Source organism: Rahnella sp. CFA14(1/10), from assembly GCF_004195095.1.
Classification (GTDB): Bacteria; Pseudomonadota; Gammaproteobacteria; order Enterobacterales; family Enterobacteriaceae; genus Rahnella; species Rahnella perminowiae.
In genome coordinates, this window is record NZ_SEWS01000005.1 from 288,358 (window position 1) to 346,028 (window position 57,671).

Sequence of the window (57,671 nt, forward strand, 5' to 3'; positions counted from 1 at the left end):
GTAACTTGTGCAAATTACTACCGGAATTATCGTTTGGCAAATTGGTGGCCGTAAACCAGGGGCGGTAGCATAGCTAAAATATATACCGGTGTTAAATTGTACAATAATTATTTTCTATTGATATACTCAAAGAGCCCATTGCTTATTGGGTGAACAATTCGTCTGTCAATTGAAGAGGAGTAATTATGAGAAAAGCCATGCTTTCTGCTATTGCCCTGATGCTGCTGCCGCTATATTCGCAGACAACATCTGCTGCTGAACTCAGCAAAGGGGAAACAGTGGCGGCAGTGGTCGGTACCGGTGGCGCAATATTAGCCGCAGGCCTGATTGCTGTAGGTAACGATGATAGTAACGGTAACAGCAACACCAATACCTCAACTACCACCACAACCTCACGCTAATAAGTCACTTAATTATAACCACACATCCGTGTGGTTATTTTCCCACATGATAATAAAGATATAGGGAATCACTTGTGCGCTATTCCTTATTGCTCCTCTGCCTCTTATTACAAGCATGTACCCCTTCGCAAAACAGTCTGGTTGATACTTTTAAGGTTACCGTGAAGGGGCCGCAGGATGTCGTGGTGCCACCCGAAAGAATTGCCGCTATTCCTTACGGCAGCATTTATTTAAAACTGCCTACGTCAGCGCAAATCTTTGTGGTTGGTTATCTCCAGGATGGCTTTGAAAAATGGAGTACCGGCGATCAGGTTGTCTTTATTACCAGGAATGGTCGCCTGGTACGGTCAACCGGTTATTCGCAAGGCGATCTGCTGGAAGTCACCAATCTGCCCCAGGACCCGTTGCTGCATGCAGCGAGTTTGCATGAGGGGGCGAACTGGACACGCCTGATGCGCTGGACGGAGAACCGGCAACCCTTGTCATCGGTTGTCACATCCCGTTTCAGCCGTCAGGACGACGAAACCCTGACCCTTCCCGGAAGAGTCGTCGCCTGCCAGGTGTGGCGCGAGGATGTCACGCTTCAGGCCACGGGTGACCGCTGGCAAAACACGTTCTGGGTGGATCCGCAGAGCGGATTAGTGCTCAAGAGCAATCAGAGGCTGGGAGCAGATATGCCGGTGAGTATGACATTGCTCAAACCAGCCAATGCGGGGATCCCACCAGCATGAAAATAAAAACACTGTTATTCCTTTTCAGCGCCTTGCCGGGGATGGCATTTTCCGCAGGCAACGTGACCGTATATACCCGCGCTTCTCAGGGGCAGCCGGTGCAGACACTCAGCCATATTAAAGATATGCGTCAGATGATGGCGGAGTCGGATCTGATCCGTCATTCCTGGGCACCCGGTACGGTGATTGCTGTGCCTGCCGCAACGTCTGAGGCGCAGCAACAGTATCTGAACATGCAAAACCAGCTGAAAGCCTGGAGTATCACCGAGAGTGGCGATACGCAGCAGACCATTAACCGCGTTATTCAGCAATTGCAGGGGCTGCGGGTTACCGGCCGTCAGTTTACGCCGATGGATGCGGATCTGATCCTGAACAACAATGACGCGAACCGGCAGTTGCAGGGAGATTATCGCGTTTATACCGCAACGCGTCCCGACAGCATCTGGCTGCTTGGGGCGGTGAGCGGGGCGGGGAAACAGCCGTGGGTTGCGGGACGCACGGTGCGTGAATATCTCGGGGAGCATCAGTTTCTTGCCGGTGCCAATCTGAATGAAGCCGTGGTGATTGATCCCAACGGAACCGTCCGGGTTGCACCGGTCGCTTACTGGAACTATCGCCACGTTGAAGCCCAGCCGGGCAGTATCATTTGGGTCGGTTTTTCTGACTGGACGCTGCCGCGTCAGTATAAAAACCTTAATCAGAACATCGTCTCTGTTTTGGCGCACCGGATCCCTGACTGATGAAACCAAAATATCTTCTCAGCCTGCTCGCTTTGTCCGTGGTGTGTGCTAATACAGCCCGGGCGCAAACTTATAATGAACCTCTTGGTCCTTCGCAATCGGATTTTGGCGGCGCGGGGCTTTTACAAACACCAACGGCGCGGATCCCCAAAGAAGGGGAGTTCAGCGCCAACTACCGTGATAATGACGCGTACCGCTTTTACTCGCTCTCGATGGCGCTGTTTCCCTGGCTGGAAACCACGTTGCGTTATACCGACGTGCGTAACCGGCTTTACAGCAATGATCCGAATTTCAGCGGCGATCAGACTTACAAAGACAAGTCTTTCGATGTGAAATTAAGGCTGTGGGAAGAGGGCTACTACCTGCCACAGGTTGCGTTCGGCAAGCGCGATATCGGCGGCACCGGTTTGTTCGACAGCGAATATCTGGCTGCCAGTAAAGCGGCCGGCCCGTTAGATTTCACGCTGGGGATTGGCTGGGGGTATATCGGTAACAGCGGTAATATCACTAACCCTTTCTGCAAAGCCAGCGATAAATATTGTACCCGTGCTCAAAGCCATTCCACCGGCGATATCTCCCTCAATGATATGTTCCGCGGACCAGCGGGAATATTCGGTGGCGTGGAGTATCAGACTCCCTGGCAGCCGTTGCGCCTGAAAGTGGAATACGATGGCAATAATTACCGCGATGATTTCGCCGGAGCATTAAAACAGAGCAGTAAGATTAATGTCGGTGCCGTTTATCGCCTGGCCAGCTGGATGGATGTCAATGCCAGCTACGAGCGCGGCAATACCTTTATGTTCGGCTTTACCCTGCGCAGTAACATGAACGAGTGGGTACCGCATCAGATTGACGATCCGGTGCCTGACTATCAGCCGCAGCAGCAAAGCGCGGGAATGGTCAATTACAGCGTCGCCACCGGTCAGCTGGCGCAGCTCAAAAGTAACGCCGGGTTTAGCGAACCGCGTATCGACATTCGTGACGATACCCTGAACGTCACGGGGCAGCAGGATAAATATCGCAATACGTCAAAAGGCGTAGACCGTGCCAATCTCATCATGCTGAATAATCTGCCAGCCAATGTCGATACACTGGATGTAACCCAAAACCGCTTTGGTATGCCGATGGTCACCACCCGTACCCGCGTGGCGAGTCTGCGTCAGCAGCAAGAGGGTTATCCGCTGGGCCAGGAGCAATCCCTGAATCAGCAACGGATTGAACCTGTCACTGACGTCGGTCAGGGATTCTTTATCGGCAAAGACCGGTTTAATTACAGCCTGTCGCCGGTATTAAGACAATCCGTCGGCGGCCCTGAAAACTTTTACATGTATCAGGTCGGGGTACTGGCCGATGCCAACTACTGGCTGACAGATCATCTGCTGGTTGATGGTGGTGTGTTCGGCAACATCGCCAATAACTATGATCAGTTCCGCTATGATGGCGTCAGTAATGACTCTTCTCTGCCACGCGTGCGAACGCGTATCCGTGAATACGTCAGCAACGATGTCTATGTGAATAACCTGCAAGCCAACTACTTCCGGTATCTGGGCAACGGCTTCTACGGACAACTTTATGGCGGCTATCTGGAGATGATGTACGGCGGCGTCGGGGGCGAAGTGCTCTACCGGCCGCTCGACTCCGACTGGGCGCTGGGCATTGATGCCAACTACGTTAAACAGCGTGACTGGGACGACATGATGCGTTTCACCGATTACAAAACTGCCACCGGCAACCTGACAGCTTACTGGCGGCCAGCGTTTATGGATGATGTGCTGGTGAAAATGAGCGTCGGGCAATATCTGGCTAAAGACAAAGGCGGCACGTTGGATCTCTCCAAACGCTTTGACAGTGGTGTCACCGTGGGCGCCTATGCGACGCTGACGAATGTCTCGAAACAGGAATACGGGGAAGGCTCCTTTACTAAGGGGTTCTACATCTCTGTTCCGCTGGACTTGCTGACGGTCAAACCAACACGCAGTACGCCAACGGTTAGCTGGACACCGCTGACGCGTGATGGTGGCCAGATGCTGGGCAGGCAGTACGGCTTATACGGTATTACTTCAGACAGAGATATTCCGCAGTTGCCTTAAAGAAAGGTTGTGCCTGACTGGAATAGTCAGGCATCTACAAATGACTTATTTATTTTTTTTCTGATATTACTGCATGTCAGGAGACAGTTAATGAAGTCCATTATTATAAGCCTATTAACCTGATGTACTCAGGTAATAATTTTTTTTCGTTACTTGTTGTGAGGGAAATATGACATTTCTCACCAGAAATTTTTACTCAAGCCTGTTCCTTGCTCTTTCGGATTTTTTCAGTTTTGTTCTGTCGATTTATGTCGCTAAAATATTGTTGAGATTCATGCTCAAAGAGTTTGATGACTATATTCCCGCTGAACATGTCACCGCCCTTGTTTTATTACACTGGACGCTGGCATTTTGCTGTGTTGGCTGGTTCTCCATACGCTTGCGGCATTATTACTATCGCAAAACCTTCTGGTTTGAGCTGAAAGAAATCTTACGTACATTGGTGATTTTTGCCGTCATTGAAATTGCCGTGATGGCTTTCGCCGAGTGGAATTTCTCACGTTATATGTGGATCCTCACCTGGTTGCTGGTGCTGATACTTGTCCCTTGTGCCCGCATGCTGACTAAACACATATTAACGGTTCTGGGGATCTGGCGACGGGATGCGATTATTATCGGCACCGGTAAAAATGCTCATGAGGCCTTCAAAGCGATTCAAAGCGAGAAGAACCTCGGGTTAAATGTCACCGGATTTATATCCAGTGAACCAACAGATAAACCGGGCGACAGTATTAATGGTATCCCGATCATATTCTGCGATGACCTGTGGTTATTAACCCCTTGCGACAAAAAAACGCAGTTTATTGTCGCCGTGGAATCGCATCAGGGTGATATCCGCAATTACTGGCTACGGATGTTTATGATCCACGGCTACCGGTATGTCTCTGTGATCCCGACCCTGCGCGGTATGCCGCTCGACAGCACGGATATGTCGTTTATTTTCAGCCATGAGGTGATGATATTACGTGTTCATCAGAACCTGGCCAAATGGTCATCACGTTTCCTGAAGCGCGCCTTCGATATTGCGGCTTCACTGGGCATTATTGCCATACTCTCTCCGCTGTTGCTGTATATCAGCTACAAAGTCAGGAAAGATGGCGGCCCGGCGATTTATGGTCATGAACGCATTGGTAAAGGCGGACGTCCTTTTAAATGCCTTAAATTCCGCTCAATGGTCATTAATTCCAAAGAAGTGCTTGAAGAATTGCTGGCAAATAACCCGGAAGCGCGTGCCGAGTGGGATGAGACTTTTAAACTGAAAAACGATCCACGTATTACGCGCATCGGACATTTATTGCGTAAAACCAGTATGGATGAGTTGCCGCAGTTATTTAATGTACTAAAAGGAGAAATGAGCCTTGTCGGGCCGAGACCTATTATTAACGCTGAACTGGAGCGATACAGTGATGAGGTAGATTATTACTTACTGAGTAAGCCGGGAATGACCGGATTATGGCAGGTGAGTGGTCGCAGTGATGTGGATTACGAGACCCGCGTCTATCTGGACGCCTGGTATGTAAAAAACTGGTCGATGTGGAATGACATTGCCATTTTATTTAAAACAGTAAGTGTTGTGCTTAGAAAAGACGGTGCTTATTAACAGTTATTTAAATAATGCATCACCCTCATGTATTGGCTGCTAATCATTAGCGTCATGGCCAACATCAATTTCTGTTGAACCACATGATATGGATTTTATGAAAAAAAATACCTTTAAGATTTCTGCATTATTCGGGGCTTTGTTACTGAGCGGATGTACGGTTATTCCAGGGCAATCGTTAAGTACCATGGACAAAGACGTTGTTCAACCTACTGATAGCAATTATGACATTGATAAATTAGTTAACGTTTACCCGATGACACCCGGCCTGATTGATCAGCTGCGCCCTGACACGGTTCAGGCGCGGCCAAATCCTGAGCTGGATATGCAACTGCAAAACTACCAATACCGTATCGGTGTCGGTGATGTCCTGATGGTTACCGTGTGGGATCACCCGGAACTGACCACCCCTGCGGGCCAATACCGCAGTGCCAGCGATACGGGTAACTGGGTCAATGCTGATGGGACAATTTTCTATCCTTACATCGGAAAACTGAAGGTCTCCGGAAAAACTGTAGCGGAAGTACGTCAGGACATCAGCAGCCGTCTGGCGACGTATATTGAAAGTCCGCAGGTTGATGTGAGTATTGCGGCCTTCCGTTCTCAGAAAATTTATACCACTGGCGAAGTCGTCAAGTCCGGACAACAGCCCATTACCAATATTCCGCTTACCGTGATTGATGCTATTAACGCCGCTGGGGGCTTAGCGCCAGATGCGGACTGGCGTAACGTCGTGCTCAACCATAACGGCCAGGATACTCAGATTTCACTTCAGGCCCTGATGCAGAAAGGGGACCTCACACAAAACCGCTTGCTTTATCCCGGCGATATTCTGTTCGTGCCACGAAATGACGACCTGAAAGTATTTGTGATGGGCGAAGTCACCAAGCAGAGCACGCTGAAAATGGATCGTAGCGGGATGACGCTCGCCGAGGCATTAGGCAATTCAGAAGGGATTAGCCAAAGTATGTCTGATGCTTCCGGGATATTTGTTATCCGGCCACTGAAGGGAAACCAGAAAGGTAAGATAGCTAATATCTATCAGCTGAATGCCAAAGATGCCTCTTCTATGGTGATGAGTACGGAATTCCAGCTTCAGCCTTACGATATCGTTTATGTCACCACCGCACCGATAGTTCGCTGGAATCGTATCATTTCGCAGATTGTCCCGACCATTTCGGGAGTGCATGACATGATTGAAAGCACTCGTTACATCAAGCAGTGGAACTAACTATGTTCTCTTCAGTTCTTGTTGTGTGCACCGGCAATATATGTCGTTCGCCAATGGCCGAACGGATCATGAAGCAATATCTTCCCGAAAAGAAGATCCGTTCTGCTGGTCTTATGGCAATGGTCAATCATCCGGCTGATGATACTGCTGTGATTGTCTCTGGGCTTCACGGGGTATCGTTAGAAGGACATAGAGGCGTGCAGTTTCGGTCTTCAATGGCAGGAGAGTTTGATCTTATTTTAGTCATGGAAAACAGCCATCTGGAACAGATAAGCAAAATCGCACCCCAGGCCAGAGGAAAAATTATGCTTCTGGGGCACTGGTTAGATCACCGTGAAATTCCGGATCCTTACCGTAAAAGCCAGGAAGCTTTTGAATCCGTATTTCAGCTTATCGATCAGGCCTGTCAACGTTGGGCACAGAAGCTCACCGGCTAATCTCTCAGGAAATTATCGCATGTCATCAGCTATTTCAAAAAAAACTGCAACACCAGACTCCGACGAAATCGATTTGGGGCGTCTTTATGGCGAATTTCTCGATCACCGTAAATTGATTATCATTCTGACGGTCGTTTTTACTCTGCTGGCCATAACGTATGCCTTATTTGCTACGCCTGTTTACCAGGCAACAGCAATGATACAAATCGAGCAGAAACAGGGGAACGCGATCCTCGACAGTATTAGCCAGATGTTGCCAGATTCACAGCCTGTCTCTGAGCCTGAGATTGCGTTATTACAGTCTAGGATGATTCTTGGCAAGACTGTTGACGATCTTAACTTGCAAGCTGTTATTACTCAGAATTATTTTCCGGTATTTGGGCGTGGTTGGGCCAGGATGACCGGTGATATTCCGGGTAAGCTTAGCATCAGCCGTCTATATATTCCTAAAACCAGCAATGATGTTCCGAGTATCACTCTCACTGTCATTGATAAAAATCGATTTCATGTTGAAGGTGATAATTTCAATCTTGACGGAGAAGTGGGTAAGCTCATCACCCAGGATGGCATTGCTCTGAACGTCAGGAGTATGGACGCTGAACCAGGAACACAATTCACGGTCGACTATATAACGCGCTTAGATGCTATCAACAGTTTGCTGAATTCGCTTACTGTCGCCGACCAGGGCAAAGATACTGGGATCCTAAATCTGTCATTAAATAGTGATGACAGGGCGCTGGCAACGTCAGTCCTTAATGATATTAGTGAAAACTATTTGGATCAGAATATTGCCCGTCAGGCTGCACAAGATGCGAAGAGTCTGGAGTTTCTGAATCAGCAATTGCCGCAGGTACGTAGCGATCTGAATGATGCTGAGGATAAACTTAATCTGTATCGCCGCCAGAAGGATTCTGTTGATTTATCCCTTGAAGCGAAATCAGTTCTTGAGCAGATCGTTAATGTAGATAGCCAGCTTAATGAACTGACGTTCCGCGAAGCGGAGATATCTCAACTTTATACTAAAGATCATCCGACGTATAAAGCCCTGTTGGAAAAGCGACAGACCCTATTACATGAGCGGGATAGCCTTAATAAACGTGTTACAGCTATGCCAGCCACTCAACAAGAAGTAGAACGTTTAAGTCGTGATGTTGATTCTGGTCGGGCTATCTATATGCAGTTGCTTAATCGTCAGCAAGAATTAAGCATCGCAAAATCAAGTGCAATCGGTAATGTGCGTATTATCGACAATGCAATAACACAGCCTAAGCCAGTAAAACCAAGGAAAGTATTGGTTGTACTCATAGGGATTATTGTAGGTTTATTTATATCATCAGCACTCGTTTTGCTGAAAATTTTCCTGCGTCGTGGAATTGAGTCCCCTGAGCAGTTGGAAGAAATTGGTGTCAGTGTATATGCGAGTGTGCCACTTTCCGAATGGCTGACTAAGAAAAATAAATCAGGGCGTTCAAAAGGAGCAGGAGATAAAAATAGGAAATATGAAAATAAATTCTTAGCTATTGAAAATCCTGCTGATTTAGCTATTGAAGCAATTCGTAGCCTACGAACAAGTCTTCATTTCGCTATGATGGAAGCCAAGAATAATATTCTGATGATCTCGGGCTCAACACAGAATGCAGGTAAAACATTTATTGCGAGTAATTTGGCTGCAGTCATTGCTCAGGCCGGAAAAAAAGTATTATTTATAGATGCAGACATGCGTAAAGGTTATGCACATAAATTATTTAAATTCACTGGGGAACAAGGGTTGTCTGATATTCTTTCTGGGAAGATAAATGTTAACAACATTGAAAAATCTGTTCCATCAATTGGTATTGATTTTATTGCAAGAGGCAAGGTTCCCCCTAATCCATCAGAATTACTGATGCATAAACGCTTTAATGCTTTGCTAGAATGGGCTTCTGATAATTATGATTTAGTGATTGTCGATACCCCTCCTATCTTAGCTGTTACGGATGCAGCCATTATTGGTCGTAGTGTTGGAACATCATTACTTGTTGCCCGCTATGGAACAAATACAGTTAAAGAAGTAGAGATTAGTATCAGGCGATTTGAACAAGTCGGTGTGCAAATAAAAGGATGTATCTTGAATAGTGTGCTCAAAAAAGCCAGTAGTTACTATGGCTATGGATACAGCCAATATGATTATTCTTACGCCGAGAGCAAAGATAAATAGTTTTTTTATTCCAGCCTGGGATAGAAATATCCCAGGTGTAAATTAATAATAAGGTTTTTTATTTCGATTATTTTTTTTTGGATGAATGGGAAAGAAAATGAAAATAATGATTTTTAACACATTGTATTTTCCCTACAGAATTGGTGGTGCTGAAGTTTCAGTTCAACTGCTCGCCGAAGAACTCGCATTGCAAGGACATAGAGTCAGGGTGGTAAGTCTTACCGAAGGGAATGAAAGGGATGTCATGATGCTTAATGGCGTAGAGCTTATTAAATTGCCATTGGCTAATGTCTATTGGCCTTTTTCGAATCAAAATAAAAATTCTTTAAAAAAAGCTATATGGCATCTCTTTGATTATTTAAATGTTAAAATGTATTTTAAAGCACTCAAAGAAATCAAAGAGTTTTCACCTGATGTTGTTCATACTAATAATATATCTGGGTTTTCAGTCCTTTTGTGGAAAGCAGTAAAAAAATGCAAAGTCAGACTCATACACACTTCCAGAGACTATTATCTTTTTCATCCTAATAGCACATTATTTAGTAATGGCCATAACATGAGGTTGAACGATAAAAGTATTCTATTCTGGTCTGCAATAAAAAGAATGTATAGCCGAAATGTTGATGAGTATGTTGGCATTAGTCAATTCATACAAAAATTGCATCATGAAAAATTATTTTTCAAAAATGCAAATAACCATGTCATATATAATGCTGTATGCAAAATTGAATCAAATAAATCTAGTGAAATTAAAAAAATTGGATTTATCGGTCGATTATCAACGGAAAAAGGATTTGATGTTTTCTGCAATGTAGCCGAAAAATATAAAAACAAATATACATTCATTGCTGCCGGTAACTTCGTCAATAATGATGAGCAGCACTCATTAAAGAATTTGGCAAGTAAATCTGATGTGTCTGTAAAAGGCTTCATGAAACTCGATGACTTTTTGAATCAAGTAGATGCCGTCGTTCTTCCTATAAAATGGAATGAACCTTTCGGGCGTACTGTTGTTGAATGTGTCCTGGCGGATAAGTTAGTCCTTACAAATCCAGTTGGGGCAATGACAGAATTATCTATGATCCTTCCTAACATCATAATTACTGACAATATTGAACGTGATTTCTACGATAAAATAGATAAAACTGAGATAAAACCTGTTGGCTCTGTACTTATTGAACAGTTTAAACCCAAGGAAATAGCCGACCAATATCTCCGTGTTTATAATGGTAAAGTGAGTGTATAAAATGACAATGAGGGGGTTAGAGCAAAAACTTATTGGATTATCCTTGTTGCTTTTTTTGTTTTTCGAATGCTTCGCAGGACCACTTCGGATGGTCTTTCATATGGTCGGTGTGGAGTTTTTGTTTTCCATCCCAAAACTCTTTATTTTAATAACGCAAGCCTTCTCAGTAATATTAGTCTTGTATTATAGGAAAATAACAGTAAATGGGATAATTGCTTCGGTAACGATATTCTATGTAATATTAATAAGCATGATATCTTCACAGATGGCAGCGATGTTTATCGGTGTGTGGGCTATTCTACCTCTGTTCTTAGGTTATCATGGGGCAAGAATAATCATGTCAAATATTAAGGAGAAAAAAGCAAATCGCATCATAACAATAATATTTTTGATGTCATGCCTAGGGGTTGTTCTGAATATTTTTTTCAACTACCCATGGTATAATGTCTCATATGAAATTGCAGGGATGGACGTTTCCTCATCCCAAATAGGAAGTAGCGGTGGTTATACCCGATATGCTGGCTTCTTTAAGAGTTCGTTACAGGCGTCCGCTAATGTCTTAATTCTTCTTTTATATGTTATATCAACAAGCAAAAGCAAAACTTTAATTATGATTTCTTTTGTTTTAAGTGCGTTGGTAGCTTTGATAACTATTTCTAAGACAATATTTTTACTTCATATCATTATCCTTCTGTACATCTTTGTTAAGATTATCCCTGTCAAAGCTATATGGCGAATAACATTAATATGCGCTTTCGGATTTACAGTCTTTACGATAGGAAGTACCAATTATCACTTTAATGTTAGCAAGGATCCAATGGAGGTTATGTTATTAGCTTCTCTAAATGATCGGCTAACTAATACATGGCCAGAAGGCGTTAAAACTATTATTAACAATGGAAGCCTTTTCTTTGGTGGCGGAATGGGGACTATTGGTGTGGGGTCTAAATTAGGCACTGGTGTCTATAACCCTGGCGATAGCATGTATCTTTATATTATTGGTTCAGGTGGTTACCTGTTAGGGTTTATATTTCTTTTTTGGGCTTTTTATCAATCGGCTGTATTTAATAATGAAAGTGTCTGTAGGTACTTATCATTATTATTGATCGTGATATGTTTGTTTGGTTTGTCAATGACAGCTCCGGAGTATCCATTTATGGCACTTTCTTTTGGTTTTTTGATAAACTCAAGAATATATAAATATGTTAAAATTGCTGATTAAAATAAATGGAGATAGGGATAGTGAAAATAATTTATGATGCCCGTTGGATTGGTGAGCATGGGATTGGACGATTTGCTAGTGAGGTAGCAGATCGGAATAAAGAGTTTGTAAAAATAAAAAATGGTTTGAAACCAACAAGTCCTCTTGATGTATTTTTTATTACTTTCTATTTAGCCTTTAAAAAAGGTTTATATTTTTCACCGGGATATAATTGCCCATTTTTCTTTTTGAATAGAAGTATCATTACTATTCATGATTTGAATCATATAGATGTTAATCATAATAGTAGTTTTCTTAAGAAAATATATTATGAATTTGTTATGAAAAGAGCTTGTCAGAAGTCATTTAAAATATTGACGGTGTCAAATTTCTCTAAAAAGAGAATTTGCGAGTGGGCTGGAATTAGTGGTTCTCAAGTCGTGGTTGTTGGAAATGGCGTGTCGGAGGAGTTTTTAAATAAAGAAAACGATATAGATAGTGTTGATGGTGAATATATTTTAGTCGTAAGTAATAGAAAAAAGCATAAAAATGAATCAAGAATATTATCAGCCTTCCATATGGCTAATATTCCCTCGTCGGTTAAGTTAATCTTCACAGGAAGTCCAGATGAGAACCTTGAGAAAGAAATTAACAGTAAAAATTTGCAAGATAGAGTGATTTTTAAAGGGCGGGTAGGGAATAACGAACTTGCATCTTTATATAAGAGCTCACTCTTTTTGCTCTTTCCATCACTCTATGAAGGTTTTGGCCTTCCTGTCATTGAAGCGATGTCCAGCGGTACAGCTGTGATAACTTCAACTACAACCTCTTTACCAGAAGTAGCAGGTGATGCAGCAATTCTTGTTGATCCTGAAAATACAGAAGCTATTACACAGGCAATAAACAGGCTTTATTCTGATCCAGATCTGAAAAAAGAACTAATAAAAAAAGGTTTAATCCAAGCGAAAAAATATTCTTGGGTGAAAACTTCTGATCTGATAAAGGATTGTTTGAATAGTTTTAAAAGTTAATACACACCTGCCATATTATATTTTATAAGGTAATAAAATGAATAAATTCATGTTTTATATAAAAACTTGCTGTATGTTTTTTTTCATTTATTCGTCGTATGGGATGTGTACAATTGTTGGCGTAGGTACTCATTTTCAAGGTTATCGTGGAGAAAGTGATATCTATTTAGAAAAAATAAGAAGCATGGGTTTTACATCATTTCGTGAAGACTATCCGTGGTCAAGTGTAGAAAGAAGTAAAGGCGTTTTTGCAGTAAGTGATAATATAAAAAAAACAGATTCTGCATTTTTAAATGCCCAGAAGAATGGTCTGGATCCTATATTGATTCTTGATTATGGAAATAAGTTTTATAATAACGGTGACTATCCAAGAGACCAAGAATCTATTAATAATTTTGTTAAGTATGCTAGCTGGGTTGCTTCAAGATTTAAAGGTAAGGTCAAATATTACGAAATTTGGAATGAATGGACAATAGGTACTGGAATGACTCGGTTTCGTACTAATATACCATCGGCTGAGGTCTACTTTAATCTTGTTAAGGCAACAAGTAAGGCAATAAAAAATATTGATCCAAATGCAGTAATCTTGGCCGGTGGATTCAACCCTTTGGAACACAGAGCTAAGGTCTTGAATATTACAGACGTCGTTTGGTTCGAACAACTTTTAAAAATGGGAATTCTACAATATGCCGACGGTATTTCTATTCACACCTATTCATATCTGAATGGTCGCCGTTCTTTAAGAACAACAAAAGGGAATTTAGATTTTCTTGACGATTTTTACTCTAACAGCAAAAAAATAGCTGGGAAAGATTTCCCTGTATACATTACTGAAATTGGAGTGACAAACTATACAGGGCCTGGTGGTATGAGCCAGCAAGAGTCTGCTGATTATATAAAAAGTTATATTGAAGATGCAAAATCCCGTTCATATATAAAAGGCGTTTGGATCTATGATCTCATTGATGATGGCAAGGACAAGAGTAAGAGGGATTTTAATTTCGGTCTTTTGAATAACGATCTTACACCGAAGTTAGTCGCTCCTATGATTTCTGACTTACTTAATAAAAAATAATCTCATTTAACTGTGATGACTAATGATCGATATGAATTTAGTTTTGATGATTATTTAATGGCGAGTAAAGAGGTAATATGAGGATTTTGTTTTTTGTATATAAATTTCCAGTTCTTTCCGAGACGTTTATCCTCAATCAAATTGCATATTTTATTAATGAAGGTTGTGAAGTAAGCGTAGTTTCTGTTTTTCCCGGTGAACTTAACGCAGAGCATAAAGTTATCAAAGATTTCGATTTGATAAAAAGGACGCGATACTTACTGGAACCGGAACCAAGAGGTAAGGTTTCAAGAGTTTTAGCACGACTTAATGGATTGATTCCTTGCCTTTTATCTCCACATGCTCTTAAAAGCATAAATGCCTTTAAATATGGGTATTACGCTAAAACCCTTATGCTCCCGCATATATTGTCAAAAAATAAAATCCCGATAGAGGTTGATGTTATTGTTTCACACTTCGGCACGACCGCAGTATTAGCAAATCAGCTAAGGAAATTAAATTTTTTGAAAGGTAAGTTAGCTGCGGTTTTTCATGGTAACGATATTTCACAAACTCGCACTCTCGATATTTTTAGAGATGATTATAAAAAACTATATGATGACGCTGAATTTATTCTGCCTGTAAGTCAGTTATGGGCTGACAAAATTAAAAATGTTTCCGGACATGATGATAATATTCATGTTATCAGGATGGGGATCAGTGTTAACAAATTTTCTTTTCAACCGAGAACTGTTTTAGGTAATCCAATTCGTTTACTCTCTATAGCCAGACTTACAGAAAAAAAAGGCATATCAGTCGCTATCAATGCCTGCTTGTTATTAAAACAGCAAAACGTTGACTTTGATTACACCGTTATCGGGGACGGCCCGCTGCGTAAAGAACTTGAGTCTCAGGCCGCTACTCTTGGGCTGGGTGACAAAATTGCCTTCTTAGGTGCGCAGACGCAAGAAACTGTCTCTGAATATTTAAATAACTCGGATGTTTTTTTACTTCCTTCCGTTACAGCGGCAGATGGCGATATGGAAGGGATCCCGGTTGCATTGATGGAAGCAATGGCTATAGGTATACCCGTGATATCGACGTTTCACAGCGGGATACCTGAACTCATTGAGAATCGGGTGTCTGGTTTTCTGGTCAATGAAAATGATGCCACCAGCATTGCGGCTGTCGTCCGTGAAATAATCGATAATCCCGACGTGTTGCCGGATATTTGTCGTAATGCAAAAGAAAAAATTGATAACGAATTCGATCAGGATAAATCGTATTCCAGGATGTTAAATATTCTACTTGGCCAGCCTTTACATATTAACCGGTGATAAATTGAAAATTTACTATTATAAATCAGCGCATGGAAATTTTGGGGATGATCTTAACGCATGGATTTGGGATGCATTACTTCCCGGCTTTTTTGATGACAATGAGGACGTAAGGGTATCGGGTATTGGCACCATTATTACCTCCGCTATGCCACCCGCTAAAAAGTGGTATGTCTTCTCGAGCGGGGTAGGTTATGGCTATCCGCCTGCCAGCTTTGGTGACAGCTCCTGGGAAACGTTGTGTGTCAGAGGGCCACTCAGTGCTGAGATTTTGGGATTGCCGAAAGATAAGTTTATTACTGATGGCGCCGCGCTGTTAAACACGCTCGCTGAGTTTAAACCCCTCTCCGAAGCTGAGCGTAAGGGGGTGATTTTTGTTCCTCATCACCATGCACTCATCACGGGACAATGGGAAAAGGTTTGTCAGCAGGCCGGGGTTGAGTTTGTGAATCCACAGTCGGATGCGAAGACAGTTATCCAAAAAATCCGAAATGCCAAACTGGTGCTGGCGGATGCTATGCATGCTGCGATTATTGCGGATGCAATGCGTGTACCTTGGGTACCATTAATTACTTCTTCACAGATCAATACATTCAAATGGTTAGACTGGACTCAGACAATAAACCTTCCTTACAGGCCGACTGTTTTGGGAAGCAGTTCTCTACGTGAGTATTTACGTGATAAATCTTTATATATTTATGGTGAAAAATATTTTTTACCTGGCTCAGATGTAGAGTTTGCTGTTAAATATTTCAAGGGGCAGCGTGAGTTAAAAAATAAAAAATGGTGGGGTGGTTATCAAGAATTAACTCAGTTGGTGACGCATAGAGTCCCTAATAAAGGTATTAAAACTATTGAAGGGTTGTTTAACCTGGATTTAAATGAAAGGTTTATTAATAATGCGTCCAATGTTCTTACTCATGCAAAATCTCAACCGGGTTTTTTAAGTAATGATATTAGATTTAACTCAAATTTAGAACGCTTATTAAATGGTATGGATAGGCTTTCAAAATGCAAGTGAAACTCTAAGGATGCTAAATTGAATGCTCAAGCGCGAAATCAGAAGCCATCGATAATTTCTGGTGCTATCTGGTCTGTTCTGGATAATACAGCCTCACAAGTGATAACATTTGTAATATTCATTATTTTAGCAAAATTGCTGACCCCCAGTATATACGGCATGCTAAGTGTTTCTTTGCTTGTTACGCAGTTTTTTCGAAATGTTATATTCGATAGTATTGCGACTTCTATTGTGAGGATGAAGTCACCGACATCAGTAGATTATAATTCTGCCTTTTTTTTGTGTTTCTCTTTATCTGTGCCTGCCTTTTTGATCGTCTTTTTTTCCGCCCCGTTCATAGAGGCGTATATGAAAGTACCAGAACTGGCCAATGTAATTCGAGGAACAGGGATTATTATTGTTGTCAGCGGGTTGAGTCGAACTCACGAGGCCTGGCTGACGCATAATATGATGTTTAGACCCTTAGCGATAAGGTCAATATGCTCTATCACTATTGGTGGCGTTGTTGGGGTAGTACTGGCATATAAAGGGTTTGCCGTTACCAGTTTGGTCGTGCAGCAAGTTGTCACCTCCCTGATTTCCCTTGTCACACTATGGCTTACTACTCCATGGAAACCAAAACTGAAAATTTCAAGAGACTCAATCAGAGAGTCTTTAGGGTTTTCTAAGCATGTGGCGCTGAGTAATATTACTAACTTTGCTAATCAGAATAGTGATGTTTTCTTCATCACATATTTTCTCGGTACAGCCGGGGCAGGTATTTATTCGGCTGGTAAGCGTATAGTGAATACCTTAAATACTGTTCTCTCTTCCGCATTAATGAGAGTTTCATTACCGGCATTCACTCGATATAAAAATGATTTAAATGAGTTCGGCAATAAGTATTTGCAAGCAACCTATTTTACGGTTCTGGTGACGGCGCCCGCTTTTGTTGGTCTTAGTGCCCTATCGCATGATATTACTTTCCTGCTCTTGGGGCACAAATGGATGCCTTCTGTTCCAATCATGCAAATTGTCAGTGCAGTAGGATTTGTAACATCGATCGGTTATTACAATCATTCAGTGATGTTTGCACGTGATAAGCCCGAATGGCAAGCCAGACTCACGTTAGTCTATGCGATAAGTAATGTAATAGCGTTTTACATCTTTGTTAGGTTTGGTTTGATTGCAACGGCACTAGTATTTTCCATCCGTACGATACTTCTCTATCCTATTTCTGCCTGGTGTGCATTGACACTTTTGAACTTAACATTTAAGCAATATATTAAAGAAATATTCGTTCCTATCATATGTTCGGGAGTTATGTGCTTACTTCTTATTGGAATGCAGGAGTTTACATACTTAAATGAATCTTGGGTTGGGATTGTTGTAAAGGTTTTTTCGGGCGCATTTTTTTACTTTATTTTAATTTTTACTTTTTCGTCTAAGAGTAAAAAAATGATGATACTTTCACTCGCGAGAAAGATAATAAAAAGGAATTAAGAGATTTCATGACGACTTATCCAAGTTTAGTTAGCATCCTTATCCCTCTTTTTAATTCTGAAAAATACATCAGGAAGGCTTTGCAGTCTGTTGTTTCACAGAGTTACTCTAACATCGAAGTTATCATTGTTGATGATTGTTCAACAGACTCATCGCTAACTGTGGCAAAAGAGTTTTTTATTGAGCATAACACTATACCTCACGTAATAATTAAGAATGATAAAAATGAAGGGGTTTCTATCACCAGGAATAAATTAGTTGATAATGCTAATGGTGATTTCATTTGTTTTTTGGATTCGGATGATTATTTTGATCATGATGCAATAGACTATTTGATACGCATTGTGACAAGTAATAATACATCTATAGGTCAGTGTTTATATTATTCTGAAACTCCTGACGGGCACCCAGTCGGTACAACAAACAAGTTTTCCCCGAATGTGATTTTACAGGGGAAGGACGCCGTTTTTTCTATGTTAGAGAATGAAATTACAGGTTTTCTCTGGCATAAAATTTTCAGGCGGGAAGTTTTTCAGGATGTCAGTTTTGATTCTAAATTGCCAGTTTTTGAAGACTATCTTGTAATTATGACTATGTTTATCAAAGGGGCTAATATCTCTTTTGGCAACGAACCAAAATATCATTATATACAACATACATCCTCACTAACTAAGAAATCCTACCAAAAATCACTTGATAGATTGTTATATCTTGACATGACTAAAACCCTCGTTAAGCCCTTAATTTCAACAGAGGTGGATAAATTACGACTCATTAAACATGAGTACATGGTAATTTTAATGGTTTTTATTAATGCAGTTAAATTTGGCGCTCCGGCAAGCGATGTTGCCAAAATAAAAGAGTACATTAATATTCATTCTCTTATAAAGTTAAAAAAGCAACTGAACCTTAAGCGATTTTATGCAATATTCATGATTAAAATCTTCCCCTATTTATTTTATTTCATGCTTAAAACTGCTTTTAAAATTAAATCGTAATTACTTCCGTGTGAATATGTATGCTTTTTAATTCTTATTACGTTATTACTTCTCTGTACACTGAGTGGTTTTATTCGGTGGTTTAATCTTATTTAACTCTTATATATTTGAGACGAAAACTATGATCCTTCCAGTAATCATGGCTGGCGGCACCGGTAGCCGTTTGTGGCCAATGTCTCGTGAGCTTTATCCAAAACAATTTCTTCGCCTGCATGGCGATAATTCCATGTTGCAGGAAACGGTCACCCGTTTAAAAGGGCTGGACGTTTCTGAGCCGCTGGTTATTTGTAATGAAGAGCATCGTTTTCTTGTGGCTGAACAATTGCGACAAATAAACCAGCTCTCCGACAATATTATTCTTGAACCGGTCGGACGTAATACCGCGCCTGCTATTACCCTGGCCGCCCTGAGTGCCATCGATAATGGTTCTGACCCGCTGTTGCTCGTGCTTGCAGCCGACCATGTTATCGAGTCACCGGATGCCTTCCATCGGGCCGTGCAGAATGCGATACCCTTCGCCGGCCAGGGGAAACTGGTCACGTTTGGCATCGTGCCAACAGGCCCGGAAACCGGCTACGGTTACATACAGCGCGGGACAGAATTCAGCAGCGATGCCGAGCCTGCTTTTGGGGTGCAGCGTTTTGTTGAAAAACCGAATCTGGCCACCGCAGTGCAATATCTGGAAAGTGGCGAATATTACTGGAACAGCGGAATGTTCTTGTTCCGCGCCAAACGTTTCCTTGAAGAGATGGCAAAATTCAGGCCGGATATACTCGAAGCTTGTCAGAAAGCGATTGAAACCTCGCATGCCGATGAACAACAGGATTTTATTCGCGTAGATAAAGCGTCTTTTATTTCCTGCCCGGACGAATCTGTTGACTATGCCGTGATGGAAAAAACCACCGATGCGGTTGTGGTTCCGTTAGATGCAGGATGGAATGATGTGGGTTCCTGGTCGGCTCTTTGGGAAGTGAATGATAAAAACGCCGAAGGGAATGCCGTCAATGGCGATGTGTTTACCCATAATGCGAAGAATTGTTATATCAACACCGATGAGAAATTAGTGGCTGCAATCGGTGTGGATAATCTGGTTATTGTCAATACCAAAGATGCCGTTCTGGTTATTGATAAAAACCAGGTGCAGGACGTTAAAAAAGTCGTCGAATATCTGAAGAGTAATAAAAGGCGGGAATACCGTTTGCACCGCGAATCTTATCGCCCGTGGGGCCGTAACGATAATGTCGTAACTGCTCCCCGCTATCAGGTGAACCGGATAACCGTGAAACCGGGCGGTCAGTTCTCATTACAAATGCATCATCACCGCGCTGAGCACTGGGTTATTTTGTCCGGCACCGCCAGAGTCATTCTCGAAGATAAAAATTATTTGCTCACTGAAAATGAATCCACGTTTATCCCTATTGGTGCTCAGCATATGTTAGAGAACCCCGGGAAAATTCCGTTGGAACTTCTGGAAATCCAGTCGGGTTCCTATCTGGAAGATGACGATATTATCCGTATAAAAGATCACTATGGTCGCTGTTAATTTGGGGATGAAATATGTCAGATACATTAACTTGCTTTAAAGCTTACGATATCCGCGGTGAATTAGGCGTCGAATTAAATGAAGATATTGCTTACCGTATAGGGCGTGCTTACGGGGAATATTTAAAACCCAAGAAAATGGTATTGGGGGGCGATGTCCGCTTAACCAGCGAGGCACTAAAACTTGCGCTGGCGAAAGGTTTGCAGGATGCGGGAACGGACGTTGTGGATATCGGAGTAACCGGTACAGAAGAAATCTATTTTGCAACGTCTTATCTGTGCCTTGACGGTGGCATCGAAGTCACGGCCAGCCATAATCCGATGAACTACAATGGCATGAAACTGGTCCGTGAGGATTCCCGTCCGATCAGCGGTGATACTGGCTTACGCGATATTCAGGCGCTGGCGGAGGCTAATAACTTTGCACCGGTCGATCAGGCTTCGCGTGGCAGCTATGAGAAAGCCTCGGTGCTGGATGAATATGTTGATAAGCTGCTCAGCTTTATCAATTTTGAGAATTTTACCCGTCCTTTAAAGCTGGTGTTTAACTCCGGCAACGGTGCGGCCGGCCATGTTGTCGATGCTATCGAACAGCGGTTTATTGCAGCGGGTGTACCGGTTGAATTTATCAAGGTTCATCACGAGGCAGACGGCACATTCCCCAACGGTATTCCTAACCCGCTATTACCGGAGTGCCGTCAGGACACGACGGATGCCATCATTAAGCATAATGCAGATATGGGAATTGCTTTCGACGGCGATTTCGACAGGTGTTTTCTCTTCGACGATGCCGGTAATTTTATCGAAGGTTATTATATCGTTGGTCTGCTTGCCGATGCCTTCCTGGAAAAATATCCCAACTCACGAATTATCCATGACCCGCGCCTGAGCTGGAATACCATTGATATTGTTACCGGTGCAGGCGGCGTACCGGTTATGTCAAAAACCGGGCATGCCTTTATTAAAGAACGTATGCGCCAGGAAGATGCGGTCTATGGCGGTGAGATGAGCGCCCATCATTACTTCCGCGATTTTTATTATTGCGATAGTGGGATGATCCCCTGGTTGCTGGTCGCTGAATTATTGCATCTGAAAGGCAAATCTCTTCGTCAGCTGATTAATGACCGGATCACTGCCTATCCCGCTTCAGGCGAAATTAACAGTTACCTGCAGCAGCCGAAAGAATCCATTGCCCGTGTCCTGGCAATGTATGAAGGCGAGGCGGTAAATGTCGATCACACTGACGGGATCAGCCTGGAGTTTGATGAATGGCGTTTCAATCTCCGCAGCTCTAATACAGAACCGGTTGTACGGTTGAATGTCGAATCCCGCGCAAATACCAAATTAATGCAGGAACAGACCAGAAGAATTCTTTCTATCCTTCGCAGTATGTAATTATTAAAAATATCTTATTTAAGTGAGTGATCATGACTCGCTGTGGGTTTGTATTGCTCACTTTTCATTTTATAAGGTTTAAATTATGTCACATGATGTGAGTGTAGGGATTGTTGCTGACTGGTTAGTGACATTTGCAGGGTCCGAAAAAGTTATCGCAGAATTTATTAAATTATATCCGGATGCTGATGTTTATTCTGTTGTTGATTTTCTGTCTGATGAATCGCGCAAGAAATTCTATGGGAAAGAAGCCACGACCTCTTTTATACAGCGCCTGCCTTTTGCGAAGAAGAAATATCAGCAGTATTTGCCTTTAATGCCGCTGGCCATCGAGCAACTTGATGTCACGGGGCATGATATTGTGCTTTCCAGCAGCCATGCCGTTGCCAAAGGTGTGCTGACCGGCCCTGATCAATTGCACATCAGTTATGTGCATTCTCCCATCCGCTATGCCTGGGATTTCCAGCACCAGTATTTGCGTGAGTCAGGGCTGAATAAAGGCCTGAAAGGCAAACTGGCCCGCTGGTTTCTGCATAAAATCAGGATGTGGGATTACCGGACAGCCAATGGCGTGGATCACTTTATCGCCAATTCCCAGTTTATTGCCCGGCGAATTAAGAAGGTCTATGGCCGTGATGCGGACGTGATTTATCCGCCTGTCGATGTTGACCGTTTTACTTTGCAGGAAAATAAAGAAGATTTCTATTTTACCGCCTCACGGATGGTGCCTTATAAGCGTATCGATCTGATTGTTGAAGCATTCAGTCAGATGCCGGATAAGAAGCTGGTGGTCATCGGTGACGGTTCTGAAATGGCTAAAATAAAGTCCAGGGCTGGCAGCAATATCGAAATACTGGGTTATCAGCCTGACGATGTCATGCAGGATTACATGCGGCGTACCCGGGCGTTTGTTTTTGCTGCTGAAGAGGACTTTGGAATTACCCCGGTCGAAGCACAAGCCAGCGGGACGCCGGTGATTGCTTTTGGCAAAGGCGGTGTGCTGGAAACCATCAGACCTTATGGGGAACGTAATGCCACCGGGATGTTCTTCTCAGAACAAACGGCGGAATCCTTGATTAAAGCTGTGCGTCATTTTGATACCATTAAAGACACCATCCTGCCACAAGACTGTCGTGAAAATGCTTTAAAATTCTCTGCACAAAGATTTCATGATGAGCTGGATGAGTATATCAAAACAAAATGGCATGACTTCAACGAACGGAAACGCATCATTTATTAATATTGTGATCTTTTTTAATCTTATTTATTTTTCTGTCGTTGACTGTTTATTCTGCGATTCATCTTACTCAACATAACCTTGCAATTATAATCGTGCATCTGTCCCGATGCGTTTTTAAATTGTAATCTAAGGGTTTACTATGTCTAAGGTCGCTCTTATTACCGATATCGCCGGGCAGGACGGGTCTTATCTGACTGAGCTTTTGCTTAAAAAAGGCTATACAGTCCACGGGATTATTCAGCACGGCCGGGTACCCGATACTGAATCTGTCTGTGATGATTTACAGGCAAACAATCCTGATTTTTATATTCATCATTATGGCTGGGGTGAAATCTTCGATCTGGGGAAATTGCTGGCGTTAATTCGCCCGGATGAAATTTATAATCTGGATATCACCAGTGAGACTGCTACGCATTCTACGCTTCCCGTGGCCAGGATCAGTGCGCTCAGAATGCTCGAGGCGATTCGTTCTCAGGGGCTGGAGCACACAACGCGTTATTATCATGCCTCATCTTCTGCGTTGTGCGGGCTGGTTAACGGGATGACCATCAATGAAATGGTGACGTTTAATCTTCCGCCTTCGGATACCGTCGCCAGGGTCAGTGATTTCTGGACAGCCGTGAATTATCGCGAAACGTTTGGTATGTATGCCTGTAATGGCATTTTGTTTAATCACGAGTCGCCGCGACGCAGCGAAAGTTTTGTGACGCGTAAAATCACGCGCGGGCTGGCCAACATTACTCAGGGGCTGGAGAAATGCCTTTATCTGGGCAATCTGAATGCATTACGTGACTGGGGGCATGCCAGAGATTACGTCAAAATGCAGTGGCTGATGTTGCAGCAGGACAAACCGGAGGACTTCGTGATTGCGACGGGCGTGCAGTTTACGGTGCGTCAGTTCGTGACTTTTGCTGCCCTTGAACTGGGGATCAAGCTGCGGTTTGTCGGTAAAGGTATCGAGGAGAAAGGGGTGATTGCCGCGATTATCAGTCCGGTCGCTGCGGCGCTGAAAGTCGGGGATGTGATTGTCGCCGTCGATCCGCGTTATATCCGTCCGTCAGAGGTCAGCAAGGTTTCGGTTAATCCTTCCAAGGCGCGTCGCCAGTTAGGCTGGGCACCTGAAACGTCACTACAGGATCTGGTGATTGAGATGGTGCAGGCTGATCTGGCTTCTGCCAAAAAGAGGGCACGTCTGAAACTGTACGGATAACGCCGCCCGCTATTTATCACGAGCGATAAAAAGCCGGAGAATGTCAGCACATTCTCCGGCTTTTTTTTTGCTTTCCGGAAGGTAAAAACCGGTCATCAACGGGTTTCTTGAAATGGGCTGTTCGGCCCATTTTTATGCCCTTTATTTTGCACCAAAACAGGCATCAAGCCCTGCCTGAGTATCTTTGCTTGGCAGGCCCTGCATGGGTTTATCTGCGATAAGCGTGACGCCGGTATCGACATACCCGGACACTTTTTTGCCGTGTCTGGCATAGGCTACGGCAGCATCAACACCCATTGCGGCCATCGTTAAAGGATATTGTTGGGCTGTGGCAGCAATCTTTCCTTCCCGCACGTAATTTACGCCCGCACACCCGCCATCAACAGACAGAATAAGGGCATTCTTTTGTTTACCCGCCTCCTGCAATGCTTTGTAGGCTCCGGCTGCAGCCGGTTCGTTGACGGTGTAAACCAGGTTAATGTCCGGATGTGCTTTCAGGCAATTTGCCATGACCTCGTAGCCTTGTTTTTCTGCCCCTTCGCTATAGCCTGAACACACGATTTCGGGTGTGGCCGACAGCTCACTGGTTTCGGCACCTGCCGCAGGTAAACCTAATCCTTTCATAAACCCGTTGTGCCTTCTTGCTCCTACCAGATGTCCTGGCGATAAATCCAGCATGGCTATTTTGAAGGGTTGCCCCGGGAACGTCAGCGGCATAGCCGCCTGAGCATACTGACCAATCAGCTCGCCCGCTTTATAGTTATCGGTGGCGAAGAGGGCATCGACGGCACTGATCGGATCCGTGGGAGAATCGAGAGCGATGACCTGTACGCCTTTCGCCCGAACCTCATCCAGTGCGGGCACAATGGCTTTGGCATCGCTCGGCGTAATGAGCAACGTGGTCGCGCCGGCGGACACCATGGACTGAATCGCGATGATCTGGGAAGGATAATCGCTGTCTTCTTTACCGGCTGCGGTGAGCAGCCTGACCCCGTGTACAGTGGCGCCCAGCATGGCGCCTTCTTTCATTTTCAAAAAGAACGGGTTGGTGTCTGTTTTGGTAATCAGGCCAATCGTGATGTTCTGATTACTGCCGGCAAGGGTGGCCGATGTAAACAGGGTCGCCGCCACGGCAAAAACGCAGGAAATTTTCATCTCAATACCTTAGCGGCTGCCGTTGCACTGATATTCAGATTTCCTGCACGTGAAATATCAAACGCAGAAATCCCCTTCAGCAGGATATGGGCCTGTTGTTTTAAACTGTCCGCCGCCGCCGCACTTTGTTCGACTAAGGCGGCATTCTGCTGCGTCGCCTCGTCCATATTGACCACGGCTTTGTTAACCTGATCGATGCCCGTATGCTGTTCGCTTGAGGCAAGGGTGATTTCAGCCATCAGGCTGTTGACGCCTTTGACAGCATTTACCACTTCCATCATGGTGGTGCCCGCTTCATCGACCAGCTTAGAGCCGACGTTGATCCGCTCCACAGACTCACTGATCAGGTTTTTGATTTCTTTAGCGGCATTGGCGCTGCGTTGTGCCAGCGTGCGCACTTCTCCGGCAACGACCGCAAAGCCGCGTCCTTGCTCACCGGCACGGGCTGCTTCAACGGCGGCGTTAAGCGCCAGAATATTGGTCTGGAAAGCAATGCCTTCAATGACCGTGATGATTTGTGTCACTTTGCCTGAGCTTTCTGCAATTTCATGCATGGTACTGACGACGCGTTCAACCACGACGCCGCCGCGCTGCGCCACTTGTGAGGCATTGGTAGCCATTAGATTTCCCTGATGGGCATTGTCGGCATTGTGTTTCACTGTCGCGGTCAGTTCTTCCATGCTTGCCGATGTCTGTTCCAGTGAGGAAGCCTGAGCTTCGGTCCGGCGACTCAGATCCTCATTGCCCAGCGTAATTTCCGTTGAGGCGCTGACAATGCTTTCTGCGGAATTCGCCACCTGGTTGATTAACTGATGCAGTTTTACCTGCATTTCACCAAGCTCTGCCAGCACGCTGTTTTGCGGGGCATTTTTCGCGCCTTTCACTTCACTGAGATCACCCGCCGCAATACGCTGTACGACCTGACCTAAAACAACCGGTTCCTCACCCAGCGCGCGGAACAGGGAACGGATAATAATGCCGCCCAGAATGACCGCCAGACTCAGCGCGACCAGGCTGATAATGATGAAAATGAGGCGGGTTTGTTGATACGCATCCTGTGCGGTATTCAGGCTCTCTTTTGCGCGTGCGTTACTGTATTTCAGATAATCATTGGTTGTATTAAGCAGCAGCGTCAGCTGAGGCCGTAGCTCCCGGTTCATGCGGTCAATCGCTTCGGCCTTCTTCTCGTCAAGGGCGAGATCAACAATGTGTTTCGCCACCGGACGGTAGCCTTCTTCCGCATTGAAAATCGCGGTCACGAATTGCCGATCCTTATCCGTGACGTCAGAGTGTTCTTTGATTGCCGCCTGAAGCTGGGTCAGTGCGGCAGTGGTTTTCTCTTCTGCGGCAGCCACTTGTCTTTTACCTGCTTCGATATCAGCAGGCTCACTGACCAGCACCAGCCCGTAAATATTCAGTGAACTGTCTTTTACGCCGCTGAGAATTAAATTCACTGAAGCCTCACGGGCGGAAACCTGCTGCACGTGGGTTTTGAATCGGTTGTTGGCCTGGCTTAACGCATTCATCGAGAGCAGGACTACTGCAAGAACAATGACGACTAAAACGCCAAACCCCAACGTAAGCTGGGTGCGTACAGTAGTATGTTTAAAAGACATAGAGGTAACTCCCTGAAATTGCAATTAAAAAAGTGCGCAGGCACCTTAAGTTTATGACAACACTTCAATCAGTCTGATACGTAAAACGTTGTTATTGGCGTAGCCTGTCAGGGAGCACAGGAGAGAAATCTGTCGGAAAAAATGAAGCTGCTCACGTAAACCGAATGAGATTTATTGATTAAGTTAACGGCACATTGACGGGGAAACTTGATAGCAGGGGACATGCAGCCGGTTTGTTTGGCGGAAAAGTGTGATGTCTGTCGGGTTTTTCTGGCGGCGATTTTTTCATGCGCTGTTACGCATGTCTGTTGAGCCAAAGACGCTGGCGCAGAACAGGCCGTGTGGTCGTCGCGCCGGATGAATCATTCGAAAAAGCATTCCGGTTTTATAATCTCAGGCAATGATTGAAGTTTCATATTTTGAAACACTCTGCTCCTGATAACCCGTCAACTAAGCTTGTGCTATAGAATATAGCTGGTGCTATATTTGTTATCGCCGGATAAAAATCACACAAAAATAACAAGCAAGAACAGGGTGGGGGCAGTATGCGTGGAACAGGCCAAACTTCTTCTTTAACCGACAGAACCAACGCGGCGATTGTTAATGCCATGTCTGGCCGCAAACGCAGCCTGATGACACCGCTGCTGTTTGCCGGTCCTGCGGTGATCGCCTCGATTGCCTATATGGACCCGGGTAATTTTGCAACCAATATTCAGGCTGGCTCCCGCTATGGCTACATGCTGCTGTGGGTGGTGGTAATGGCCAATATGATTGCTATGCTGTTTCAGGCGCTCTCCGCCAGGCTTGGGATCGTTACCCATAAAAACCTGGCGGAAATGTGTCGTGACCAGTTCCCGAAACCCGTGGTCTGGGGCATGTGGGGGAGCAGTGAAATTGCCGCAATGGCGACCGATCTGGCCGAATTTCTCGGGGGTGCTCTGGGACTTTCATTACTGTTCCATATGCCGTTACTGGCCGGAATGGGCATCACGGCGCTGGTGACCTACGGTCTTTTGATGGTGGAAAAACGGGGTTTCCGCCCCGTTGAGCTGATGATCGGCGGGTTAGTGGCGGTGATTGCGCTGTGTTATCTGATCGAAATGTTTATCGCCCCGGTTGACTGGGCCGCAGCCGGTCTGGGCATGGTAACGCCGCAACTGCCTGATGCGCAGGCGCTGACCATTGCCGTAGGGATCATCGGAGCCACCGTGATGCCACATGCGATTTTCCTGCACTCAGGTCTGACTCAGCACCGTACCCAAGCCAGAAATCCGGGAGAGTGCCGTAAACTGCTGCGTTTTTCCAATATTGAAGTGGTGATCGCGCTGACTCTCGCGGGACTGGTGAACATCGCGATGGTGATTATGGCGGCGAGTGCCTTCCACTCAGGGCACAGTGAGGTGGCGGAAATCGAAACGGCTTATCACACCCTGACCCCGCTGTTAGGCATCGGGGCGGCAGGTTTCTTCCTGTTGTCATTGATCGCTTCCGGTATTTCCAGCTCAGTGGTCGGCACGATGGCAGGTCAGATGATCATGCAGGGCTTTGTCGGCTTTCGTATTCCTGTCTGGTTGCGCCGGCTGGTCACCATGATCCCCGCATTTATCGTGGTGGCGATGGGCGTTAATGCCACCGACGCGCTGGTATACAGCCAGGTGGTGCTCAGTCTGGCACTGCCTGCACCGATGATTGCATTGGTGATATTCACCGGCCGTCGCGACATCATGGGTGAATTTGTGAACAGCCGCCGGACTGCCGTGCTTTCCATCATCGGCACGGTGGTGATTGTGGCGCTCAATATCATCCTGCTACTGCAAACATTTGGCGTGAATATTCCCGGTCTGGAATAATAGCCGGGAGGCTCACTTCGCCATCGCCTTCTCGTTCTTCGCCCGCAATTTCTTCGCCCGGCTCTCCAGCAGCAAATAGCATACCAGCGCCAGCAGCAGCGGCAGGAAGTAGTAAAGCACGCGATAGGCCAGCAGGGCGGCGATAATCGTGCCCTGAGAAGTGTGTTCTCCGGCCAGCAGGGCAATGAACACCGCTTCCAGCACGCCGATCCCCGCCGGAATATGCACAATCACCCCGGCGATACTGCTGACTAACAGCACACCCAGGATAAAGAAATAGTTCATATCCTGGCCGATCAGCAGCCAGATAATGGCGCCCATTGCCATCCAGTTAGCGCTGGAAATCACCATCTGCGCCAGGGCGAATTTAAACGACGGTAGCACCAGCTTTTGCCCTTTCACTGTCATATGGCGGTGTTTAGCAAAGGCGCAGAACCAGAGATATGCAGCCACCATCGCCAGCAATATAAGACCGACAATGCGCAGTGTGCCTTCGTCGATGTACCAGTGCGCAGGCAACTCCACGACGCCGAAAGTGAAGATAATGCCACCGAGCAAAATATAGCCAAGCCAGTTGGTGGTAATGCTCAGTGAGAAGATACGCGTGATCGTGCTGCCCGGCAGCCCCAGGCGGGAGTAAAGCCGGTAACGCATACCGATGCCGCCCACCCAGGTGCTGAGCGTGAGGTTAAAGGCGTAGCAGACAAAAGACACCAGCATCACCTGGCGCGCCGCGAGTTTGTGCCCGCAATAAGCACGTGCCAGCAGATCATAACAGCCGTAAAGCAGATAGCTGATAATCACCAGCCCCGCTGAAATCAGCAGTGGCGTACGGTTATAATTACGAATGACCTTCCACACGTCTTCCCAGTTAACCGTGCGGGCGTAAACCACCAACAGCACGGCCACGGCGATAAAGAAAATCCAGGTGAGGATCTTTTTCGCCAGGCGCCACCTTGGACGGGATACAGACATTATGATTTCACCTCCGAATTCTCTGACGTCACCCGATCCTGTGTTTCAATTTCGGGCTGAACGGGTGGCTTTACCTGTGCAAGCCTTGGCGTGTGTGCGGGTAGCCAGCCGACCATCGCCGGAAATTTACGCAAGAAGTGGAACACCACCACGCTTTTTGCCAGATTCCACCAGGTGCGCTTCGGGGCCATGGTTTCATCCACACACTGGCAGTCCCGGGCGATAATGTTGTTGAGATTGTCGCGCAGCGTCTGGTTAAACGTCCGGTCGTGGATAATCAGATTGGCTTCAAGATTGAGCGATAAACTCAGCGGATCGAGGTTGCTGGAACCGATTGTCGCCCAGTGGTCATCCATCAGCGCGACTTTGCCGTGCAGCGGGCGACGGCGATATTCATACACCTGCACCCCCCCTTGTAGCAGATAGTTGTACAGCAGCTCGGCACCGACTTTGACAATCGGCATATCCGGCTCGCCCTGCACGATGAGTTTTACCCGCACGCCTCGGCGGGCGGCATTGCGCATGGCGTGCAGCAGACGGTAGCCGGGGAAGAAATAAGCGTTGGCGATAATCACTTCGCGTTTCGCGTTAGCGAGCATTTTCAGATAGTGACGCTCAATATCATCCCGGTGATCCTCGTTATCGCGCCAGACAAACAGCGCCTGAGCCTCGCCGGGCCAGCGATTTTCGGCCGCATGATAACGGCGGCGTTGCTGCCACCACCGGCGGGTTTGTGCATGATCGGGCAGGTTTTCCAGCTCAAACTGCAAAATGTCATCCACCACCGGGCCTTCTACCCGCACAGCGTAATCCTGCTTGGCTTCGGGACCGTAATCGGACATATGCTCGGCCGAGTAATTAATCCCGCCGACAAACGCCACCGTGTTGTCGATGACCACAATTTTACGGTGCATACGGCGGAATAAATTGGTTCGCATACCGAACAGCGGCGGACGCGGGTCGTAATAGCGGAACACCACACCTGCTGAAGTCAGTTCCCCGACGAAATCATCGCTCAAATCAGGCGAGCCATAACCATCAAGCAGCACTTCAACGTCGGCACCGCGCCGGGCGGCGCGCAGGATCACCGCATGTAACTGGCGTCCCACTTTATCTTCGAACCAGATAAAGGTCTCCAGAATCACTTTACGCTGAGCCTTATCGATAGCCTCAAATACCGCCGGATAGTATTCGTCGCCATTTTCCAGCAGCTGGATACGGTTGCCTTCCCGCCATGCAGTTTTCATAGATGGACCTCCGCACTTAACGGGGCATGATCGGACAGATGACGCCAGTTCCGCAGCGGCAGCACGGCAGGCGCGCTGGCATAGGCATTTTTTACATAAATTCTGTCAAGACGCAGTAGCGGCATACTGACCGGGAAAGTGCGCGCCGGGCGACCCCTGGCGCGGGTGAAAATCTCCTCAAGGCCGGCCTGCATTTTAAGCGGATGACTGGCCTTTTGCCGCCAGTCGTTGAAATCACCCGCCACCAGCACCGGTTCTCCCTGCGGGAAAGCATTAACCCAGTCGGCCAGCATGTTGAGCTGCGCCTGGCGGTGTGCTTCCCGCAGACCCAGATGTACACAAATTACATGAACAGGACACTCAAGCTGCGGAGGTACGATGCGGCAATACAACAGGCCCCGGTTCTCGCTACCCGCGACTGACACGTCGCGATTTTCATAATGTTCAATGGGATAGCGGGAGAGGACCGCATTGCCGTGATGACCTTCCGGGTAGACCGCGTTGCGCCCGTAGGCGAAGTCGTTCCACATGGTGTCAGCCAGAAATTCGTAATGGCTGGTGTCCGGCCAGTTCTCGACATGCAGCGAATGGGCTTCATGTGCGCCCATCACTTCCTGCAGACAGACGATATCGGCGCTGACGGTACGTACCGCGTCGCGCAGTTCGGGTAAAATGAAGCGTTTATTAAACGCGTTGAAGCCCTTGTGTGTATTAATCGTCAGCACTTTCAACGAAAATCCCCGGGTTTGTTGGGTCATTATTTATCCTGCCAGCATCACTATCCTGATGAAATATTAAATAAAGTGTAGTTACTGTTACCAAAGGATGCAGGGTTACAGATTTTTCCGTAAACATGATGTGCCAGCATGTAATGCCTGCTGACCCCTTTCTGAGGTCAGCATCAGACAACCCGCGCGTGCTTTTCGGTTTACTTCAGTTTATTGAGAAACCCGTTTTCCCTGAGCATCCACGACGGCTTCGCCGTCTTCTTTAGTGAATGCACCTTGCTGTGCGTCCGGCAGGATATCCAGAACGACCTCAGACGGGCGGCACAGTCTGGTGCCCAGTGGTGTCACGACAATCGGGCGGTTGATAAGGATTGGATATTGCAGCATGTAGTCGAGTAACTGTTCATCCCTGAACGTATCTTCAGCCAGGCCCAGTTGCGCATAAGGTTCAACGTTTTTTCTCAGTAATGATCTCACTGAAATACCCATGTCACTGATAAGTTTTATCAGTTCGCTGCGGCCTGGCGGCGTTTCAAGATAGAGAATAACGGCAGGTTCAACGCCGCTGTTACGGATGAGTTCAAGCGTGTTGCGTGAGGTGCCACAGGCAGGATTATGGTAGATAGTCACAGACGTCATAACGGTGCTCTCTTGTCAGTAAGACCTGCCGTGATGTCACAGCAGGCGGGTAGCGGGGGGAATTAATGGGGGAACGACAGACGGAGGGCAAGGGCCGCCAGCGTCACAAACAGCACCGGAAGGGTCATGATAATCCCGACCCTGAAGTAATATCCCCAGGTGATCCTGATGTCTTTCCGGGACAGTACGTGAAGCCATAACAGGGTCGCCAGGCTACCGATTGGGGTGATTTTAGGTCCCAAATCACTGCCGATAACGTTGGCATAAATCATGGCCTCTTTGATCACGCCTGCCGCGCTGCTGCCGTCAATAGACAGCGCACCGATCAGTACCGTCGGCATGTTGTTCATGACGGAGGAAAGGAACGCGGTCAGGAATCCCGTGCCTAGTGTGGATACCCACAGGCCCTGCTCAGCCAGATGACCGAGGATCAGGGACAGGTAATGGGTCAGGCCGGCGTTGCGCAGGCCGTACACCACCAGGTACATGCCCAGTGAGAAAATAACGATTTGCCAGGGTGCTTCGCGCAGCACCTTGCCGGTGTTGATTGCATGACCACGCTTTGCCACGATAAACAGAATAAGCGCGCCCGCCGCCGCAACGGCACTTACGGGAATTCCCAACGGCTCCAGTCCGAAGAACCCGACCAGCAACAGTATTAATACCCACCAGCCAGTTTTAAAGGTCAGGCGATCTTTAATGGCTTCGTGCGGTACCGGTAACTTAGAGACATCATAGGCCGCCGGAATGTCTTTGCGAAAGAACAGGTGCAACATGACCAGCGTTGCCACGATAGACGCCATGTCGACAGGTACCATGACGGAGGCATAGTCGTTAAAGCCAATTTTGAAAAAGTCTGCGGAGACAATATTCACGAGGTTCGACACGATAAGCGGCAGGCTGGCGCTGTCGGCGATGAATCCCGCCGCCATCACAAAGGCCAGCGTCGCGCCCCGGCTGAAGCCTAAAGCCAGCAGCATGGCAATCACGACAGGTGTGAGAATAAGCGCGGCTCCGTCGTTGGCAAACAATGCCGCGACGCAAGCGCCAAGCAGGACAATATAAGTAAACAGTAAGCGTCCCCGGCCTTTACCCCACCGTGCTACGTGCAGCGCCGCCCACTCAAAAAAGCCTGACTCATCCAGCAGCAGACTGATAATGATGACCGCGATAAAGGTGGCCGTCGCATTCCATACAATGTTCCAGACGACAGGGATGTCGCCCATACTGACGACACCGCCAATAAGGGCCAGCGCGGCGCCGGTAATGGCACTCCAGCCGATACTCAGGCCTTTAGGCTGCCAGATAACTAACACGATAGTCAGAACAAAGATTGCCCCTGCTAACCACATATTTTTTCTCCGGCGCGGACGGGAGATACCCGTCCGCGCTATCATTTATGTTTTCCTGTGAGAACATTCAGCCGGTCAGTACCTACCGGCTCATCTCCCTGCAACAGGGCTTTGCCTTGTACACCCGGATCTTTCCCCTGAGTCACTCACATCTTTTCGCGATAGTGTTCGGTTTCTGCCCGCGGGGGCAGCGCCGGGGCGCTTTTCATCGGATAGCGCGGTTATTTATATTTGTATTTTCGCATGTATTTCCGGTCCGGCATCACAGGCAGACGGACTTGCCGCCTGTTGTGTTTTGGTTACGGGTGATGTTTTTAACCTGTGCAGTAATCTTGTCCCGGTCACTCAGAAATGCTTGTTCGATAACGGCTGCTGCCCATGCCGGCATGTGTGGTGACAAGCGGTAATGAATCCATTTCCCGTCACGGCGATCTAAAATGAGCCCTGTTTCTCTCAGCATAGCCAGGTGTCTTGAGATTTTCGGCTGCGACTCGTTAAGCACTCCGATGATTTCGCAGACACACAGCTCTCCGGCTTCTCTGAGCAACATGACGATCGACAGACGCGTTTCATCGGACAGGTTTTTAAACAACACAAGCGAAGACAAACCGTTCATAAGAACTCCTTTATGTAATGCGTTTATGGTATGCCCTGCTTAAAAATTGTCAATAACACATGTGTTTTTTCGAATATGTACGCCTGGAGTTATGTCATCTAAAGCGATCGCTATGTGTAAGCGTCCGGATTTGAAGCAGTGACATCAAAACACACCCAAGTCTGACTTTCCCCCTGACAAAAAATGCGTTTAATTTGACACAACCTTGACAGATAGATGCCTGGACAGTAGTTTTGTTTGCAATTAATGACTAGGCAAATATTATGCACAATACTTCCGCTATTAGCGGCGATAAATTACCCCTTGGTTTGCTTATCCACCTCGCGAACCAGTTCAAAGACCAGATCATCAGCGAGTACTTTGCCGGTGCGAATATCACTGCGCAACAATTCAAGGTATTGATTACTATATATAAAGGTTTCTCCAGCCCTGTTGAAATCAGCAAAAATTTGGTAATGGACGCCGGCGGCATGAGTCGCATGGTTGACCGCATGGTAAAGCGGGAACTGATTGCACGCACCCCGAACCCGCAGGATAAACGCCAGGTGATTCTGACGTTGACTGACGAAGGTCAGGCCCTGTGCGAACGTTTTGAGAAAGATGCGCAGACCTCAATCATGGGCAATCTCACCGCACGCCTTACGCCCGGGGAATCCCACTTACTGGTAGAGCTCATTACAAAAATGCTCCCGGACGACATCACCGCACCTCATCGCTAACGTTTTCAAAAAGGTCATCACAAGATGGAAACCACACCTGCCCAAGATGTTGAGCGCGGTAGCAAGCGCAAACGTAATTTTATAATTTTGTTTTTTATTCTGGTGATTGCCGCCGGGGGAATACTGGCGTGGTATCTGCTTTACGCCCGCTTCTATGAATCTACCGATGATGCTTACGTAAATGGCAACCAGGTCACGCTTACGCCGCAGATAGGCGGTACGGTGACACAAGTGACGGTGGATGAAGGCGACTTTGTACAGAAAGGCCAGCCGCTGGTGCTGCTCGACCCGAGCGACACCGAAATCGCTCTGCAACAGGCGGAAGCCAACCTTGCGAACACCGTTCGTCAGGTTCGGGGTTTGTACAGCACGGCGGATAACTACCGTGCCCAAGTTGCGGCCAAAAAAGTCGCCTTGCAAACGGCACAAAATGACTATGCCCGCCGCCAGAAGATTTTCTCTTCCGGCGCTATTTCTTCGGAAGATCTTTCTCACTACCGTGATGCGGTCACCAGCGCACAAAGCGATTTAGCCGCCGCGCAGGAAGCGTTACGCACCAATACTGCAATGGTCGACGACACCGTTATCGACAGTCATCCGGAAATCAAAAGTGCGGTTGCCACACTGCGCCAGCGCTTCCTGGACAACGCCCGCACTACCATCGTTGCACCCGTAAGCGGTTACGTAGCCAAACGCGCTGTGCAGCTGGGTATGCGCGTGGATTCCGGCACCACGCTGCTGGCTATCGTGCCGCTGAGTGAAGTGTGGGTGGATGCAAACTTCAAAGAAAGTCAGATGTACTCCATGCGCCTGGGTCAGAAGGTCACGCTCAATGCGGATCTTTACGGTGACAAGGTTGAATACCACGGCACTATCGAAAGCCTGGGCATCGGGACCGGCAGTGCGTTCTCTCTGCTACCCGCCCAGAATGCCAGCGGCAACTGGATCAAGATTGTTCAGCGCCTGCCGGTGCGTATCACGCTCGATCCGCGCGATATGCAGAAGCACCCGCTGCGCGTTGGCCTGTCGATGAACGTCCGCGTGGATATCCGCGACGACGGCGGCCATTTGCTGCCGCAGCAAACCGTTAGCACCCCACGTTTCAGCACGGATGTGTATCAAAACCCACTGGCGGAAGCGGACAAACTGGTGGCTAAAATCCTTCATGACAACAGCAAAGCGGTTGCCACAGGCAGCCGTTAAGAGAGACGTAATGCAAGATAAGGCCGCATTTACGCCGCCCACTATGTGGCTGGCGGTGCTCGCATTGTCGCTGGCGACATTTATGCAGGTATTGGACTCCACCATTGCAAACGTTGCGCTGCCGACTATCGCCGGGAACCTTGGCGTCAGCGCGGACCAGGGGACGTGGGTTATCACCTCTTTTGCGGTGTGTAACGCCATTGCCCTGCCGCTGACCGGCTGGTTTACCCGCCGGTTCGGGCAGCTAAAGTTGTTTGTTGGTTCGGTGGTGATGTTTACGCTCAGCTCGTTCCTGTGCGGCTTAGCGCACAGCATGACCGAACTGATCATCTTTCGCGCCCTGCAGGGGTTTTTCGCAGGCCCGATGTTCCCGATGTGTCAGACGTTGCTGCTGGTGATCTTCCCTCCCATCAAGCGAAGCATGGCGCTGGCGCTGCTGTCGATGGTGACGGTTGTCGCACCCATCGTCGGACCCATCACCGGAGGCTGGATCACCGATAACTATTCCTGGCCATGGATCTTCTACATCAATGTGCCAATCGGCATTTTTGCCACTCTCGTGGTCTGGACCCAGCTGCGTGCCCGTGAAGAAACGACGAGCCACGTGCCAATTGACTATATTGGCATTGCGCTGCTGGTGATGGGGGTTGGGTTGCTGCAGGTTGTATTAGATAAGGGCAACGATCTCGACTGGTTTGCTTCCCTGCAAATTGTCATCATGACGGTCATTTCCGCGATTTCCCTGGTGTCGTTTGTCATCTGGGAACTGGGCGAGCGCCATCCGATTGTTAATCTGCGCTTGTTCAAAGAGCGCAACTTTGCCGTCGGCACGCTCTCGCTAACACTGGGCTACGCCGCGTTCTTCGCCATCAACATTATTCTGCCGCAGTGGCTGCAAACTCAGATGGGCTATACGGCGATTTGGGCAGGGCTCGCCGCCGCACCCATGGGCGTACTGCCGTTATTGATGACGCCGTTTATTGGCCGCTATGCCAACAAAGTTGATCTGCGTATTCTGGCATCGCTGTCATTCCTGACGATGGGGGCATCCTGTCTCATCCGTGCACAGTTCAACACCGACGTGGATTTCCGCACCATTGCGCAAGTGCAGCTGTTTATGGGGATTGGCGTGGCGTTTTTCTTTATGCCTGTGACCACTATCGTCTTGTCGAATCTTAACGGTGCAGAAATCGCCGAAGGTTCCGGTCTGGCAACGTTCTTCCGCGTACTGGGTGGGTCGTTCGCCTCGTCGCTGACGACCTGGATTTGGTCCCGCAGAGAGATATTCCACCATGCCAGTCTGACGGAGAGCGTCTCTGCGTACAACCCGGCGGCGGTGAATTATATTGAGAAGATGGGCGGGCTCACCCAGCAGAATATGGCGTCTGTCGATAAAACCATTGAGCAGCAGGCCTATATGATGTCGACCATTGATTACTTCTGGATATTAGGCTGGGGCTTTATGGCGCTGATTGTGGTTATCTGGTTCACGCGGCCACCCTTCAGTCGTTCTGGTCCGTCAGGTGCTCCGGCGGCAGGGCATTAAATGAAAGGTAAAACGTAAAGTAGCTGCTTCGAAGCGTACAACACCCGGCTAAACGTAGCGGAGAAAACCCTGACGTTGATTCTCACCGAGCCTGGACAGCCGAGCAGAAAACCTGAAGAGTGTATCTATGCTTCGGGTGCGCAGACAAAACAAAGCTTATTGCCTTCCGGATCCCGGCAATAAGCGGCAAAGAAATCTGTCGCATATTCTCTAAATCCTGGCGGGCCCTCATCGGTTCCTCCCATCGTAATGGCAAGTTCCCAAATCTCTTTCACATCAGCGTGTGAGGCCACTAAGAAACTCACCTGAACGCCATTTCCCCAGGTTGAAGGGAGGCCATTCACAGGGAGTTGTACATAGAACTGAGGCCATCTTTTATCCGGGTCTTTCCAGCCCACACCTTGTGCGCTACCGCCATTTCCCTCAGGGATCTGAACGAGGCCTAATCTGGAAAGTATGGCTTCATAGAAACAAACCAGCTTGCTTCAGATTTCTGGCTCCGACGTGTACATGACTAAACATGCGTGACTCTCCATGAAAAGTAACGATGACTTTTGAATTGCCATAAACAGTGTAGACCTTTTTAAATCGATGCATCACAGCACGCTTTTTCAGTCATACAGTCAGATATTTGCTCTTGGCTTCCCCTGGTCCGACATTTTCCAACGTAGCGGGCTGATTCGTGCCAGAAATGGACGTTACATACATCACAATATTTTAATTGATGAGGGCAGATTCAACGGATATTTTAATGAATTCATGTGGCTAGCATGAGCCTATTCAATAATGGAGATGCAAATATGTATAAACACTTTTTTGTGTGTATTTTCGCGCTTGTCGTTTTTTCTGTGGGTGCTGCAGAGGGTGGTGCGGGAGGTAAGGGGGCGGATGGTGGAAACGGTGGGGATATGTCACAACCTGGTAAACCAGGTGCAGACGGCGGGAGGGGCGCTGACGGGGGCAGTTCAGATAATTCACCAGGCAGGGCAGGATGCCCGGGAGGAACGGATCCTGCTGAGAACGGCCTTTTTTATCTCCCGGGAACAAAAGAACAATGCAATCCAGGTCCGCAGGATTCAACAAAAAGTGCAAATTTGTTGTAATGCATTATCTTCGTAACTGCTTTTATCGTTAATGCGACTGGCTGACAGGCACGGTTGGGGATCCTCATTGGAGATAGAAAATTTGGATATGGAACTCAGTATCCGGGAAGCAATCCGTTCTGATCTTGCGATCATGAGTGATTTGGCTCGCGAGCTCAATATCATCCATCATAAAGCGCGCCCAGATATTTATGCTGATGTGACTTTGAATGAGGGAGCAGATGAACCCCATTGGATGGGATTTATTGAAACTGATGATCATGTTGCGTTTATAGCCCGGCATAACTCTCTTCCCATCGGGTTTATTGCAGCGAACATATCAATACCAACAAGTCCACTTCTGAAGCCAGTCCCTGGTTGCAGGATTTGCTCAATATGTGTTCTTGAAACACACAGAGGGCAAGGCGTGGGTAAAGTATTGATGAACAGAGTGCGTGATTGGGCTCTGGCACGTAACGCGCAGGAACTCAGACTGGCTGTTTGGCATTTCAACAAGGCAGCAATCCGCTTGTACGAGGAATTTGGCTTTGAGGTTCGTGCGCTGGAGATGGGCATGCCAATATCTTCTAAGGGGGAGGTTTGAACGCATGACCTTATCCCCGTTGATTAACACACGGCGATGTTTTGAAATACACCCTCAGTGGTCAGAACGATTTCGTACTTCCGCTTTTCGCGCATAGCAACCCTTTTGCATATGCATACTGACAAGGGGCGGAAATATTGCTTTGTAGCAGAGGTTACTCACCTGTGTCCCAGCCGTACTCTGAGTAACTCTCATCAGCATTAATGGCTTCAATAGCCTGCCTTACATAGGGTATTGTTTCTTCTGGCAGATCCGAAATATTCTTCCAGCTTACTTCGGCATGCTTGTCAGGTTCTGCAAGGAAAGGTACACCACTCCATTCTCGGCAGATAAAATAATGCCCTATCCATGAACGGTTTTCCGTCCACACATGCATGGTATGCACAAGGGCCAACTCTGAAGGAATTGTGTCCACCCCTGTCTCTTCTTTTAGCTCTCTGGCGGCAGCGGTGGAGAGTGTTTCGCCTTTTTCTAGCCCACCGGCCGGTAAGCTAAAGCAACCATCCATCCAGCCCGTATTAGACCTTCGGAGCATGCAGAGTTCATCCCCTTTTAGAAGCAAGACGAATACTGCTATGGATAGATTATATCTGCCACGGCCCATGTAGCGATTGCCCAATTACTTAGAATACTGTCTATATATACATTGCTTTAATGCGTTTTGATATCTGTTAATTTTGAAAATGAATGTCCTTACGTCCTTTGTGAGTACCGCCCCATCATCTGTATCGGGGCGGATCAAGTGTGTATTTATTGACAGTGCAATCGAACAATGTTCAGAAGCTATATGTCACTTTCAAGCTTCCATTGGGCGATGCTTTTCGTTGCACAATCGGGCTGTTGCGTGCATCACCAGCCAACTGTGTAAAGCCTGTAGCGGCCACTACGCTCCAGTTCTGGTTGAACTTGTGCGTCCAGTCCATATTCATTGAATAGGCATAAATCCCGGAACCGGCATCATATTGAGTAAACCCCGATGCGGCTGACTGTGATGAACTTACCCCGTAGTAAGTTTGCATATAGTTGTCTGTTCCCCAGCTGCTGGTCAGCGCCATCGTCACGGTATTTTCCGATGAACTATAAAGCGGGCTGATAATGCCGAAATGCAGGGCCGCGCCATTGTCCCGCTGAGAAAACGGCACCTCAGCCTGCAATTGCAAATGAAGCCAGTCGGTTACCTTATATCCCAGACCCAATGCCCCGATAGCCGAGCCTTTGACATCGCCCATACCCCGCAAGTCGTCACTGCCATCGCTCATTGCGTCGCTGTCCACGTCATGATCCTTACGGCCTGCGCGATAGCTCAGCGCAGTACTGTAATCCAGCTTGCCGGAGCTGTTGCCATAACCGATACCCCGCATGGTACTCACGAAGAACCCATTATGCATCGAGTAATCAAGCACCAGGGCTGTCGTGACGCGGTTTTCATCCGAACCAGAATAAAGTGGCGTAACATCCACGCCTCCTCCCAATGTTAAGGCGTTACCCTGTTGTGGTTCTGCCGCAAGTGTTGGGTTGGTCAGTAACGCCAGCAGCGCACCCGGCAGCATTTTTTTCAGGGTGCGTCCTGAGAGTAAATAGGGGAACTTATGACGCAGTTCGAAGTTGCTCATTAAAGAAGTCCTTATGGATTCAAATGATTACGATACAAGCGGGTTTTAAACGCCAGAACGCTCAGTTTGAATACGCACCCTAAAGTTCTCATGAGCTAAAAATGAAGAAATACTTAAGCACGTGCCGGTGACGCAAACATGATAAATTTCCTGATACCGTTTTTTTCTTCAGACGTTCTTCATTCACTGTTGATAACGTAACTATTGTGAAAATTCTCCTCATCGAAGACGACCTGGATCTCGGCAACGGCGTACGTATTGCCCTTGCAGATCAGGGATTAGATGTCATATGGGTTCGCCGCAAAGTGGATGCGCTGCATCAACTCGATGCCTGCTTGCCGGAACTAGTTTTGCTCGACCTCGGACTGCCTGACGGCGATGGCATGAGCCTGATGGCGTACTTGCGCCAGCAGCTCAAGGGGATCCCCGTCATCATTCTGACCGCGCGGGGCACTCTGCAGGATCGCCTGTGCGGGCTGGATGCCGGTGCTGACGACTATCTCGTCAAACCTTTTATTCTTGCCGAGTTATTGGCCAGAGTGAGAGCCCTTGCGCGACGCAGTTACGGTTTTGAGAATGAGGTGATAGAAATTCGTGGGTTATCTCTCCACGTGCCGACTCGTCGCGTGACAGTGAGCGCGCGGAATGTTGAGTTGACGGCAAGTGAATACGCACTGCTTGAAACTTTAATGATGCGCACTGATCGCGTGCTTACACGAAGGTTTCTGGAGGAAAGGATATTCGGCGCAAAAGAAAATATGAGCAATGCACTCGATGTGCATATGGGTAATTTACGTCGCAAAATCGGCGACGGCTATGTACGAACGGTGAGAGGCGTAGGGTATGTCATTGATACTGTGCCGATTCAGAAAGGGGCTGGTTGATGCGAAATTTTTGGCACCACCTGAGAACTCCAACGCTCGTACGGCGAATTATGATCGCCCAGATGCTACTGCTTACACTGCTTTGGTGTCTTTTTCTGACCTACATTTTGTGGGAGAACTTGCGTAGCCCCCCTATGCTAACGGGCAACAATACCTACGAAACCATTCTTACATTGGTTGATCGTATGGATGATCGCCCGCAGGATCTCACCGCTGTGCTGAAAAAGTTCAGCACAGCGTTGCGGGAAGGTTATGGCGGAGGTGAAGATCCGAAACTGTCAATCAGCCTAATCGTTCGGAAGAATAAAGAGATAATTTATTCATCTGATGGCGCTCCGGCAGGAGTGACAAACACCAGGTATGGGAAAATTCAGAGCATCCGGAGTGGGGGGCGCACCTGGACTAGCCGTACTCTCAAGTCCGGGAGATCCGATGCGGAGGTAACACTTGTCACCCCTGCCGGAGGCTGGAACTTTTTTATATACCTGAACTCGCGGGGATACTACATATTGCCGCTACTGGTGTGCATTCCTTTTCTTTTGTTTCCCGCGTGGCTGTCAATCCGTATTGCAATGCGCCCCTGGAACAAGGTGGTAAATGAAATTTCCTTACGAACTTCAGAAGATCTCTCTCCCTTAAAAGAAGTGCCAAAGCACATGGAGCTTCGCCAAATGGTGGACGCTACTAATCTATTTCTTGCCAGGGTGCGAGAGAGTTCTGATAGGGAACGGGTTTTCATTGCAGATGCCGCCCACGAACTGCGTACCCCACTGGCTGCGATGCGAATCAATGTGGAGGCTTTGCAGTCCTATGTAAGCAGCGATAATCAACAGGAGTTGCTTGCAGGGATTATTCGCAGCAATAGCCGTGCAGCGCGTCTTGTCAATCAGTTGCTGCTGATGATGCACAGCGAAGTGCGTATTGACACTGTTATGGAGCCTGTGCCGCTGACAACGCTCATACAAGAGCGAATGGCTGCACTGGCACCGCTAGCGGCTGAGCGCAGGATTGAGCTCGAATTCTACTCTAATGATGAAATCTGGATCACAGGCGTCAAGGAACGCCTGATGTCGCTGATTGATAATTTAATTGAAAATGCCGTGAAGTACAGCCCTGAGGGCGGACGGGTTGAGGTAGATGTAGGATCACTTGATAAATCTACTCAGCTGCGTGTTTCAGATGCAGGGCCCGGCATTCCATTTGAATTGAGGGAGCGCGTGTTCGATAGGTTTTTTCGCGATCCCAATCAGATGCAAAGCGGGAGTGGATTGGGACTTGCAATAGTCAAAGCGGTTGCGCAGCAACACAACAGCAGCGTATGCCTAAATACGTCTGCAGAAGGTGGGCTCATGGTTACTGTTGACTTTCCAAACCACAAGTCAGCCTGAAAGAAAACATAATTTTGATACCAGCCCAGCGGAGAGCCTCTGTCAGAACAATGGAGTTGAAATTGAAATATTTGACCCTGTCTACACTATTATTTTCTATCTCGATCAGCGGGTGCGCCATAACCGTCAGCGAATTAAAAAGCAGTCAATCCTCTTATGACGGCAGCTTTACGAGCAAGACGGAGCCCTCAGATACGTATCGAACTTTAAGGCACATGGCAAGGCAGTGCCTGGAATATGAGGCATATTCAGGAAATCCGGTCATCGTATTAAGCGAGTTTGACGGTGAGCGCAATGAAGGTGAAATCAATCAAAAGCTCCTTGCGCAGGGACTGTTGATTAACAACACGCTAATTGAAATAGAAAGACATGATGGGGACAAAGCACAGGTCAGCCTATACACAACCAAGAACATCTTGAGTGTGGGCATCAGGTCGCCAAATATAAGTGATATCAAGCGCTGGGCTGACGGCGATAAAGCTTGCCAGAACGACACTGTCGTCAATACCGTGAAACATCTCAGGCCATATGACTTAATCCCCGGTTGATTTACACACCGCGATTTAAGTAATACCTTCATCAGTAATGAGAATAACTGCGAATGGCTATCCCTCGCTCATAATTGCCCTGGATCCTTTAGCGGATAGGTCTGAGTAGCTACGCAGCTTAAAATGATTCAAGGAATCTTTGTTTCGGGGGCGGTTTTAGTAACCGCTACAATTTTTTGCTCATAAAGACGGTCTTTCCACCCATGAATTGTTCATGTCTATCGATTTCATATTCTGGCGCTGCATATAAGGCAATGTTCGCCTCGAATGCTTCGTTCGTCTGCAGGCGAATTTCCCCAACGAGTCATTTCGTCTCAGAAAGACAAATTAAGTGATGAGTAAGCAAAAGTTAAGCCTCTTTATTGAAGAGGCTTTTTTTATTGGCGTGTTACTTAATACAATATCAATGCTGAATCGTAGACCCGATGTTTTTAATTACGATCTGAGTAGTTTTTTGACTATAAACCAGGGTGTTAGCGGGGATATCTTTATTGATAAATGACATTGCCCCAATAGTGACATTGTCTCCAATAACGATGTCCCCAAGAATGCAGGAGTTAGCACCGATATCGACGTTATTACCGATTGTGATATATCCTATATCAGGCGTTGATTTTTTCCTTCCAATAGTCGTGTTTTGACGGATGTTCACATTGTCGCCAATCACACATTCAGCTCTGATTACGATCCCCACGTAATGGTTTATTTTCATACCGGTTCCGATATGTGCAGCAATGCTTATGTCTGCGCCATACTTTCTGGCTAAGTTAACGCCAATTATTTTGGCGATTTTTCGCTGGCGAGATGATGAGGATTTATACAAATAGTTTGCAATCCGCCACCAAAAGTAGAAGCGTTTTTTGCGATTAAAAGCTACGCGGTGAAATACTTTTAGCCATGAGAATCTTTTGCCCCCATCTCTTTTTATTACTTCTATTCTTAAACATTCTTTCAAATGTTCATAGCCTGTAACTTTATTACTTGTGGAGCTGACCAGAGGATTATCCATATTGTATTACCGTTAAATAAAAGCAATTAAGCACTTATCGGCATTGAACAAATAAACTTTAAAAGAATAACCTGAGTAGAGGATATGCCCGAAAAGCAGGGCGCAGGCGCTCACAAATCTGAAATTTTTAACGAATTTTACCTTCCGCCACCGGACCAATTTGCGCCCAACGCTTTTTCCCCTGTACGGCTCATACGGCAGTAAGGGCCTGGCAGGGGGATCCTGCAAGGCGAATCATCGGACGAAGTTCGATGGAGAGTCCGGAAAGCGGAAAGCAAAAAACCCGCCATAGGCGGGTTCTTCTAAATATTGGTGCCCGGACTCGGAATCGAACCAAGGACACAGGGATTTTCAATCCCTTGCTCTACCGACTGAGCTATCCGGGCAACGGGGCGCATTAAACCGTATCGGGCATGTGCCGTCAACGGCTTTTTGTGACAACAGCGGGGTTCGTCACCTGACTGATGCTTTTTACGACGATTTGTCGATTTAACTTACGGCCCAGGCCACCTGTCCAGGTTTGTACCCGACAACAAGCCCGAAAAACGTGGAGGTTCCGGGACATGCTCCCTGTCGCATTCTGTAAGAAATTCGCCGTATGTTCAGGGTTGAACCGGGGGGTAAAAGATGCGATTATTGCGCCGATTTATTAAACAACTCTGATCCCGTTTTCACGCGACAGCTCAAGAGGGTTGCGGCATGGCTGGTTTATCACATCGCGCTGTTCGCCAGTGCAAAAACAATCTGATGATGATCTCCGGGTGCTGTAAACACCACGATTTCAGTTTTCCTCCTTTTGTCGTCTCTTTCATGCGGTAAGGCTACCGTTTGCTCGCTGTTAGGCATTATTAAAAACAGAGATTAAAACAGAGCAGCTCTCTGATTTTACTGTTGTCTATCCGACGTGGCGTGGCCTGAAACCCGATTTGTCACCGCTTTGCCCCACCGGCATAGCTCCGTTGCACTCGATATCTCGCTTAGCCAACGTCAATTGCCGGGCCGGACTCTGCGCTTACCTTTTATGCCGTAAGATCCCGCTCATTGCCGTGCCATCTGGCACACCCTCTTACTTAACCGTTTGAGAGTCTGAATGAAACACTTAAAACTTGCAGCAAGCGCTTCCGTCGCCCCTTATCTCCAGACTGCACGTCTGGTCGTTGACCTGCGCCGCGCCGATTATGCGGACGTTGCGGCCATCATTATTTCTGTCGGTGACCTGAACCACGGCAGGCTGGCGGAGATTGAAACGCTGGGATTTGGTATTCCCGCGTTTGTTGCGGTGCAGGGTACGGAGCAGGTGTCACCTGAGTTTCTGCCGTTGCTGAAAGGCGTTATCACGCTGTCGGACGCCAATCAGGCATTTTATGCCGCGCAGATTGAATCTGCCGCGCAGGCTTATGAAGAAGCGCTGTTCCCGCCGTTTTTCGATACGTTGAAAAAGTATGTCGAGATGGAGAACGCCACTTTCGCCTGTCCGGGGCACCAGGGGGGCGAGTTTTTCCGACGTCATCCGGCAGGGCGACAGTTTTATGATTTTTACGGCCCGAATATTTTCCGCTCCGACATGTGTAATGCGGATGTCAAACTGGGCGATTTACTGATCCACGAAGGATCGGCGAAAGATGCCCAAAAGTATGCAGCTAAAGTCTTCAGCGCAGATAAAACCTATTTCGTGCTCAACGGCACGTCTGCGGCCAATAAAGTCGTCACTAATGCACTGCTGACGCGCGATGATCTGGTGCTGTTTGACCGTAACAACCACAAATCAAATCATCATGGTGCGCTGCTGCAGGCGGGTGCAACGCCGGTTTATCTCGAGACTGCGCGTAATCCGTTCGGTTTTATCGGCGGTATCGATGCTGCCTGTTTCGATGAAACCTATCTGCGTAAACAAATCAAACAGGTGGCACCTCATCGCGCGGCCGAAAAACGTCCGTTCCGTCTGGCGATTATCCAGCTTGGTACCTATGACGGCACCGTGTACAACGCCCGTCAGGTCGTGGATAAAATCGGTCACCTGTGCGACTACATCCTGTTTGATTCCGCATGGGTGGGTTATGAACAATTCATCCCGATGATGAAAGAATGCTCGCCGTTGTTGCTGGAACTTAACGAAAACGACCCTGGCATTATCGTCACGCAGTCTGTTCATAAGCAGCAGGCCGGGTTCTCGCAGACTTCGCAAATTCATAAAAAAGACAATCACATCAAAGGCCAGAAGCGTCATTGCAGCCATAAAAAGCTCAACAATGCGTTTATGATGCATGCCTCGACCAGCCCGTTTTATCCGTTGTTTGCCGCACTGGATGTCAATGCGCGCATTCATGCCGACGGCAGCGGAAAACATATGTGGATGGAGTGCGTGAAGCTCGGCATCGAAACCCGCAAAATGCTGCTTGATCAATGCTCAATGATTTTGCCGTTCGTTCCCCCGACTGTCGGTGGCAAACGCTGGCAGGATCATGAAACCAATGAGATGGCTAACGATGTGCGTTTCTTTGATTTTGTGCCGGGCGAGCGCTGGCACGCATTCGACGGTTATGCCGGGAAACAGTATTTCGTTGATCCCTGCAAATTGCTGCTGACCACGCCGGGCATTGATGCTTCCAGCGGTAAGTACACGGAGTTCGGCATTCCGGCAACCATTCTGGCGAACTATCTGCGTGAGAATGGCATCGTGCCGGAGAAATGTGACCTTAACTCGATTTTGTTCCTGCTCACTCCGGCGGAAACACCGGCCAAAATGCAGTTGCTGGTGGAAGAACTGGTGCGGTTCGAGCAATACATTGAAGAAGATGCGCCGCTCAGCGAAGTACTGCCGACGGTATATCGTAAAAACGAAGACCGCTACCGGAATTACACCATCCGCCAGTTGTGTCAGGAAATGCATAACCTCTACGTCAGTTTTGATGTGAAAGAGTTGCAGAAAGAGATGTTCCGCGAGAAGAGTTTTCCGCAGGTCGTGATGAATGCGCAGGATGCTCATAATGAGTTTATCCGCGATAACATCGAACTGGTGGCGATTGGTGATGCCGAAGGCCGTATCGCTGCGGAAGGCGCTCTGCCTTATCCTCCGGGCGTGTTGTGCGTCGTGCCAGGTGAATTATGGGGCGGGGCGGTTCAGCGTTACTTTATGGCGCTGGAAGAAGGTATCAACCTGCTGCCGGGCTTCTCGCCGGAATTGCAGGGGGTGTATATCGAGAAAAAACCGGTTGGCTGGAAGCGTGTGATGGGGTATGTCGTTTCTGCGTAATTTCTTAAAATAAAGCCTGGTTTTTCACATAATCATCTTTACGTAATGCGGAGGCTATAGCCTCTGCATTATTTATAACACACTTATAATGTATTTTATGAATATGTAATAGCGGGCAGTTTTATCGATAATATAAATGATTTTATCAACTTTCTGGCTTTATGGATTATTATTACTTATCAGGATTAATTAATTTTTTGTATGTTTTAGTTAATGTTAATTACGCACATTACTGAATATTCCCTGCAAGTAATTCCCCGCAATTTTCAACTCAAAATTGTTTCCAAACATTGCTTTTTACTTTCCAATCCTATAAATTGCCCTACTACCGAGACTGCTAAAAATAAAACGTTATGCATAAGGATGTTAATAGGATGTATGTCTCTATATTTGGCATTCCTGGATTTGTTGTTATTTATTATTGATCATGATACCCCGCACTGATTCTCAGCGATATTTAATTTCTGCATGACATAGGCAGAGGCTATTTCACAGCCTGTTTTCGGTGGTTGACTCATTATCATATTATTACGCTATGGATACCATAACATCCATGGGCGGTAGCGTGGGAAAGCCATCCTCACTGGCTAAACTTACTCTTACTTAAGAACCTCATAAAAACATCTTCCTTAATTCCCCGGCGGGCAGGGATAAAAATACCAGAAAGAAAGCTGCCCCGATAAAAATAAACGGTTAAAACGTTATGAAAGTTAAGCTCTTCTCTGTTCCACTCGTCATATTTTTCACATCGCTGTGTGGATGTACGTTATCGCCAGGTATCGGTCTGAATACCTCGGGTAAAAATGTCGTGAACGAAAAAGTTCCTTCTGAAGATATTAGCGCCCTGGTTGATGTTTACCCTATTACGCCTAAACTGGTTGAATCCCTCATCCGGCGTCCCGCCGTTGCAACAGTGAATAGCGACCTGGATTCACGTCTTAAAAACTACCAGTACCATGTCGGCATCGGCGATATATTAACCATTACCGTATGGGATCATCCTGAACTTACCACACCCGCCGGTCAGTATAGGAGTGCCGGAGAGGCCGGAAACTGGGTAAATGCCGAGGGGGCCATATTCTATCCTTACATAGGCATGGTTAACGTTGCCGGCAAAACTACCTCCGAAATTCGTAGCAATATTACTGCCCGGCTCACCCAATATATTCAATCACCGCAGGTTGATGTCAATGTCGCGACGTTCCGCTCGCAAAAAGTCTATGTCACCGGTGAGGTGGTAAAATCCGGACAGCTACCGGTCACCAACGTTCCCCTGACCATAATGGATGCAATTAACCAGGCGGGGGGATTAGGTGAAAATGCCGACTGGAATAATATCGTATTATCGCATAACGGTGAGAAGTCCCTCATTTCTTTGCAGGCCCTAATGAAGAACGGAGATATGCGGCAAAACCGTTTACTCGAGCCGGGAGATATTCTCTATATCCCAAGAAATGACGAGCTGAAAGTGTTCGTGATGGGTGAAGTGAACAAGCAAATGACATTACGCATGGATCGTAGTGGTATGACTCTGACTGAAGCTCTGTCGGATGCCCATGGTGTTGACCCGCTGACGTCAGATGCTACGGGGATTTTCGTCATCCGCCCCCTGAAAGGGGAGGCTAAAAACAGGATCGCGAATATTTACCAGCTGAATGCGAGCGATGCTGCGGCACTGGTGCTGGCAACAGAGTTCCAGCTTGAGCCTTACGATATTGTGTATGTGACGACGGCTCCGGTAACAAAATGGAACCGTATTATCGGACAACTATTGCCAACTATTACCGGGGTTCATGACCTGACGGAATCAGCCCGCTATATTCGGAACTGGTAAGGAAAGGGAATGTTTAATTCTGTCCTGATAGTGTGCGTAGGTAATATATGCCGCTCACCGCTAGCTGAAGCTTTACTGAAACAATGGCTGCCTGAAAAAAATATACAATCGGCCGGTCTGTTTGCACTGAAGGGAAAAGGCGCTGATCTGATGGCAAAGACGGTGGCCTGCCGTCACGGGATATCACTGGAAAATCATAAGGCAAGGCAGTTTACGCGTGAAATGGGGCGGACGTTTGATCTTATTCTGGTGATGGAAAAGAGGCATATCAATATTATTACGCATTATTTACCCGAAATCAGAGGGAAAATCATGCTGCTGGGGCATTGGAATCAGCGCAAAGATATTCCTGACCCGTATGGAGGAGATATAACAACCTTTAATTTTATATTCTCTCTTATAAATGAGTCAGTATCTGGCTGGAAGGCGGCTTTAGATGATCAGGGTTTAAAATGAGTGTGAAAATAACGAATCACTTTAAAAATAAAAATAGCCAGGATGAGTTTGATTTACGCAAAAACGTTGGCGCTGTTATTGACCGAAGATACACTATTATTGTCATTACCTTAATCTTTGCCATCATTGGCCTGTTATATGCCGTTCTGTCGGCTCCGGTTTATCATACTGATGCGTTAGTTCAGATCGAATCCTCAGGCGAAACCGATATGATAAGTCATATCTCGCCATTATTGCCGGCGAAATCACCTGTTTCACTGACAGAAAAACAATTGATTACTTCCCGGGCAATACTGGGAGAAACCGTCGCTCAGTTAAATTTGGATACAGAAGTCCGTTTTGCCCATTTTCCCATTATTGGTGAGGCGATACGGCGATATTCGTCGTCAGGATTGCCGCAGATCACGGTGGATATCTTTGAACCACGCGAGGGAGTGACCGGAAGCCCTTATACGCTTGAAATTCTCGGGAATGCTAATTATCAGATAACATCACCTTCCGGCACGACCACATCGGGAATGGCCGGTAGGGTGTTAGAAACTCCGGAGTTTCGTATTGAAGTCAACGCAATCAATGCGCGCAAAGGCGATAAGTTCACCGTTATAAAAGTCGAAGTGCTCAAGGTGATCAGTGACTTACAAACCAATGTCAACGTCATGGATCAGGGAAAAGATACGGGTATTTTGACTATCAGCTACAGTGGCAATGATCGTAAACAAATTAAGCGTATTCTCCAGACAATTATTGATAACTATGCCCGCCAAAGTATCCACCGGAAATCAGAAGAAGCAGAAAAAAGTCTGGAGTTTCTCAGGAGTCAGCTTCCCTTGGTAAAAAACAACCTTGGGATCGCAGAAGCGAAATTAAACACCTTCAGAAGCCGAAATAATTCGGTGGATTTACCGATGGAAGCAAAGTCGGCCCTCGACAGCCTGGTTCAACTGGATGGTCAGGTTAACCAGCTTATCCTTAAAGAAGCTGAGATTTCAAAGCTCTATACAAAGCAGCATCCTGCATACGTGGCATTAATTGAAAAAATCCATGTACTGAAAGAAGAAAAGGAAAATCTGAGTCAAAAAATCAGCACATTGCCTCAGATGCAGCAGGAAGTGGTCAGGCTGACGCGTGACGTTCAGTCGGGACAACTTATCTATATGCAGCTTTTAAATAAGCAGCAAGAACTAAAAATCAGCCAGGCCAGCACAATCGGCACGGTCAGGATTATCGACAGTGCCGTCACAGGATTAAAACCCGTGAAGCCCAATAAAATCAGGGTGATATTTATTTTTGCCTGTCTGGGAATGATTTCATCCGTTGGATTTATCCTGGCAAAAGTCTCACTGCAGCATGGCATTGATTCCGCCGAAATACTTGAAGACATCGGTCTGAATATTATTTCAAATGTGCCGCTATCAGAGTGGAAAAATAATCCCGATCCTGACGCTATGAAGGATGGGCAACGCTTAAGCCTACTGGCACTTGAGAATCCGTCAGATATTGCCATTGAAGCCCTGAGAAATTTAAGAACCAGTTTATATTTCTCGCTGATGGAATCCGGATCAAATGTATTGATGATCTCCGGTGCTACCCCGATGGTAGGTAAAACCTTCATCAGTTCCAACCTTGCTGTGGTGATAAGCCAGGCTGAAAAACGGGTCTTATATATTGATTGCGATATGCGAAAAGGGTATGCACACCGGATCTTTGATATTCACAACGTAGGTTTATCAGAGGCTATTGCAGGTTCCATCATGTATAAAGACGCGGTCCAGAGCAGTAAAATTCCGGGGCTGGATATCATTACGCGCGGGAAGTTATCCAGAAAACCATCGGAACTTTTGATGCGCAAGGAATATCGCCAACTTATTCAATGGGCTTCAGAGAATTACGACCTCGTAATACTGGATGCACCGCCGGTTCTGGCGGTAAGCGATGCCGTTATTATCGGGAAACATGCGGGTATTTCTCTGCTGGTTGCTAAATTCGAGCAGAGCACAGTACGTGAAATAGAATCTGCAATCAGAGTATTCAAAAGAAATAATATTGATATTAGCGGCGGGGTGCTCAACGCAGTGGTGAATAAATTTTCTGGTTTCTATAGCTATGGTAAAAAAGAAATATATGAATATCATGCATCTGAGCTATGAAAATCACACTACGTTATCAGGACATAGGCAGAACTCTACGAGAAGTGGTGTTTGCTCCTGACTGGTCTTAACTAGACCAGGATGATTATGATATCTTTCAGGGAAAGATAATGAATAAGATATTCAGCGACAGTGTTATTTATGTTGGCGGAGAGTTATTTGTAAAAATTTTTCCTTTCCTTCTGCTCCCTGTTCTCTCCCGTGCTTTGGGGCCTGAACAGTACGGACAAATATCTTTATTCAATACTTATGTGTCGATCTTCTTTGTCTTCATTGGGCTCAATTCATCAGCCGCGATTATTAGATATGAGTACACGCAAAAAAGATATCATTCTGCAGATTATTTCTTTTCCTCTGTCATTATTTTATCCATTGCCTTCATCCTTTACATTCATGTCCTGTATGTTTTTTACCGCCATGAAATTATCATCCTTGCAGCGCTGGCAGGTTATCTGCAGTGTGTTTACACCAATCTGGTCTCGGTCAGTCAGGCCAGAAAAGAAGCGAAAAAATACCTGATAGCACAAGTGCTTAATGCGGCAATGTCATTTTTTATGACATTATTATTTCTGTATTATTTTTGGGCGAACTATGAGGCCAGGGTTTACGCGATTATCATGGGCTTTCTGCTCTCAATATTTTTTGCTTCCTGGTCAAACAGAGTCTGGCTGAAGCAGGTAGATTTTCGTTTTGAGACGTTTAAAAAGACATCATCGCAACTTTTACTTTTTGGCGTTCCTCTCATTATTCATAATTTGAGTTTTCTGGCCCGATCCGGACTGGACAGGATTATGATCAGTAAATACTTCCCCGGTGCCACATTGGGGAATTACTCAGCGGCATTTCAGCTGAGTGTGATTATTACCGTAGTGCTGATGGCGCTGAATAAGGCATTGACCCCTCATCTGTACAGCCAGTTAAGGAATAATAAAATCAGGAGAAGTGACTTTAATCTGATCTTCGCCGGGTATTTTTTTCTGAGCATACTGATAACCGTTGTTGCGCAGTTACTGCCTGAAAAAATATACAATATGGTTGCAGGAGAAGAGTATAAGGACATTAAAAGATTGGTGATAATTATGGTGCCTGCTTTTTTAGCGCAGGGATTTTACCTGATTATGGCTTCCACCTGTTTTTTTTATGGCAAGAATAAAGCAATTTCCTATTGTACTTTCACCGGAGGAATCGTTCATTGCGTTATATTGTATTTCGTTTGTAAGTTTATGAATGTATTCTGTGTGCCATGGGTGCTGTTTTTCTCGAACAGTTTTGTCGCTTTTCTGATGTATATAACTGTCTTCAGGGCCGTATTAAGCCAGGACCGGCGAGGAAAAAGTGAACATTGATTTAAAACGTGGCGTTATGTGTCTTTTTTTAATGATGGCCATTTCAGTATGCATAGTTAATCTTATTGTGAATGCACGTATTGCGGTAGGGGCGGTGATCTTTACCCTGACTGCATTGAGCATACCTGTCATGACCATTCCAGGAGCCCGTTATAATTTTTTTATCATCTCGGCACTGCTGTTCTCCGCCGGCTATACGTTTTATTGTGTTAATGCTTTTGATATATTCCCCGGAATAGATGCTGTCCGCTATTATCAATTTTTGATGTCAAATAACTCGCTTGGTGAAATACTCTCCGGTGCGGTAGAGAGAGTGATTAAAGTGCATGAAAGCGGAGAGACTGACGGACCGGGTTCCTTTTTTATCTTTGGGTTGCCCGTTCATTTATTTTATAATTTAATGCCCGCAAAAGATGCAGTTTATATTGTTATTTTTAATTTCATCTTCAAAATGATGGGGGTTTTGACAATCAGCCGACTATTTTCCAGAGTATGTTCGGTTAATTTTCGCTGCGTTCTGCTATCCCTGATTATTTTTTCTCCGACGTTTAATTATTTTGTTTCTGTTTTTGGTAAAGATACCTTTATCTTTTTCATGACGATCCTTCTGGCCGCAGCGTTAGTCAGTTTCTCGGTTACTCCGGGGAGAGTTACAAAATTCTTCCAGGCCATTAGCATATTAATACTGGCAGGCTACTGTTTTCTGCTCCGGCCTTATTCTCCCGTAACGGCACTTCTGTATGTTATGTTTACACTGGAATGTTGCCGGTTAATAAAATTAGCCATGATAGGAACTGTTTTGATAGTGGTACTGGTTGCTGTTTTAAAATCGGTTCTATTAATAATTAACTGGCCGATGATTTTTGCTTTTATGTATATGGCTCCCAACCCCTCTCAGTTTATGAATTATGATGGCTTTACATTGCTTCCCGTGCTCGGGGTTATTATTACTTTAATGTTAATTTTTGTCCGGACAATAAAATATACCACCCTTATTTTTGACAGGAAACTGGCAGCATCGGTTATGTGTGTCCTGATTTATTCTGCCATCATGACACTGGTTGGATTCTACGCGATCCGTACTGAATATAGTTTTGGAAGTGTAGGGGATGCCGTATTCAGAAAACAACTGCTCATTATGCCGCTGGTTATTTTTTCCCTGTTACTTTATTTAAGAACCCGGGTTGCAGGTACATCAGATGAAGAAAATTGAAGTTGCTCACCTGTTAGGTCAGCTGGATATCGGAGGAATTGAAAGCTGGCTTTATGATTTTGTGATTGAAACAGCAGGCAGTGTACAGCACACCTTTATCGTCGATAAGCCCCATAAAGGATTTTACGAAGAGGATTTATTGTCGATGGGTTGCAGAGTCATACACATTTCGTCTTATACAAAACCACTGAAATACATAGCCGCTTTGTTTTCCGTTCTCAGGAAAAATAAATATGATGTCTGTCATAGCCACGTCAGCTTCAATAATGGTGTCGTCGCGTACATCGCTAAGATGTGTGGTATACCGAAGGTTATTTCCCATGCTCACTCTGATCGAACTCTGCAATACCAACGCCAGGGCCTGTTAAAACGCCTTGAAATTGATTTTAAAATCTTCCTGGTCAGACGTTATTCGACGTATTGCGTTGCGGTCAGTGAAGGTTCAGCACGTTGCCACTTCAAAACAAAGGGAACGGCGGTCAGCATCATTCCCTGTGGCAAAAATTTTCAGAACCTGGTCTCTGCTGCCCCGAGCCGCCTTAAACAGGAGCTTGGTATTGCTGAAAGCACGTTTGTTTTGGGAACGGTCGGGCGGGTAGAACCTGTTAAAAACCAGGCATTCCTGCTTGATATACTCTCTCAATACCGTGAGCAGGATGTATGTTTGCTGATTGTTGGTGAAGGAAGTCTGCGGGCTGACTTGCACAGACTCACCCTTGAGCAGGGTCTCGCTGACAAAGTTATCCTGACCGGTGCAAGAGACGATACGCTGTTAATTTTACGCGATGTTATTGATGTTTTCCTGTTTCCGTCGCTGCACGAGGGCTTTGGGCTTGCTGCTGTTGAAGCTCAGGCGGCCGGCCTGCCGGTCATCGCTTCACTGCATGTTCCACGGCTTATTGATGTGACTGAACGTATCTCTCATCATTCACTTAGCCATCTCTGTGCATGGACGTCAGAAATTGATGCATGGATGGCTCAGCCTGTCAGGAAAGAAATTAATACTGATGTGATAACAGGCCGCTTTTCTATCGGGAAGAATGCGCAGGAAATATTGAGGTTATATGTCTGAAAATATTAAAACTGGCCGGATGGTTTTTCGTCACTGGCGGAGCATTATTCTGTTTCTATGTGCCATAATCTCTCCTTTACCGAAGTTTTTTCGTGCTCATCTGCTTGATGTCTTCGCCGGATTTCCGGGAAAAACAGGGGTGGGCATCCGCTATATTCTTATCCGTACGCTGGTAAAAGCATGTGGAGATAATGTTTATATCGGACGCTGGTGCGTATTCAAAAATCTACAAAACCTCTCACTGGGTAGCAATATCAGTTTTCATGAACGGAGTTATGTGGATGCTGCCGGAAATATTTTGGTGGGTAATGATGTGTCGTTTGCCCATTCTGTGTCGATTATCTCTTTCGAACATCGGTACGCATTATCTGAACAACCCTTTAAATATCAGCCGGTAGAGCTTAAAAAAATTTGTATTGCCTCGAATGTCTGGGTGGGGTGTGGTGTAAGGATCCTGGCAGGTACGATAATTGACTCTGACGTCGTTATCGCAGCGAATTCTGTCACCAAAAATCATCTTACTGCGGGAGTCTATGCCGGATCCCCGGCAATGAAAATAAAGGAGCTATCATGAAAATGGTTTTTGCGCATGACCATTATTTTATCCATCATGGTGAAAAAGTGTATTCACCCGGTAAGCTTCCTTATTCTGCTTTTACCCGGTATTTACATCATTTTGATCAGGTAACTGTATTATCCCGTTATAAAAATGATTCCTCATTTTCGCCTTACTGGACTCTGGCCAGCGGTCATGGGATGGTTTTTAAAAAAATTGAAAATCATTCTTCTCTGAAATCTGTGTTATTCACCTGCCATAAAAATATTATCGAGATTAAAGACACTCTCAGAGGGTGCGATGGCGTTGTTGTCAGGTTACCCAGTGAAACCGGTCTGATAACGGCAAAAATCGCACGACAGATGAATATTCCTTATCTTGTGGAACTCGTAGCCTGTCCGTGGGATGCCATGATCGGATACGGATCACTGAAGGGATTCCTCTATGCGCCGGTGTTATCCTGGCGGGTGAGGCAGGCGGTGAAAAAAGCCTGGGGTGCTATTTATGTTACGGGGAGTTTTTTGCAAAAACGTTATCCTATTAAATATAACGGCGTGTCTGCTTCAAACGTTGACTTACTGCCGGCCTCTCTTTCTGTTCTGAATCAAAGATGCGATAAAATAGCTACGTCCTCTGGAGGACCTTTTAAAATAGGCTTAATTGCTTCTCTTGACAGTCCGCATAAAGGTTTTGATACCATTTACAAAGCAGTCTATCGGCTCAAAAATAAGGGGGTTCCGGTCATACTTGAAATCACCGGTGGCGGAAGTAAATTCAAAAATAGTCCGCTGATTGATAAATTATTACTGCATGACAATATTATTTTTTCAGGGCCC

Annotated in this window: 47 protein-coding genes, 1 tRNA gene and 1 pseudogene (1 of these 49 running past the window's edge); 37 read left to right on the top strand and 12 right to left on the bottom strand. The window is 46.4% G+C overall.

Translation table 11 applies throughout. The features are described 5' to 3' along the window. The first annotated feature begins 185 nt into the window (after positions 1-185). The 20 genes from EVX52_RS12255 to EVX52_RS12350 all read left to right on the top strand — a co-directional run bounded on the left by EVX52_RS12255 (position 186) and on the right by EVX52_RS12350 (position 24,184). Positions 186-401: a hypothetical protein gene (locus EVX52_RS12255; protein WP_129953096.1), complete on the top strand. Its 216-nt coding sequence runs from the start codon at positions 186-188 to the stop codon at positions 399-401. Positions 402-475: 74 nt separating this feature from the next. Continuing rightward, positions 476-1,132: a YjbF family lipoprotein gene (locus EVX52_RS12260; protein WP_129991363.1), complete on the top strand. Its 657-nt coding sequence runs from the start codon at positions 476-478 to the stop codon at positions 1,130-1,132. Continuing rightward, positions 1,129-1,872, top strand: a complete 744-nt coding sequence (locus EVX52_RS12265) for a capsule biosynthesis GfcC family protein (RefSeq protein ID WP_129991364.1) — start codon at positions 1,129-1,131, stop codon at positions 1,870-1,872. Before EVX52_RS12260 ends, EVX52_RS12265 begins: the two co-directional genes overlap by 4 nt. Continuing rightward, positions 1,872-3,962 carry a YjbH domain-containing protein gene (locus EVX52_RS12270; RefSeq protein ID WP_129991365.1) on the top strand — a complete coding sequence of 697 codons (2,091 nt, stop codon included), beginning with the start codon at positions 1,872-1,874 and terminating at the stop codon, positions 3,960-3,962. The genes EVX52_RS12265 and EVX52_RS12270 overlap by 1 nt, the downstream gene beginning before the upstream one ends. Before the next feature lie 169 nt (positions 3,963-4,131). Beyond that, a complete protein-coding gene (gene wbaP / locus EVX52_RS12275) occupies positions 4,132-5,562 on the top strand; it encodes an undecaprenyl-phosphate galactose phosphotransferase WbaP (RefSeq protein ID WP_129991366.1) in 1,431 nt (476 codons plus the stop codon). 97 nt (positions 5,563-5,659) lie between these two features. Continuing rightward, positions 5,660-6,793 (top strand): polysaccharide export protein, encoded by a 1,134-nt coding sequence (locus tag EVX52_RS12280; RefSeq protein WP_129991367.1) that lies wholly within the window; start codon positions 5,660-5,662, stop codon positions 6,791-6,793. A 2-nt stretch (positions 6,794-6,795) separates the two neighbouring features. Beyond that, positions 6,796-7,230 (top strand): low molecular weight phosphotyrosine protein phosphatase, encoded by a 435-nt coding sequence (locus tag EVX52_RS12285; RefSeq protein WP_129991368.1) that lies wholly within the window; start codon positions 6,796-6,798, stop codon positions 7,228-7,230. A 19-nt stretch (positions 7,231-7,249) separates the two neighbouring features. Then, on the top strand, positions 7,250-9,427 hold the full coding sequence (locus tag EVX52_RS12290; RefSeq protein WP_129991369.1) for a polysaccharide biosynthesis tyrosine autokinase: 2,178 nt from the start codon (positions 7,250-7,252) through the stop codon (positions 9,425-9,427). A gap of 97 nt (positions 9,428-9,524) precedes the next feature. Continuing rightward, on the top strand, positions 9,525-10,673 hold the full coding sequence (locus EVX52_RS12295) for a glycosyltransferase family 4 protein (protein WP_129991370.1): 1,149 nt from the start codon (positions 9,525-9,527) through the stop codon (positions 10,671-10,673). Then, complete coding sequence (locus tag EVX52_RS12300) at positions 10,666-11,895, top strand: hypothetical protein (RefSeq protein WP_165385181.1); 1,230 nt, start codon at positions 10,666-10,668, stop codon at positions 11,893-11,895. The genes EVX52_RS12295 and EVX52_RS12300 overlap by 8 nt, the downstream gene beginning before the upstream one ends. Before the next feature lie 20 nt (positions 11,896-11,915). Then, positions 11,916-12,905 carry a glycosyltransferase family 1 protein gene (locus EVX52_RS12305; RefSeq protein WP_240783467.1) on the top strand — a complete coding sequence of 330 codons (990 nt, stop codon included), beginning with the start codon at positions 11,916-11,918 and terminating at the stop codon, positions 12,903-12,905. A 37-nt stretch (positions 12,906-12,942) separates the two neighbouring features. Beyond that, on the top strand, positions 12,943-13,980 hold the full coding sequence (locus tag EVX52_RS12310) for a cellulase family glycosylhydrolase (RefSeq protein WP_129991373.1): 1,038 nt from the start codon (positions 12,943-12,945) through the stop codon (positions 13,978-13,980). A 77-nt stretch (positions 13,981-14,057) separates the two neighbouring features. Beyond that, on the top strand, positions 14,058-15,296 hold the full coding sequence (locus tag EVX52_RS12315) for a glycosyltransferase (RefSeq protein ID WP_129991374.1): 1,239 nt from the start codon (positions 14,058-14,060) through the stop codon (positions 15,294-15,296). A 4-nt stretch (positions 15,297-15,300) separates the two neighbouring features. Then, complete coding sequence (locus EVX52_RS12320) at positions 15,301-16,317, top strand: polysaccharide pyruvyl transferase family protein (RefSeq protein WP_129991375.1); 1,017 nt, start codon at positions 15,301-15,303, stop codon at positions 16,315-16,317. Positions 16,318-16,335: 18 nt separating this feature from the next. After that, entirely contained in the window at positions 16,336-17,799 is a 1,464-nt protein-coding gene (locus EVX52_RS12325; protein ID WP_129953082.1) for a lipopolysaccharide biosynthesis protein, read from the top strand. An 8-nt stretch (positions 17,800-17,807) separates the two neighbouring features. Beyond that, positions 17,808-18,797 carry a glycosyltransferase gene (locus EVX52_RS12330; protein ID WP_129991376.1) on the top strand — a complete coding sequence of 330 codons (990 nt, stop codon included), beginning with the start codon at positions 17,808-17,810 and terminating at the stop codon, positions 18,795-18,797. Between the two features lie 121 nt (positions 18,798-18,918). After that, the gene (locus tag EVX52_RS12335) at positions 18,919-20,340 is read left to right on the top strand and encodes a mannose-1-phosphate guanylyltransferase/mannose-6-phosphate isomerase (protein ID WP_129953080.1); all 1,422 of its coding nucleotides are present in this window, start codon (positions 18,919-18,921) and stop codon (positions 20,338-20,340) included. A 14-nt stretch (positions 20,341-20,354) separates the two neighbouring features. Next, positions 20,355-21,734: a phosphomannomutase CpsG gene (cpsG, locus tag EVX52_RS12340; RefSeq protein WP_129991377.1), complete on the top strand. Its 1,380-nt coding sequence runs from the start codon at positions 20,355-20,357 to the stop codon at positions 21,732-21,734. An 85-nt stretch (positions 21,735-21,819) separates the two neighbouring features. Next, positions 21,820-22,974 carry a glycosyltransferase family 4 protein gene (locus EVX52_RS12345; protein ID WP_129953078.1) on the top strand — a complete coding sequence of 385 codons (1,155 nt, stop codon included), beginning with the start codon at positions 21,820-21,822 and terminating at the stop codon, positions 22,972-22,974. A 139-nt stretch (positions 22,975-23,113) separates the two neighbouring features. Beyond that, positions 23,114-24,184, top strand: a complete 1,071-nt coding sequence (locus EVX52_RS12350) for a GDP-mannose 4,6-dehydratase (RefSeq protein WP_129953077.1) — start codon at positions 23,114-23,116, stop codon at positions 24,182-24,184. A gap of 141 nt (positions 24,185-24,325) precedes the next feature. On the opposite strand, the gene EVX52_RS12355 is transcribed toward EVX52_RS12350, so the two are convergent. Next, positions 24,326-25,339, bottom strand: a complete 1,014-nt coding sequence (locus EVX52_RS12355; RefSeq protein WP_129953076.1) for a substrate-binding domain-containing protein — start codon at positions 25,337-25,339, stop codon at positions 24,326-24,328. Continuing rightward, positions 25,336-26,955: a methyl-accepting chemotaxis protein gene (locus tag EVX52_RS12360; RefSeq protein ID WP_129991378.1), complete on the bottom strand. Its 1,620-nt coding sequence runs from the start codon at positions 26,953-26,955 to the stop codon at positions 25,336-25,338. The genes EVX52_RS12355 and EVX52_RS12360 overlap by 4 nt, the downstream gene beginning before the upstream one ends. A 545-nt stretch (positions 26,956-27,500) precedes the next feature. Here EVX52_RS12360 and EVX52_RS12365 point away from each other — a divergent pair. Continuing rightward, a complete protein-coding gene (locus EVX52_RS12365; protein WP_129953074.1) occupies positions 27,501-28,805 on the top strand; it encodes an Nramp family divalent metal transporter in 1,305 nt (434 codons plus the stop codon). Between the two features lie 12 nt (positions 28,806-28,817). On the opposite strand, the gene EVX52_RS12370 is transcribed toward EVX52_RS12365, so the two are convergent. From EVX52_RS12370 to EVX52_RS12395, 6 genes are all read right to left on the bottom strand, one after another. Further along, complete coding sequence (locus EVX52_RS12370; RefSeq protein ID WP_129991379.1) at positions 28,818-29,780, bottom strand: YbhN family protein; 963 nt, start codon at positions 29,778-29,780, stop codon at positions 28,818-28,820. Then, the gene (gene clsB / locus EVX52_RS12375; protein ID WP_129991380.1) at positions 29,780-31,027 is read right to left on the bottom strand and encodes a cardiolipin synthase ClsB; all 1,248 of its coding nucleotides are present in this window, start codon (positions 31,025-31,027) and stop codon (positions 29,780-29,782) included. The genes EVX52_RS12370 and clsB overlap by 1 nt, the downstream gene beginning before the upstream one ends. After that, positions 31,024-31,785 carry an endonuclease/exonuclease/phosphatase family protein gene (locus EVX52_RS12380; protein WP_129953071.1) on the bottom strand — a complete coding sequence of 254 codons (762 nt, stop codon included), beginning with the start codon at positions 31,783-31,785 and terminating at the stop codon, positions 31,024-31,026. Before EVX52_RS12380 ends, clsB begins: the two co-directional genes overlap by 4 nt. Positions 31,786-31,965: 180 nt before the next feature. Next, complete coding sequence (gene arsC, locus EVX52_RS12385) at positions 31,966-32,394, bottom strand: glutaredoxin-dependent arsenate reductase (protein ID WP_129991381.1); 429 nt, start codon at positions 32,392-32,394, stop codon at positions 31,966-31,968. A 62-nt stretch (positions 32,395-32,456) separates the two neighbouring features. Further along, positions 32,457-33,746 (bottom strand): arsenic transporter, encoded by a 1,290-nt coding sequence (locus EVX52_RS12390; RefSeq protein WP_129991441.1) that lies wholly within the window; start codon positions 33,744-33,746, stop codon positions 32,457-32,459. A gap of 262 nt (positions 33,747-34,008) precedes the next feature. Next, positions 34,009-34,362, bottom strand: coding sequence for a metalloregulator ArsR/SmtB family transcription factor (locus EVX52_RS12395; protein WP_129991382.1), 354 nt, complete (start codon positions 34,360-34,362; stop codon positions 34,009-34,011). Positions 34,363-34,625: 263 nt separating this feature from the next. Between EVX52_RS12395 and EVX52_RS12400 the strand changes: the two genes are divergently transcribed. The 4 genes from EVX52_RS12400 (at position 34,626) to EVX52_RS12425 (ending at position 39,516) form a co-directional block, all read left to right on the top strand. Then, positions 34,626-35,081, top strand: coding sequence for a MarR family transcriptional regulator (locus tag EVX52_RS12400; RefSeq protein ID WP_129991383.1), 456 nt, complete (start codon positions 34,626-34,628; stop codon positions 35,079-35,081). A 24-nt stretch (positions 35,082-35,105) separates the two neighbouring features. Next, positions 35,106-36,284 (top strand): efflux RND transporter periplasmic adaptor subunit, encoded by a 1,179-nt coding sequence (locus EVX52_RS12405; RefSeq protein ID WP_129991384.1) that lies wholly within the window; start codon positions 35,106-35,108, stop codon positions 36,282-36,284. Positions 36,285-36,294: 10 nt separating this feature from the next. Further along, the gene (locus EVX52_RS12410; RefSeq protein ID WP_129991385.1) at positions 36,295-37,830 is read left to right on the top strand and encodes a DHA2 family efflux MFS transporter permease subunit; all 1,536 of its coding nucleotides are present in this window, start codon (positions 36,295-36,297) and stop codon (positions 37,828-37,830) included. A gap of 1,170 nt (positions 37,831-39,000) precedes the next feature. Continuing rightward, positions 39,001-39,516: a GNAT family N-acetyltransferase gene (locus EVX52_RS12425; protein WP_205952655.1), complete on the top strand. Its 516-nt coding sequence runs from the start codon at positions 39,001-39,003 to the stop codon at positions 39,514-39,516. A 154-nt stretch (positions 39,517-39,670) separates the two neighbouring features. Here the strand turns inward: EVX52_RS12425 and EVX52_RS12430 are convergent, their stop codons facing one another. Together EVX52_RS12430 and EVX52_RS12435 are read right to left on the bottom strand one after the other, a co-directional pair. Continuing rightward, positions 39,671-40,120: an NUDIX domain-containing protein gene (locus EVX52_RS12430; protein ID WP_129991386.1), complete on the bottom strand. Its 450-nt coding sequence runs from the start codon at positions 40,118-40,120 to the stop codon at positions 39,671-39,673. Between the two features lie 172 nt (positions 40,121-40,292). Next, on the bottom strand, positions 40,293-41,129 hold the full coding sequence (locus tag EVX52_RS12435; protein ID WP_129991387.1) for a MipA/OmpV family protein: 837 nt from the start codon (positions 41,127-41,129) through the stop codon (positions 40,293-40,295). Between the two features lie 206 nt (positions 41,130-41,335). On the opposite strand from EVX52_RS12435, the gene EVX52_RS12440 reads away from it, so the two are divergent. From EVX52_RS12440 to EVX52_RS12450, 3 genes and pseudogenes are all read left to right on the top strand, one after another. Beyond that, positions 41,336-42,013: a response regulator transcription factor gene (locus EVX52_RS12440; RefSeq protein WP_129953061.1), complete on the top strand. Its 678-nt coding sequence runs from the start codon at positions 41,336-41,338 to the stop codon at positions 42,011-42,013. Beyond that, entirely contained in the window at positions 42,013-43,401 is a 1,389-nt protein-coding gene (locus EVX52_RS12445; RefSeq protein WP_129953060.1) for a HAMP domain-containing sensor histidine kinase, read from the top strand. Before EVX52_RS12440 ends, EVX52_RS12445 begins: the two co-directional genes overlap by 1 nt. Positions 43,402-43,451: 50 nt before the next feature. Then, positions 43,452-43,886, top strand: a pseudogene (locus EVX52_RS12450) (hypothetical protein); the annotation flags it as partial. A 466-nt stretch (positions 43,887-44,352) separates the two neighbouring features. Here EVX52_RS12450 and EVX52_RS12455 read toward each other — a convergent pair. After that, on the bottom strand, positions 44,353-44,958 hold the full coding sequence (locus EVX52_RS12455; protein ID WP_129991388.1) for a serine O-acetyltransferase: 606 nt from the start codon (positions 44,956-44,958) through the stop codon (positions 44,353-44,355). A gap of 310 nt (positions 44,959-45,268) precedes the next feature. After that, positions 45,269-45,344, bottom strand: a tRNA-Phe gene (locus EVX52_RS12460). A gap of 704 nt (positions 45,345-46,048) precedes the next feature. On the opposite strand from EVX52_RS12460, the gene speF reads away from it, so the two are divergent. The 9 genes from speF to EVX52_RS12505 all read left to right on the top strand — a co-directional run. Next, positions 46,049-48,211, top strand: coding sequence for an ornithine decarboxylase SpeF (speF, locus tag EVX52_RS12465; RefSeq protein WP_129991389.1), 2,163 nt, complete (start codon positions 46,049-46,051; stop codon positions 48,209-48,211). 703 nt (positions 48,212-48,914) lie between these two features. Beyond that, the gene (locus tag EVX52_RS12470; protein WP_129991390.1) at positions 48,915-50,045 is read left to right on the top strand and encodes a polysaccharide export protein; all 1,131 of its coding nucleotides are present in this window, start codon (positions 48,915-48,917) and stop codon (positions 50,043-50,045) included. Positions 50,046-50,054: 9 nt separating this feature from the next. Further along, complete coding sequence (locus EVX52_RS12475) at positions 50,055-50,501, top strand: protein tyrosine phosphatase (protein ID WP_129953056.1); 447 nt, start codon at positions 50,055-50,057, stop codon at positions 50,499-50,501. Continuing rightward, positions 50,498-52,648: a polysaccharide biosynthesis tyrosine autokinase gene (locus tag EVX52_RS12480; RefSeq protein ID WP_129991391.1), complete on the top strand. Its 2,151-nt coding sequence runs from the start codon at positions 50,498-50,500 to the stop codon at positions 52,646-52,648. The genes EVX52_RS12475 and EVX52_RS12480 overlap by 4 nt, the downstream gene beginning before the upstream one ends. A gap of 110 nt (positions 52,649-52,758) precedes the next feature. Beyond that, positions 52,759-53,994 carry an oligosaccharide flippase family protein gene (locus EVX52_RS12485; protein WP_129991392.1) on the top strand — a complete coding sequence of 412 codons (1,236 nt, stop codon included), beginning with the start codon at positions 52,759-52,761 and terminating at the stop codon, positions 53,992-53,994. Continuing rightward, entirely contained in the window at positions 53,984-55,207 is a 1,224-nt protein-coding gene (locus EVX52_RS12490; RefSeq protein ID WP_129991393.1) for a hypothetical protein, read from the top strand. The genes EVX52_RS12485 and EVX52_RS12490 overlap by 11 nt, the downstream gene beginning before the upstream one ends. Beyond that, entirely contained in the window at positions 55,194-56,279 is a 1,086-nt protein-coding gene (locus EVX52_RS12495) for a glycosyltransferase (protein WP_129991394.1), read from the top strand. The genes EVX52_RS12490 and EVX52_RS12495 overlap by 14 nt, the downstream gene beginning before the upstream one ends. Continuing rightward, positions 56,272-56,853, top strand: a complete 582-nt coding sequence (locus EVX52_RS12500) for an acyltransferase (protein WP_129953051.1) — start codon at positions 56,272-56,274, stop codon at positions 56,851-56,853. The genes EVX52_RS12495 and EVX52_RS12500 overlap by 8 nt, the downstream gene beginning before the upstream one ends. Further along, positions 56,850-57,671: the 5' portion of a glycosyltransferase family 4 protein gene (locus EVX52_RS12505; RefSeq protein ID WP_129991395.1), read on the top strand. The gene runs 363 nt beyond the window's last position; only the first 822 of its 1,185 coding nucleotides appear in the window; its start codon is at positions 56,850-56,852; the stop codon falls past the right edge of the window. Before EVX52_RS12500 ends, EVX52_RS12505 begins: the two co-directional genes overlap by 4 nt.

Coding starts and splice junctions, on each gene's coding strand:
- EVX52_RS12310 (WP_129991373.1), top strand. CDS start 12,943: ATGAATAAATTCATGTTTTATATAAAAACTTGCTGTATGTTTTTTTTC.
- EVX52_RS12500 (WP_129953051.1), top strand. CDS start 56,272: ATGTCTGAAAATATTAAAACTGGCCGGATGGTTTTTCGTCACTGGCGG.
- EVX52_RS12285 (WP_129991368.1), top strand. CDS start 6,796: ATGTTCTCTTCAGTTCTTGTTGTGTGCACCGGCAATATATGTCGTTCG.
- EVX52_RS12405 (WP_129991384.1), top strand. CDS start 35,106: ATGGAAACCACACCTGCCCAAGATGTTGAGCGCGGTAGCAAGCGCAAA.
- EVX52_RS12395 (WP_129991382.1), bottom strand. CDS start 34,362: ATGAACGGTTTGTCTTCGCTTGTGTTGTTTAAAAACCTGTCCGATGAA.
- EVX52_RS12280 (WP_129991367.1), top strand. CDS start 5,660: ATGAAAAAAAATACCTTTAAGATTTCTGCATTATTCGGGGCTTTGTTA.
- EVX52_RS12480 (WP_129991391.1), top strand. CDS start 50,498: ATGAGTGTGAAAATAACGAATCACTTTAAAAATAAAAATAGCCAGGAT.
- EVX52_RS12350 (WP_129953077.1), top strand. CDS start 23,114: ATGTCTAAGGTCGCTCTTATTACCGATATCGCCGGGCAGGACGGGTCT.
- EVX52_RS12345 (WP_129953078.1), top strand. CDS start 21,820: ATGTCACATGATGTGAGTGTAGGGATTGTTGCTGACTGGTTAGTGACA.
- EVX52_RS12295 (WP_129991370.1), top strand. CDS start 9,525: ATGAAAATAATGATTTTTAACACATTGTATTTTCCCTACAGAATTGGT.
- EVX52_RS12355 (WP_129953076.1), bottom strand. CDS start 25,339: ATGAAAATTTCCTGCGTTTTTGCCGTGGCGGCGACCCTGTTTACATCG.
- arsC (WP_129991381.1), bottom strand. CDS start 32,394: ATGACGTCTGTGACTATCTACCATAATCCTGCCTGTGGCACCTCACGC.
- EVX52_RS12445 (WP_129953060.1), top strand. CDS start 42,013: ATGCGAAATTTTTGGCACCACCTGAGAACTCCAACGCTCGTACGGCGA.
- EVX52_RS12315 (WP_129991374.1), top strand. CDS start 14,058: ATGAGGATTTTGTTTTTTGTATATAAATTTCCAGTTCTTTCCGAGACG.
- speF (WP_129991389.1), top strand. CDS start 46,049: ATGAAACACTTAAAACTTGCAGCAAGCGCTTCCGTCGCCCCTTATCTC.
- EVX52_RS12470 (WP_129991390.1), top strand. CDS start 48,915: ATGAAAGTTAAGCTCTTCTCTGTTCCACTCGTCATATTTTTCACATCG.
- EVX52_RS12360 (WP_129991378.1), bottom strand. CDS start 26,955: ATGTCTTTTAAACATACTACTGTACGCACCCAGCTTACGTTGGGGTTT.
- EVX52_RS12455 (WP_129991388.1), bottom strand. CDS start 44,958: ATGGATAATCCTCTGGTCAGCTCCACAAGTAATAAAGTTACAGGCTAT.
- cpsG (WP_129991377.1), top strand. CDS start 20,355: ATGTCAGATACATTAACTTGCTTTAAAGCTTACGATATCCGCGGTGAA.
- EVX52_RS12400 (WP_129991383.1), top strand. CDS start 34,626: ATGCACAATACTTCCGCTATTAGCGGCGATAAATTACCCCTTGGTTTG.
- EVX52_RS12265 (WP_129991364.1), top strand. CDS start 1,129: ATGAAAATAAAAACACTGTTATTCCTTTTCAGCGCCTTGCCGGGGATG.
- EVX52_RS12370 (WP_129991379.1), bottom strand. CDS start 29,780: ATGTCTGTATCCCGTCCAAGGTGGCGCCTGGCGAAAAAGATCCTCACC.
- EVX52_RS12495 (WP_129991394.1), top strand. CDS start 55,194: ATGAAGAAAATTGAAGTTGCTCACCTGTTAGGTCAGCTGGATATCGGA.
- wbaP (WP_129991366.1), top strand. CDS start 4,132: ATGACATTTCTCACCAGAAATTTTTACTCAAGCCTGTTCCTTGCTCTT.
- EVX52_RS12335 (WP_129953080.1), top strand. CDS start 18,919: ATGATCCTTCCAGTAATCATGGCTGGCGGCACCGGTAGCCGTTTGTGG.
- EVX52_RS12485 (WP_129991392.1), top strand. CDS start 52,759: ATGAATAAGATATTCAGCGACAGTGTTATTTATGTTGGCGGAGAGTTA.
- clsB (WP_129991380.1), bottom strand. CDS start 31,027: ATGAAAACTGCATGGCGGGAAGGCAACCGTATCCAGCTGCTGGAAAAT.
- EVX52_RS12365 (WP_129953074.1), top strand. CDS start 27,501: ATGCGTGGAACAGGCCAAACTTCTTCTTTAACCGACAGAACCAACGCG.
- EVX52_RS12430 (WP_129991386.1), bottom strand. CDS start 40,120: ATGGGCCGTGGCAGATATAATCTATCCATAGCAGTATTCGTCTTGCTT.
- EVX52_RS12410 (WP_129991385.1), top strand. CDS start 36,295: ATGCAAGATAAGGCCGCATTTACGCCGCCCACTATGTGGCTGGCGGTG.
- EVX52_RS12435 (WP_129991387.1), bottom strand. CDS start 41,129: ATGAGCAACTTCGAACTGCGTCATAAGTTCCCCTATTTACTCTCAGGA.
- EVX52_RS12475 (WP_129953056.1), top strand. CDS start 50,055: ATGTTTAATTCTGTCCTGATAGTGTGCGTAGGTAATATATGCCGCTCA.
- EVX52_RS12270 (WP_129991365.1), top strand. CDS start 1,872: ATGAAACCAAAATATCTTCTCAGCCTGCTCGCTTTGTCCGTGGTGTGT.
- EVX52_RS12290 (WP_129991369.1), top strand. CDS start 7,250: ATGTCATCAGCTATTTCAAAAAAAACTGCAACACCAGACTCCGACGAA.
- EVX52_RS12380 (WP_129953071.1), bottom strand. CDS start 31,785: ATGACCCAACAAACCCGGGGATTTTCGTTGAAAGTGCTGACGATTAAT.
- EVX52_RS12255 (WP_129953096.1), top strand. CDS start 186: ATGAGAAAAGCCATGCTTTCTGCTATTGCCCTGATGCTGCTGCCGCTA.
- EVX52_RS12390 (WP_129991441.1), bottom strand. CDS start 33,746: ATGTGGTTAGCAGGGGCAATCTTTGTTCTGACTATCGTGTTAGTTATC.
- EVX52_RS12330 (WP_129991376.1), top strand. CDS start 17,808: ATGACGACTTATCCAAGTTTAGTTAGCATCCTTATCCCTCTTTTTAAT.